Origin of the sequence: Streptococcus sp. Marseille-Q5855 (assembly GCF_946901985.1) — a bacterium.
In the GTDB taxonomy this organism is placed as follows: Bacteria; Bacillota; Bacilli; order Lactobacillales; family Streptococcaceae; genus Streptococcus.
Map to the genome: position 1 here is coordinate 1 of NZ_CAMPPR010000006.1, position 57,671 is coordinate 57,671.

40 protein-coding genes and 1 pseudogene (1 of these 41 running past the window's edge) are annotated in these 57,671 nt (G+C 42.0%); 6 read left to right on the forward strand and 35 right to left on the reverse strand.

Annotated elements, in window-relative coordinates:
* Positions 1 to 593: 593 nt before the first annotated feature.
* From rplA to OC529_RS06605, 11 genes are all read right to left on the reverse strand, one after another.
* Positions 594 to 1,283, reverse strand: coding sequence for a 50S ribosomal protein L1 (gene rplA / locus OC529_RS06555; RefSeq protein WP_001085675.1), 690 nt, complete (start codon positions 1,281 to 1,283; stop codon positions 594 to 596).
* A 97-nt stretch (positions 1,284 to 1,380) separates the two neighbouring features.
* Entirely contained in the window at positions 1,381 to 1,806 is a 426-nt protein-coding gene (gene rplK / locus OC529_RS06560) for a 50S ribosomal protein L11 (RefSeq protein ID WP_001085807.1), read from the reverse strand.
* Positions 1,807 to 1,928: 122 nt separating this feature from the next.
* On the reverse strand, positions 1,929 to 2,645 hold the full coding sequence (ldcB, locus tag OC529_RS06565; RefSeq protein ID WP_050089631.1) for an LD-carboxypeptidase LdcB/DacB: 717 nt from the start codon (positions 2,643 to 2,645) through the stop codon (positions 1,929 to 1,931).
* A 2-nt stretch (positions 2,646 to 2,647) separates the two neighbouring features.
* Positions 2,648 to 3,118, reverse strand: coding sequence for an HIT family protein (locus tag OC529_RS06570; protein ID WP_262081768.1), 471 nt, complete (start codon positions 3,116 to 3,118; stop codon positions 2,648 to 2,650).
* 1 nt (position 3,119) lies between these two features.
* On the reverse strand, positions 3,120 to 4,157 hold the full coding sequence (locus tag OC529_RS06575) for a M42 family metallopeptidase (protein WP_262081769.1): 1,038 nt from the start codon (positions 4,155 to 4,157) through the stop codon (positions 3,120 to 3,122).
* 97 nt (positions 4,158 to 4,254) lie between these two features.
* The gene (brnQ, locus tag OC529_RS06580; protein ID WP_262081770.1) at positions 4,255 to 5,580 is read right to left on the reverse strand and encodes a branched-chain amino acid transport system II carrier protein; all 1,326 of its coding nucleotides are present in this window, start codon (positions 5,578 to 5,580) and stop codon (positions 4,255 to 4,257) included.
* 171 nt (positions 5,581 to 5,751) lie between these two features.
* Positions 5,752 to 6,039 carry a rhodanese-like domain-containing protein gene (locus OC529_RS06585; RefSeq protein ID WP_173229259.1) on the reverse strand — a complete coding sequence of 96 codons (288 nt, stop codon included), beginning with the start codon at positions 6,037 to 6,039 and terminating at the stop codon, positions 5,752 to 5,754.
* Positions 6,040 to 6,049: 10 nt separating this feature from the next.
* A complete protein-coding gene (locus OC529_RS06590) occupies positions 6,050 to 6,196 on the reverse strand; it encodes a hypothetical protein (RefSeq protein WP_240153268.1) in 147 nt (48 codons plus the stop codon).
* 3 nt (positions 6,197 to 6,199) lie between these two features.
* Positions 6,200 to 6,778, reverse strand: coding sequence for a uracil-DNA glycosylase family protein (locus OC529_RS06595; protein WP_262081771.1), 579 nt, complete (start codon positions 6,776 to 6,778; stop codon positions 6,200 to 6,202).
* A 53-nt stretch (positions 6,779 to 6,831) separates the two neighbouring features.
* Positions 6,832 to 8,232, reverse strand: coding sequence for a dipeptidase PepV (pepV, locus tag OC529_RS06600; RefSeq protein WP_262081772.1), 1,401 nt, complete (start codon positions 8,230 to 8,232; stop codon positions 6,832 to 6,834).
* A gap of 12 nt (positions 8,233 to 8,244) precedes the next feature.
* Positions 8,245 to 8,850, reverse strand: a complete 606-nt coding sequence (locus OC529_RS06605; protein WP_262081773.1) for a nitroreductase family protein — start codon at positions 8,848 to 8,850, stop codon at positions 8,245 to 8,247.
* 170 nt (positions 8,851 to 9,020) lie between these two features.
* Between OC529_RS06605 and OC529_RS06610 the strand changes: the two genes are divergently transcribed.
* Positions 9,021 to 9,821, forward strand: a complete 801-nt coding sequence (locus OC529_RS06610) for an amino acid ABC transporter substrate-binding protein (protein ID WP_262081774.1) — start codon at positions 9,021 to 9,023, stop codon at positions 9,819 to 9,821.
* A 67-nt stretch (positions 9,822 to 9,888) separates the two neighbouring features.
* On the opposite strand, the gene OC529_RS06615 is transcribed toward OC529_RS06610, so the two are convergent.
* The 8 genes from OC529_RS06615 to recJ all read right to left on the reverse strand — a co-directional run bounded on the left by OC529_RS06615 (position 9,889) and on the right by recJ (position 20,852).
* Positions 9,889 to 10,722: a metallophosphoesterase family protein gene (locus OC529_RS06615; RefSeq protein ID WP_262081775.1), complete on the reverse strand. Its 834-nt coding sequence runs from the start codon at positions 10,720 to 10,722 to the stop codon at positions 9,889 to 9,891.
* A complete protein-coding gene (gene uvrC / locus OC529_RS06620; protein ID WP_262081776.1) occupies positions 10,712 to 12,559 on the reverse strand; it encodes an excinuclease ABC subunit UvrC in 1,848 nt (615 codons plus the stop codon). Before uvrC ends, OC529_RS06615 begins: the two co-directional genes overlap by 11 nt.
* A 38-nt stretch (positions 12,560 to 12,597) precedes the next feature.
* Complete coding sequence (locus tag OC529_RS06625) at positions 12,598 to 13,299, reverse strand: M57 family metalloprotease (protein WP_262081777.1); 702 nt, start codon at positions 13,297 to 13,299, stop codon at positions 12,598 to 12,600.
* 78 nt (positions 13,300 to 13,377) lie between these two features.
* Positions 13,378 to 14,610, reverse strand: a complete 1,233-nt coding sequence (gene murN, locus OC529_RS06630) for a peptidoglycan bridge formation alanyltransferase MurN (protein ID WP_262081778.1) — start codon at positions 14,608 to 14,610, stop codon at positions 13,378 to 13,380.
* A 4-nt stretch (positions 14,611 to 14,614) separates the two neighbouring features.
* Positions 14,615 to 15,835 carry an aminoacyltransferase gene (locus OC529_RS06635; RefSeq protein WP_262081779.1) on the reverse strand — a complete coding sequence of 407 codons (1,221 nt, stop codon included), beginning with the start codon at positions 15,833 to 15,835 and terminating at the stop codon, positions 14,615 to 14,617.
* A 111-nt stretch (positions 15,836 to 15,946) separates the two neighbouring features.
* Positions 15,947 to 16,726 (reverse strand): alpha/beta hydrolase, encoded by a 780-nt coding sequence (locus OC529_RS06640; protein ID WP_262081780.1) that lies wholly within the window; start codon positions 16,724 to 16,726, stop codon positions 15,947 to 15,949.
* 68 nt (positions 16,727 to 16,794) lie between these two features.
* Positions 16,795 to 18,456: a ribonuclease J gene (locus tag OC529_RS06645; RefSeq protein WP_000065626.1), complete on the reverse strand. Its 1,662-nt coding sequence runs from the start codon at positions 18,454 to 18,456 to the stop codon at positions 16,795 to 16,797.
* Positions 18,457 to 18,629: 173 nt separating this feature from the next.
* Positions 18,630 to 20,852, reverse strand: a complete 2,223-nt coding sequence (recJ, locus tag OC529_RS06650; protein WP_218757710.1) for a single-stranded-DNA-specific exonuclease RecJ — start codon at positions 20,850 to 20,852, stop codon at positions 18,630 to 18,632.
* 175 nt (positions 20,853 to 21,027) lie between these two features.
* On the opposite strand from recJ, the gene OC529_RS06655 reads away from it, so the two are divergent.
* The 5 genes from OC529_RS06655 (at position 21,028) to OC529_RS06675 (ending at position 25,283) form a co-directional block, all read left to right on the forward strand.
* On the forward strand, positions 21,028 to 21,786 hold the full coding sequence (locus OC529_RS06655) for an amino acid ABC transporter ATP-binding protein (RefSeq protein WP_173234558.1): 759 nt from the start codon (positions 21,028 to 21,030) through the stop codon (positions 21,784 to 21,786).
* 10 nt (positions 21,787 to 21,796) lie between these two features.
* On the forward strand, positions 21,797 to 22,591 hold the full coding sequence (locus OC529_RS06660; RefSeq protein ID WP_262081781.1) for a transporter substrate-binding domain-containing protein: 795 nt from the start codon (positions 21,797 to 21,799) through the stop codon (positions 22,589 to 22,591).
* 12 nt (positions 22,592 to 22,603) lie between these two features.
* Positions 22,604 to 23,281: an amino acid ABC transporter permease gene (locus OC529_RS06665; protein WP_262081782.1), complete on the forward strand. Its 678-nt coding sequence runs from the start codon at positions 22,604 to 22,606 to the stop codon at positions 23,279 to 23,281.
* 9 nt (positions 23,282 to 23,290) lie between these two features.
* Complete coding sequence (locus tag OC529_RS06670; RefSeq protein ID WP_262081783.1) at positions 23,291 to 23,950, forward strand: amino acid ABC transporter permease; 660 nt, start codon at positions 23,291 to 23,293, stop codon at positions 23,948 to 23,950.
* A gap of 142 nt (positions 23,951 to 24,092) precedes the next feature.
* Positions 24,093 to 25,283: an oxidoreductase gene (locus OC529_RS06675; RefSeq protein ID WP_262081784.1), complete on the forward strand. Its 1,191-nt coding sequence runs from the start codon at positions 24,093 to 24,095 to the stop codon at positions 25,281 to 25,283.
* Between the two features lie 318 nt (positions 25,284 to 25,601).
* Here the strand turns inward: OC529_RS06675 and OC529_RS06680 are convergent, their stop codons facing one another.
* The 16 genes and pseudogenes from OC529_RS06680 to cysS all read right to left on the reverse strand — a co-directional run.
* Positions 25,602 to 26,483, reverse strand: coding sequence for a class II fructose-bisphosphate aldolase (locus tag OC529_RS06680; protein WP_001019001.1), 882 nt, complete (start codon positions 26,481 to 26,483; stop codon positions 25,602 to 25,604).
* A 140-nt stretch (positions 26,484 to 26,623) separates the two neighbouring features.
* Positions 26,624 to 27,952, reverse strand: a complete 1,329-nt coding sequence (vncS, locus tag OC529_RS06685) for a sensor histidine kinase VncS (RefSeq protein ID WP_262081785.1) — start codon at positions 27,950 to 27,952, stop codon at positions 26,624 to 26,626.
* Positions 27,949 to 28,605 (reverse strand): response regulator transcription factor VncR, encoded by a 657-nt coding sequence (gene vncR / locus OC529_RS06690; RefSeq protein WP_173219999.1) that lies wholly within the window; start codon positions 28,603 to 28,605, stop codon positions 27,949 to 27,951. Before vncR ends, vncS begins: the two co-directional genes overlap by 4 nt.
* Positions 28,606 to 28,769: 164 nt before the next feature.
* Entirely contained in the window at positions 28,770 to 29,336 is a 567-nt protein-coding gene (locus OC529_RS06695; protein WP_262081786.1) for a hypothetical protein, read from the reverse strand.
* A 147-nt stretch (positions 29,337 to 29,483) separates the two neighbouring features.
* Positions 29,484 to 32,423: a hypothetical protein gene (locus tag OC529_RS06700; RefSeq protein ID WP_262081787.1), complete on the reverse strand. Its 2,940-nt coding sequence runs from the start codon at positions 32,421 to 32,423 to the stop codon at positions 29,484 to 29,486.
* Between the two features lie 297 nt (positions 32,424 to 32,720).
* The gene (gene vex3, locus OC529_RS06705) at positions 32,721 to 34,100 is read right to left on the reverse strand and encodes an ABC transporter permease subunit Vex3 (protein WP_262081788.1); all 1,380 of its coding nucleotides are present in this window, start codon (positions 34,098 to 34,100) and stop codon (positions 32,721 to 32,723) included.
* Between the two features lie 55 nt (positions 34,101 to 34,155).
* Complete coding sequence (gene vex2 / locus OC529_RS06710) at positions 34,156 to 34,803, reverse strand: ABC transporter ATP-binding subunit Vex2 (RefSeq protein WP_049512209.1); 648 nt, start codon at positions 34,801 to 34,803, stop codon at positions 34,156 to 34,158.
* 12 nt (positions 34,804 to 34,815) lie between these two features.
* Entirely contained in the window at positions 34,816 to 36,093 is a 1,278-nt protein-coding gene (locus OC529_RS06715) for an ABC transporter permease (RefSeq protein ID WP_262081789.1), read from the reverse strand.
* A gap of 146 nt (positions 36,094 to 36,239) precedes the next feature.
* Positions 36,240 to 43,724, reverse strand: a complete 7,485-nt coding sequence (locus OC529_RS06720; protein WP_262081790.1) for a DUF1542 domain-containing protein — start codon at positions 43,722 to 43,724, stop codon at positions 36,240 to 36,242.
* 177 nt (positions 43,725 to 43,901) lie between these two features.
* Entirely contained in the window at positions 43,902 to 51,506 is a 7,605-nt protein-coding gene (locus tag OC529_RS06725; RefSeq protein WP_262081791.1) for a YSIRK-type signal peptide-containing protein, read from the reverse strand.
* 622 nt (positions 51,507 to 52,128) lie between these two features.
* Complete coding sequence (locus OC529_RS06730; RefSeq protein ID WP_262081792.1) at positions 52,129 to 52,794, reverse strand: YSIRK-type signal peptide-containing protein; 666 nt, start codon at positions 52,792 to 52,794, stop codon at positions 52,129 to 52,131.
* A 407-nt stretch (positions 52,795 to 53,201) separates the two neighbouring features.
* Positions 53,202 to 53,654: pseudogene (locus tag OC529_RS06735) on the reverse strand (hypothetical protein); the annotation flags it as partial.
* A gap of 8 nt (positions 53,655 to 53,662) precedes the next feature.
* A complete protein-coding gene (locus OC529_RS06740) occupies positions 53,663 to 54,661 on the reverse strand; it encodes an Rpn family recombination-promoting nuclease/putative transposase (protein ID WP_262081793.1) in 999 nt (332 codons plus the stop codon).
* Between the two features lie 646 nt (positions 54,662 to 55,307).
* Positions 55,308 to 56,192, reverse strand: a complete 885-nt coding sequence (locus tag OC529_RS06745) for a PucR family transcriptional regulator (RefSeq protein ID WP_262081794.1) — start codon at positions 56,190 to 56,192, stop codon at positions 55,308 to 55,310.
* Positions 56,193 to 56,195: 3 nt separating this feature from the next.
* Positions 56,196 to 56,582, reverse strand: coding sequence for a Mini-ribonuclease 3 (locus OC529_RS06750; RefSeq protein ID WP_077805443.1), 387 nt, complete (start codon positions 56,580 to 56,582; stop codon positions 56,196 to 56,198).
* On the reverse strand, positions 56,575 to 57,671 hold the 3' portion of the coding sequence (cysS, locus tag OC529_RS06755) for a cysteine--tRNA ligase (protein ID WP_262081795.1). It continues 247 nt past the right edge of the window; 1,097 of the gene's 1,344 nt are visible here — the last part of the coding sequence; its start codon lies beyond the right edge, outside the window — the gene reads right to left on this strand; it ends in the stop codon at positions 56,575 to 56,577. Before cysS ends, OC529_RS06750 begins: the two co-directional genes overlap by 8 nt.

Below are 57,671 nucleotides of genomic sequence, written 5' to 3' on the forward strand. Positions count from 1 at the left end.
CAAACATTGCGCTTGGTTACTGCTTACGTTCAACAAAATACAGAGAACATAATCAGCGACGACTTTGTTTCTCCTCTTTCTACTGATTCCATTACGCCGACCAATCCGATTGATAGAGATGGGGCTAAGGCAACAAATGAATGAGCTATAGGCTAGACAAAGCTCAATTGTAACTGTCCGATAACCAAGTATATTGAAAAATCTCCAGACTAGAGAACTCACTGATAGTTCCTAATCTGGAGATTTCTTATTTGCACTTTTCTTGTACAGACTCAATCCAATGATTTCCAGTAATCCTCTCATGGACTTCCCTCATTGTTTTCTAATTTTATAGTATATCGAATCTGGGATAAGACGTCGCGGCTTCTAAAACATTGATAGCAATTAATTTGTCTAGTTCCTATTTCACCATAACTATAGTGAAATGAAATAAAATATGCGCAAATGGATTAGGGAATTTAAACGAATTTCTAAGAATGTCTTTGAAATCAAAGTGTCCTGCTTTAACTTCAATATACTATATTCTTATCGAGACTATAGCTCACATACAAAAACGAGTACTTCCGTACTCGCCTTTGTTTATAAACTACTGATTAAAGTGAGTTTACATCAACTTTGATACCAACACCTTGAGTAGTTGTGATAGTCAAGTTTGTTACGTAAGTTCCTTTAGCTGTAGCTGGTTTTGCTTTTTGGATTGTTTCGTTGAAAGCTTTGAAGTTTTCAACCAATTTTTCAGCTTCAAATGATACTTTACCGATGATTGCTTGAACGTTACCTGCACGGTCAGCACGGTAAGTGATTTTACCACCTTTAGACTCTTCAACTGCTTTAGCAACATCCATAGTTACAGTACCAGTTTTAGGGTTTGGCATCAAGTTACGTGGTCCAAGGACACGTCCAAGACGTCCAACAAGAGCCATCATGTCAGGTGTAGCGATAACTACGTCGAAGTCCAACCAACCGTCGTTGATTTTAGCAACAAGGTCATCTTCACCAACAAAGTCTGCACCAGCAGCTTTTGCTTCTTCAGCTTTTGCACCACGTGCGAAAACAAGAACGCGTGAAGTTTTACCAGTACCGTTTGGCAATACCATTGCTCCACGGATTTGTTGGTCAGCTTTTTTAACGTCGATGTTCAAGTTGTAAGCAACTTCTACAGTTGCGTCAAATTTTGCAAAGTTAGTTTCTTTTGCAAGTGCTACAGCTTCTTCTACGCTGTATGCTTTTGTGCTGTCGATTTTCTCAAGAGCAGCACGAAGTTGTTTGCTTTTTTTAGCCATTTTCTATTCTCCTTGTAAGTGGTTCAATCGATTTTCATCTCCCACGTCACTTCTCGAAATGATGAAGTCTTGCGGGTTATATTGGGGGTGTTATTGATTAGTCAACAACAGTGAATCCCATAGAACGAGCAGTACCTTCGATCATACGCATTGCAGACTCTACGTTTGCTGCGTTCAAATCTGGCATCTTAGTTTCTGCAATTTCTTGTACTTGTGCACGAGTAACTGTAGCAACTTTAGTTTTGTTAGGTGTACCTGATCCTTTTTCAACACCTGCAGCTTTTTTCAAAAGAACAGCAGCTGGTGGTGTTTTAGTGATGAAAGTAAATGATTTATCTTCGTAAACTGAGATAACAACTGGAATAATCATACCAGCTTGGTCAGCTGTACGAGCGTTGAACTCTTTTGTGAATCCCATGATGTTGATACCAGCTTGACCAAGAGCAGGTCCAACCGGTGGAGCTGGTGTAGCTTTACCAGCAGGGATTTGCAATTTTACAAGTTTTTCGACTTTTTTAGCCATTTTTAAATCCTCCTTTGTGGTTTTGGCGGTAATTAGAGATTTTTACCTCCCACAAGTATGCTTTTCACATACCCATCTATTATACACTATTTATCTGGAATTGCAAGAGAAAAGTTTATTTTTTAATCGACGTAATCTCCGCCTTCAAAGCCATAGTATTCTTCCAAACTGAGACCACTCTCAGCAATTTCTTTAGCTTCTTTTCCGACATAACGCAAGTGCCATTCCTCAGCCATATAGCCTGTTTCCTTTTCCTTGCCTTTGAGATAACGGACAACAAAGCCATAATCAGCCGCATGGTCCAAAAGCCATTGGGCTGCTTTTTCTTCTGTCACCAAATCACCATCAGTCCCAATCACATCAAAGGCCAAGCCTGTCTGGTGTTCGCTATAACCAGGTCGAGCAGAGTAACGGTCTGCAGCTTCTTTCCCATCTTGATTGACATAATCTTGATAGAGCTTGGTCTGAGTTTCATAACTTCTAAAGCCACTGTAATGGTCACTGATTGGGAAACCTGCCTCTTGCATCGCTTTGATGAGTTTGACCAACTCAGCCTTGGCTGTTGGATTTTCCCCTGGATTGTAGTCTTTTGACAATGGGTAGTGTTTATTGGCTACGATGATTTCATCGTATTTGCCTTGGATGCTGTAGTAGTCTCCTTTATTGACCACTTCTGCTTTCTTCTGGGCAGTTCCTTGAGACTTACTGCCGACTGTTCCATCAGCTTTGGCTGTCTGTTCTGTCTTAGCTTCTCCGTCTTCATTTTTTGCTTTTTCTTGTGAACAAGCTGCTAGACTCAAGGCTAGCAAGGCTGTCAAGACAAGGTATCTTTTTTTCATTTCTACTCCTTTATTTCTAATAGTTTATCTAGTTCTGACGATAAACATTCGACTAATCTTTTAATCTCTTCCGGTTTTACTTGGCAAGTTTCTGCTGTCATTTCTTCAAAGGGAACCCACCAAACTGGCCCACGACCTTTAAGACCGTGGCCATTCATATCACCTGTCCGTCGTGGAAACAGATGCCAATGAAGATGGGCATCGCCATTTCCTAGCAGTTCGATATTCATTTTCTCAGCAGTAAAGGCCTTGGCAACTGCCTCTTGGACTAGACTCATTTCTTCGAGAAAACGGATTCTTGTTTCCTTTTTCAAATGGTGCAATTCGGTAACGTGTTCCTTGGCTAGAAAGAGACTATAGCCTGCAAAATACTGGTGATCTCCAATCACAATATAGCCTGTCTCTAGTTCTCTCACAAAGTAGGGATTTTCTCCCTTCTTGATGAGCTCAATTCTCTGACAAATAAGGCACATATTAGTCTACCAGTGCGCTCTTAAGATAGGCATCAACCATACGCTCCGTCGCGACAACTGAATCAATATGAGTACGCTCATAAGAATGACTAGACTCGATACCCGCGCCAAGGAGGGCGTGTTTGACCTCTGCCCCTGCGGACATGGCCGCTGAAGCGTCCGAACCATAAAATGGATAGATATCCAGCTTAAATGGAATATCTTGCTCTTTAGCCAAAGCAACCAAATGTTGACGGAAGTCATAGTGATAAGGTCCAGAAGCATCCTTGACACAAATAGACACTGTGTACTCGTCTGTCTGCTGATCATCGCCCATAGCTCCCATATCCACAGCCAGATATTCTACTACCTGAGCAGGAATATTAGAGTTAGCACCGTGTCCCACTTCTTCAAAAACTGAAAAAGCAAAATGGGTTGTTACGGGTAATTCAATCTTCTCTTCCTTATAAATACGAAGCAGGTTGAGCAAAATCGCTGCGCTAACCTTATCGTCCAAATGGCGAGACTTAATAAAACCTGTCTCTGTCACGACCGTTCGTGGGTCAAAACTGATAAAATCACCGACCTCAATGCCAAGAGCACGAGTTTCTTTTTCATTGGTCACTTTTGCATCCAAACGCACTTCCATATTGTCCTGCGTGCGTTCTGCAGTTCCTGCATCCTTATAGACATGGCAAGAAGTTTGGTGGATGAGGATGGTTCCTGATACTTTTTCACCTGTGCTAGCCACATGAACGGTACAGTTTTCTCCTTCAATCATGTTCCAAGGAAAACCACCGACACGATCCAATTTGAGACGGCCGTCTGGTTTGACAGCACGGACAATAGCACCCAGCGTATCTACATGGGCAGTCACATAGCGATGTTCTTCATCATTTTGACCTTTGATGGTCACATTGACACCACCCTTGGCTGTGCGAACCGACTGGTAACCAAAACCTTCTAAAGTTTTGACTAAATAGTCCGCAATCTCCCGAGTGAAACCCGTTGGCGATGCAATAGCTGTCAGTTCTTTGATATATTCTACTGTTTGATTCATTTCTTCACCTCTTTTGCTACCTATTATAACACATTTATCATCGGATAAAAAAAGAAAATCACTCCTGTAGACTTGGCTACAAAAGTGATTTTAATGATTATTCCATTTCAAAAACATCGCTTTCTTGCTTGTTTGGTAGAACCAATGAGAGCAAGATTCCGACAATGGCTGGTACTAACCATGGGAGTGATGCCTTGGCAAAAGGAAGAGCGTTGACAAGGTTTGCAAGAAACTCAACCTTAAACGAGCTTTCTAATACGCTTGCAATGGCAATAGCTGTAACAACAGCAATTGTCAACTGCATACCTGGTTTTGAAAGAGCCACAAATTTGTTGACAATGACAATCATAACGATGGCAATGGTGATTGGGTACAAGATAACCAGTACAGGAATGGAGTACTTGATAATCGCATCAAGACCCAAATTGGCAATGGCAAATCCAATCAAGGTAAAGGCTGTCGCATAAACCTTGTAGCTGATTTGTGGGAAGCGTTCATTAAAGAACTCAGCTGTAGACACAATCAAACCAACAGTTGTTGTGAAGCAGGTTACGGTAACCATAGCTGCAAGGAAGAGTTGAGCTGTTGAACCAAAGATTTCTTGAGTAGCCTGTGACAAGATGTAAACACCTGGTGTTCCACCCTTCATCGCCTCAGCTGGTACTGGGAAATGGTTTCCAAGGAAACCTAAGCCGATGTAAAGAGCGCTGAAGGCAAGGGCTACAACGATACCAACCACCCAAATAGTCGAAATGTATTCTTTCTTACTTGAGAAACCAAGTTGTTTCAAGGTTTGAACCGCGATTACGCTAAAGGCAACTGAGGCAAGGGCGTCCAAGGTATTATAACCTTCTAGGAAACCTGTCCCAAAGGCAGAAGCTTGATAAGCAGCTGAAGCAGCTTGAGGACTTGTTCCACCGTATTTGATAGCTCCTAGGACAACCAAGATAACAATCAAAATCGCAAAGACTGGTGTTAAAATACGGCCGATACGGTCCAAGATTTTTGATGGATTAAGCGAAATTAGATAGGCTGCTGCAAAATACAGAACCGTAAAGACAATCAAACCAAGACCTTTATTTGCATCCGACAAAAGGGGGCTAATCCCTACTTCGTAAGCTGTTGTAGCAGTACGTGGGATAGCAAAGAATGGACCGATTGACAAATAAAGAACTGAGAGGTAAAGAGTCGCAAACCAAGGCGCTATCTTTGTTGAAATCTCGTAGATATATCCTTTAGGATTTAACGTTCCAATAATCAGAGTCAAGACGGCGATACCGACGCCTGAAAAGACAAAACCTGCGATGGCAGGAAGAAAATGTTCTCCAGATAGAGCACCCAGAGAAGGCGGAAAAATCAAGTTCCCCGCACCAAAAAATATTCCAAACAGGAGTAAACCTGTTAAGGCACCTTTTTTAGCCATGAAAATCTCCTTCATATTTATAAAATACTGACCTAGTATATCATGAATAGGAGTATGAAAAAAGCTTCACGAAGTAAATATTGAATGTTTTCAAGATTCTTAAAAATGAGAATTGTCTAAAAATAAGATTCTCCTACCCAGTCTACGCCAAGTAGGAGAAAAATCTGCTGTTTAAAGTTCTTCAAAGGCTAACATGCCACCTTGAACATTGATAACCTCATAACCTTGTTCTGATAAGAATTGGCAAGCACGCGCCGATCTCATTCCAGATTTACAAATAACATAATGTAACTGGTCCTTGTCCAACTGATCATAGATATCGGCTAATTGACTCAGAGGAAGATTCTGAGCACCTTCTAAATGAAGAGCTTCAAACTCATCTACTTCTCTCACGTCTACTAGAGAAAGTTGGTCATTTTGGTAAAGCTGGTAAAATGCGTCAAAGGTTATTTCTTTCATTCTTTTTCTCCTAATACTCTTCGAAAATCTCTTCAAACCACGTCAGCGTCGCCTTACAGTAGGTATGGTTACTGACTTCGTCAGTTCTATCCACAACCTCAAAGCTGTACTTTGAGCAGCCTGCGGCTAGCTTCCTAGTTTGCTCTTTGATTTTCATTGACTATAAAATAGTTTTAATTCTTTTTTTCAAATCTGGCACCACTTCTGCCTCAAACCAAGGATTTTTGACCATCCAGATTTGATTTCGCGGTGAGGGGTGAACTAGTGGAAAATAGGTTGGCAAGTAGTTCTGGTAGTGTTTTACCCGTTCTGTCACCTTGCCACTGATTTTCTCCTTTAAATAGTAGGCCTGGGCATATTGCCCAATCAAGAGGGTCAATTGAATATCTGGTAATTCTTGCAAGAGCTGTGGATGCCATTTTTCAGCAAAGCCTGTTCTCGGTGGCAAGTCACCTGACTTACCATGCCCTGGAAAGTAGAAATCCATGGGCAGAACAGCAAAATAACCTGAATTGTAAAAGGTATCTTCATCCACACCTAGCCAGTCCCGCAAACGATCACCACTTTTGTCCTTCCAGTAAAGTCCTGCCTCCTGCGTTTTAAGCCCCGGTGCTTGACCGATGATATTGATGCGAGCAGTCTTTGGCGCTGCAAAGAGAGGTTCGATTCCGCGTTCTGTATAGCTGGCATTTTGTGGATCTGACATAATAGCCTGCTTGATTCTTTCAATTTGAGACATCTACTTTCCCTCCAAAAAGAAGTCTAAGCATACAATCTCAGACTTCTATCGTTTTATTTGATCAATTCATAAATAGCTTCGGCATAGATTGCTGCTGCTCGGAAAAGATCGTCCAAGGCGATAAATTCATTGGCTTGGTGCATGGTGTCAATTGAGTCTGGGAACATGGCTCCGTAGGCAACCCCACGTTCGAGCAAGCGACCAAAAGTACCACCACCGATAACTTGCTCATGACCTTTAAGTCCAGTTTGTTTTTCATAAACATTCAACAAAGTTTGGACAAGTGGATCTTCCATTGGCACATAGTGAGGCGTGTGACCGTGTTCAGAAAGGCTAACAGAAGCAACTGGCAAGTTTTCAAGAATTGACTTGATTTGTTCTGGACTTGTTCCTTTTGGATAGCGGATGTTAAGGGCAATGGTATTATCAGCGCTTGTTTCATCAAAGCAGAAGACACCGGCATTCATAGAAAGGGCACCCATCTTTTCATCCACATGGGCAATCTTGAGATTTTCACCCTCATGGTCGTTCAAGAGAATCTTACCAGCGATGTCAAGGTAGTCTTTGGCTGGACCAGCAAAGTCAAACTGGCTAAGGAAGAGGGCTAGGTAAGTCGCACCATTGACACCTGAAGCAGGCATAGCACCGTGGGCTGATTTACCAATGATGGTAACCTTGTACTGACCGTTTTCTTCTTGGAGTTCTCCTCTAAGTTTGTGTTCTGCAACAAAGGCATCTAGTTTAGCTTGCAAGTCAGCCAAATCACCTGAAACGACTGCTGTTGCTGATTCAGGCACCATGTTTTCACGTAAACCACCTGTGAAGCTGTGAAGACGAGCTGCACCTGCATTTTCACCTGCAAAGTGAAGGTATTCCGTGATATTTCCTTTTTCACCATTGATGATAGGGAACTCAGCATCTGGAGAGAAACCGAAGTCTGGTTTTGAAAGTCCTACGTGCTCGAAATAGTAGTCCATGTCTGCCCAGCCTGATTCTTCATCTGTTCCAACAATAAAGCGAACTTTCTTAGAAGTTGGAAGACCCAATTCTTTGATGATTTTCAAACCATAGTAACAAGCTGTTGTAGGACCCTTATCGTCCGAAGCCCCACGCGCATAGAGGCGACCGTCTTTGATAGTTGGTGTGTAAGGATCTGTGTCCCAACCGCTACCAGCTGGCACCACGTCCATGTGGGCAAAGATTCCGAGAACTTCTTCTCCATCACCAAACTCAAAATGTCCTGCGTAGTTGTCAACATTTTTAGTTGGGTAGCCATCGCGGTCTGCGATTTCAAGGAATTTTTCCAAGGCTTTTACCGGCCCAGGTCCAAATGGATGTTCAGCATCAACCTTGCTGTCATCACGTTCAGAGTTGATTTCCAAAAGGCTAAACAAGTCAGCCAAGAGGTCTTCTTTGCGTTTTTCTACTTCTGCTGTAAAATCAATTGCTGTCATTTTTTCTTCTTTCTATCTTTTCTCGATGATTTCATCTACTGGCAAGCGGTAGCTTGGTTCCAATTTTTCGTCTGTATAACCCACTGTAATCAAGAGTTCTGGGCGGAAACGGTCTTCGATTTCTAAAATTTCGTTGACTTTTGATTTGTCAAAACCAAGAATTAGATTTGATCCGATTCCCTGATCTGTAAGAGCCAGAACCAAATTCATGGCAACCAAACCTGCATTGAGGGCTAGGTAGTCGCTGACCTGTTGTTCATTGTAACGGGCAAATTCAGCTGGCAAATTTTTCATGAAGTATTGAAGTTGCTCTTCAGAAAAGTTATTAGCACCGCCAACTCGGGCAATCTTACGAGCACGTTTAGCCAAATCTGTGTCTGTAAACAAGGCAATAGTTACAGGCGCTGACGATACCTGTTCAAAGTTTGAACCGTAAGCCAATTTTGCCAGTTCGGAATTTTTCTCACGTACCACCACAAATTTCCAAGGCTGGCTGTTGTGGGCACTTGGTGCCAAGGTTGCGATTTCGATAGCCGTACGAACATCTTTAGGATCAACAGGCTTATCAGTGAACTGCTTGGTCGCATGACGTTTTTTATTTAATTCAAGAAATTTCATAATCGATTTCCTTTTCTAATTCTACTGCTTCCATTCTACCATAATTTGAAAGAGCTTGCAGGGATTTTTCATGATTAAGTTTTTTTATCACAACCATAAAAAATATATACTGGTTCATCAGGAAAGTTTCTGATAAACTAGCAAGTACTTTACATTTGAATGGAGACATTATGAAAAAATTTAGCCTATTACTAGCTATCCTACCATTTTTGGTTGCCTGTGGAAATCAATCCACACCCAAAGAGACCAGCGCTCAAAAGACAATCGTCGTTGCTACAGCTGGTGATGTGCCACCATTTGACTACGAAGACAAGGGAAATCTGACAGGCTTCGATATTGAAGTTCTAAAGGCAGTGGATGAAAAACTCAGCGGCTACGAGATTCAATTCCAAAGAACTGCCTGGGAAAGTATCTTCCCTGGGCTTGATTCTGGTCACTATCAAGCAGCAGCCAATAACTTGAGTTACACAAAAGAGCGTGCTGAAAAATACCTCTACTCACTCCCAATTTCGAATAATCCCCTCGTCCTTGTCAGCAACAAGAAAAATCCTCTGACTTCACTTGACCAAATCGCTGGCAAAACAACGCAAGAGGATACTGGAACTTCAAACGCTCAATTCATCAATAACTGGAATCAGAAACACACTGACAATCCTGCTACCATCGATTTTTCTGGCGAGGATATCGGCAAACGAATCCTAGACCTTGCTAACGGTGAATTTGATTTCCTAGTTTTTGACAAGGTATCCGTTCAAAAGATTATCAAGGACCGCGGCCTAGACCTCTCAGTCGTTGATTTACCTTCTGCAGATAGCCCTAGCAATTATATCGTTTTCTCAAGTGATCAAAAAGAGTTTAAAGAACAATTTGATAAAGCACTCAAGGAACTCTATCAAGATGGAACACTTGAAAAACTCAGTAATACCTATCTAGGTGGTTCTTATCTTCCAGATCAGTCTCAGTTACAATAAGATATACTAAAAGCGATGGGACCAGCCAATCGCTTTTTTAGTTTGCATTGGTTATTTTAGGAAACTTTTACAAAAAATCAAAAAAATTCTTCACATCTTCTACATACCCATGCTTTTCTATTAAGCTTGCTAATAATTCCAGATTGTGTCCCTGATAGTTATCTTCACGACGCAGTTCTTCATACATTTCGATAAAGGGAAGCCCCTTGGATTTGGCCAATTCCAACTCAGCTTCGTAATCATAAGCGACTTTACGAAATAGGATATTTACCAATTCCCCATCTTCAACTTCTATCACGGCATACTGGGCACGGTGATTTTTTAACGCCTCCCAATTAAAATAGGGCATGCCAATCGACCCTGGATTGATGATTTGTTGCCCCTGACTTCCATAACGAAGCAATTGCTTGTGAACATGACCATAGACTGCTACGTCGGTTTCCGCATCTAGGAGTTGGTCAAATTTCTCTGTATCATTCTCAACTAGCAAATCACCACCATAGTTCTTATTTGGCAAATTATGAGAGATAGAAAAGCGCAGTCCCTCAACTTCTTTCTTTTCCAGCAAAGGCAAGCTTCGTAGCCAGACAATCGTTGCAGGATCCATTCGCTCCATCAAAAACTGAGTCATTCGCATGAGCTGGATTTCTTTCGGATCTTCCAAACCATATTCGCCATCCAAGGCTTCCAGGACACAATCATCCCAATTGCCTCGAACACTTGCTGTGATAGGAAGGTCCTTTAGCAGGGCGACTAAGTCATTTGCGCCTGGACCAGGAAGAAAAATATCTCCCAGAAGCCAGTATTCACTGACTCCTTGATTTTTAGCATCTGCAATCACTGCTTCTAGCGCCGTCGCATTGCCATGAATATCTGATAAAATTGCGATTTTATGGTTCATTGTGGTTTCCTTCCGTTTGGTAATCTACTCTTTCTTCCGCCACTTGAGCTAATTCCACTTCTTCCTGCGACTTTAACTTTCTTTTCACAGCCTCTGCGACAAGTCTAGGCACTCCAACTTCGACAATCTCATCCACACTGGCTTCCTTGATTTTTGTCAGAGACTTGAAATGCTTCATGAGATTTTGCTTGCGTTTAGGTCCCAGACCGTCAATTCCATCCAGTTGTGAAGAAAAGGAATTTTTGGAGCGCAGTTGGCGATGGAAAGTAATGGCAAAGCGGTGCACCTCATCTTGAATGCGTTGGAGGAGGAAAAATTCCTGAGAATTGCGAGACAAGTCCACCACCTCAAGCGGATCTCCAAAGAGCAATTCATGGGTTTGGTGCTTATCATTCTTTTGCAGACCTGCAATGGGGATATCCAAGCCCAACTCCTCTTGGATGACTTGCTTGGCGATATTGACCTGACCTTGCCCCCCATCAATGACAATCAAATCTGGCGGAGTCAAGCCGTCACGTTGAACTCGACCATAACGCCTGCGAATGACCTCTCTCATGCTGGCATAATCGTCTGGACCGACAACCGTTTTTATCTTGTACTTACGACAATCCTTCTTACTTGGTTTGCCGTTGACAAAGACCACCATGGCTGAAACAGGACTGGTTCCCATGATATTGGAGTTATCAAAGGATTCGATGCGGACTGGTGTCGGGATTTGGAGCAAGCGTCCTAGATTTTCAATAGCTCCTTGGGTCTTCTCGACAGATTTCTCTAGCAGGTTGAATTTCTGCTCTAGGCTGACTCGAGCATTCTTTATAGCCAAATTGACCAGTTGCTTTTTCTCTCCACGCTGAGGCTTAAGAATCTTGGTGTCTACCAAGGCCTTGACTGCTTCTTCATCAATATCCTGCGGAATCAGCACCTCATTGGGAACTAGATGAGATTTTTCTTGATAGAATTGTCCTACATAGGTCAGAAAGTCCTCATCCGGATCATTGTAGTAGGGGAAAAGATTAACGTCTCGCTCAATGAGCTTGCCCTGACGAACAAAGAAAACCTGAACACACATCCAGCCCTTATCCACATAGTAGCCAAAGACATCCCGATTTTGGAGATCCTTAGCCATGACCCGTTGCTTGGTTCGAAGTGTTCCAATGGCCTGAATGAGGTCACGGTATTCCGCCGCACGTTCAAATTCCATAGTCTGAGCTGCCGCTGCCATTTTACTCTTGAGGTCATCTATGATTTTATCATCCTGCCCTTTCAGAAAATCAGAAACCTCCTGAGCCATGGACTTGAAATAAGCCTCATCTTTCTTACAGATGGTGTGGGCCATACACTGGCCGATATGGTAGTAAAAACAGACCTTAGACGGTGGATTGGTACACTTTCTAAAAGGGAAAATTCGATCCAGCAACCGCTTAATTTCATTGGCTGCTCCCACATCTGGATAAGGTCCAAAATAAAGACCTCCATCTTTTTTGACCTGACGAGTGATAATCAAGCGAGGATAGCGCTCATTAGTGATTTTGATGAAGGGATAAGACTTATCATCCTTGAGCATGATATTGTACTTGGGCTTGTTTTCCTTGATCAGGTTGATTTCTAGGAGAAGTGCCTCAATATTGGACTCCGTAACGATAAATTCAAAATCCACAATTTCAGACACCAGAGCCTCTGTCTTAGTATCATGACTTCCACGGAAATAGGACCTCACGCGGTTACGCAGATTTTTAGCCTTTCCTACATAGATAATGGTGCCGTTTTTATCCTTGTGAATGTAGCAACCAGGGCTGGTCGGCAAGAGCTCTAGTTTTGATTTAATCAAGTTATTCATAGTTCCATTATAGCAAAAAAGTAGGGAAAGATTGTTCCCTACTCACTAGTCTCATATATTTTTCGGAGGTTTGCAACATCCTCTTCCTGGATACCATAAAAAGAACCTGCTGGTTGCATGACAGACTTCTCATCTGTATGGTCCAAGCCAATCGCATGACCCAACTCATGTTCTGCCGTATGGACAAGGCGCTCATAGGAATAGCCATAGTTAGGATTGGACAAATAATAATGATTCAGGCGCACCGTTACAGATAAGAATTGTCCTGTCAAGAGATTGGTCTGACTTTCAGCCTCTCCTGCCACAGGAGTGTTTCCGTCGTTCATCTCAGTAGCCAAGGTATCCGCCTTGCTGGACTCAGCGACAATTTCAAAGTTAAAAGCACCAGTTTGATTCCAATTCTGGATTGCTTCTAAATAAGCTTCTTGAAAGCGTGAATCCATCTGGGGATTCAAGTAAATACGAGCAGAAGCCTGTGGCCATCTTCCTTCAGAGTGTTGATGGCTATCTGTCTGGTTCAACTTAGGCAGTTGCCCTGTTCTTTCCCATTGGTCTATACTTTGTTGACCAATCTTTACTGACCGTTCTGCTTGCTTTAGCGCCCCTTGAAAATCCCCGTTCAGATACCAGAGAAATCCGAAAGCAAGCACACATAAGAGCACAACTATCCAAACCAGACGCCAAAACAAACGCCAAACAAAAGAAAAGAAAGCCCCTATCAAACGAAAAAGCCAGCGCATATCCTTCCACCTTTCTAGTAAATAAAGTCTATTTTACTAAAAGAAGCTGAAAGAAAACTAAATACTGACTTTTTCATCTTAACGTCCTACTATTTTTTTGAGTAACTGGATAGCTTTGTATTTTAAAGGCGATGGATGGTACCGGAAAGTACCTGCTTTGCGTACAATATAGCCATTAAAATTCTGTTTAAAACGCAAAACACCATCACTTCCATCAAAAATCCCTTGAATCCCTAGGAAGTTGTATTTAGGTATTCCACGTTTTATACTTTCCAACATAATATATTTTTGAAGTAGCGCAGGGGCATAGAATTTATTAAACTCAGTGTAGGAACCACTAAAGAGATAAGTCGTTTCCTGAGGCATATAAACAAATAAACTCCCAGCTAAAACAATATCTTCTTCCCCATATTTTTCAATCAAGTCTCGCGCTTCTGCTTTTCGAACTTCAAACGTTTCAAATTGACTAGAATATTCTCTCAGTTGATTTTGTTTTTTCTCAGAATGAGGATTTTTACCCAAATCAAGTCGCAACTTGTCCAAGATTTCTTCTAGTTTACTTTGTTCACCTTGCAATTTGCTCATATAGTCCGAAAAATTTAAGGTTGCTATGAGAAACTCAGCTTGTTCTCCAAAAACATCATAAAAATGCTCATAATATTCTAAACTTTTATCACTATATTCTCTACGTTCAGAGGTTTCTTTTGTGATGTTCTTAAAAATCGATAGTTCTTCACGTCTTAACTTTTTCAACCGAATGCCAAAGGTTTCAGCCTTTTTCACCAAGGGTTTACCTTTTTTGCTAAAACTTTTAAGCAAATTCTTTTCAGTTAATTCAGTCAAATCTTTATAGTATAACCAATCTGGTTCTCCACCTGGATAACCTGTCGTCAATCCATCAAATTGATAACCTAAATCAGTCAAACCTTGAATCATACTTTTTTTCTCAGCATCTATTGGATTACCTTGGTTATCAAAAGTTTGGTAAGTTTCATAAGGTTTTACAAGCAACTCTAATACACCATTTTGCTTGGCATATTCTTTTAACTCTTCATAAAAAACTGGAAGGGCATCTTGTTGGGTATAAATCGGCCCCGAATTGATCTCCATATGCAGACCACCCAGCATGGGCAAGCTATAAACCAGAGCTGCAACTTGAATTTCTCCTTCTTGTTTCAAAGCAAGATAAACAATTCGAGCCCCTCTTTTTTCTAACAAGTCCCCCATCTGAACAGATTGCATAAAGGAACGAGAAGAAACCTGATCAGAATAAGCCTGAAACTCTTCTTTCGTGAGTGTAATTAGTGCCATATACTTACTTTCTATGTTTTTTTCTTAATGTTTTACGGAAATCAAGAGCAAGTCTTAACAGAGGATAGAGAGGATGCGTAGGCATTGTAAATTCTCCCAAATATTCTTCAATCGTTGGATTAAATTTTTCCTTAAAATGATACAGTCCACCATTGAGAGAGTTTTCAACACCACCTAAATTTTGCCAGACCATACCTCGCTCAAAGGCATAGCGAGCCGTTTCATACCAAGTTAAAATTGGTGCATTGTAACGTTTAAAATCATCATCCATTCCAGCATATAGATTGACAGAGGTAGTACCAAATTCCAAACTCAAAGTAGCCGCTAAAGGAATATTTGATTTTCCCATATTCATATATCCCTGCAAGAAATCTATTTCCTCTTCTAAACGTTCTTTTTCTTTTATATTTTCCTGAACTTTTGAAGGTCTGGTTGCATCATTAAATTTTTCTGCAACTACTCTATTTTTTTCTAACTGTTCTTCTAATTCTCTTAAACGCTTAGAAACATCCAAACTCGTTAGCGTGATATAGGAATCTTCTTTGAAGTTATCTAATAATTTTTTATAATAGGCTTCGTTTCTTAAATGAATCTCTTTTCGTTTCTCAGTTTTTTTCATCAACTCCGAAAACGAATCTAATAGTTCCAGTCCACCATATTGAATCTCAAGCCCTTTGTTTCGTGCTGTTCGGATAGCTTGCCTCGTTGATTTAGAAAGTTTATCTTCTTCAAAATTTTCCTTATATATTTTCGCCTGAATACGAGGTTGAATGGTGTCTCCCATTTCCTCTGTTTTTCCCGACCACCTTACTCCCATTTGTTGCAAACTATCAATAATAGCCAGATTTTCAGGAAATTCTGTTTTTTCCTGATTGATTAAACTTTGAGATAGGCAAATACTTGGGTCAAAAGTCACAAAAACCGCTTTCTTACTGCGAGCATAGGACTTAATGGACTGAATGACAAAACTCAAGAGTTCTATATCTCCATAATCTAATATAGGCCCTCTTGGGATGTAAAACATTTTATAGCCTAGCGGAAGAGTTCTAATCAAAATACTAGCTGTCGCCAGTAATTTTTCTTCCCTGTAAACACCAAACTTCTCATGTTCCCAGTCAGACTTCACTTCTTCCCAAGCACTACTTTGTAATACATTGGCTAATTCATGGTCTTTGACAAACTGATCATATTCTAATGCGGGAATGCCAATTTGATAACGGTACATTTCCTACTCTCTTTCCTCCAGTATCTTATTACTATTCTACTACTTTCGTTTGAAAAGTCTAGTGAAAACATATTTTATTTTAGTCCTACTCCCCCTATACTGAAGTTCAAACTAAGTCAATCTCTCTTCTAATTTGAAATCAATCGGTAGGGTTGCTAGAAACCGTTCCAATTGTTTTTCCCAGTAATACCATTCGTGACTTCCAGCACTATGGCTATAGCTCACATCAAAGCCCAGCTTTTTGAGGTTTTTCACTGCGAGATTATTGGCTTCATACAAGAAATCCTGCTCGCCACACCAAGCCCAGAGCTTGGTCTTTTTATCCGATTTTTTAGCCAGACTTTCTAGAGAATAAGGACTAGCTGTCCAATCTTTAATCTCCCCAAACACACCTCTCCAATAAACCGGTGTTCCCAAATCTTGGCTTTCAGGAGAAAAATCTTGAAAGCTAAGAGCACCTGAAAAACTAGCTGCATGAGAAAAACAATTTGTAGCAAGAGCCAATTTGAAACAGCCATAGCCTCCCATAGAGAGACCAGCGATAAAGGTCTTTTCACGCTTGCTAGTCATGTTAGGGAAGAAGCGTTTTAAAACCTGTGGTAATTCCTCTGCTAGAGCTGTGTAATAATCAAAACCATATTGGGTATCGGTATACCAACCGTTGCTGGTATTGGGCATAACAACTATGAGATTGGTTCCTCGAAGTAAGCGTTCTACATTGGTTCTCTTGAGCCAACTATTATGATTACCAGACATCCCGTGCAAAAGGTACAAGACTGGAATATCTTCACACTCTGGTTCTTCCACTCGATTGGCATCGGGGTAAAGAACATTCACTCCCCACTCCATATCCAAAACTTGTGAGTAATACTCAATTTTCATTACTGCCATGATTTGCTCCTTCTATTTTCCGATAAGAAAAAGCCAAAACTCGGCTTTCTCTCTGTTTATTTCAAAGATTATTTCGCTTCCATCACCACTGGTAAAATAGCTGGACGACGTTTGGTTTGGTCAAAGAGATACTTGGTCAAATTATCACGAACCTTCCCTTTAAGATCTGCCCAGTCAAAGTCATCTCCTTGAAGATAGTCTTCTACCGTCTGGTTAATCAATTCTGAACTTTCACGGAGAATATCGCGACTCTTCTTGAGATAAACAAATCCACGCGTGTGAACACGAGCCTTAGCTACAATTTTCTTCTCACGTCGGTTAACTGTAATTGCGACGATGAAAATGCCATCCTCTGACAAGACCTTACGGTCACGAAGAACCACATTTCCAACATCACCTATGGCATTCCCGTCAATCAAGACATCCCCTGCCGAAACTGCTCCAGCTGGGACAAAGTCTCCATTCTCATAAGCCATGCTGGTTCCCTTTTTAGGGATGAAAATGCGTTCTGGCAACATACCTACTGCCATAGCAGCCTTAGCATGGGCATCCAACTCGCGGTATTCCCCTTGAATTGGGAAGAGATACTTAGGTTGCAAGAGATTGATCATCAACTGCAAATCACGCGCATTTCCGTGCCCTGATACATGTAAACTTTGGGTAATCAATTTGACAACCCCTCCTGCCTGATAAATCATATTTTCCACACGCGCAACGAAGGCTTCTTTAGCAATAGACGGAGCCGTAGCAATATAGACCAGGTCCCCATCCTTGATTTCTACATAACGATGGCGACCAATCGACATCTTACGAAGTCCATTGATAGGTTCACCCATACGACCTGTCTCAAGAATAATCAACTCATGGTCTTCAAAGCGAGACATATCTTTCGGCTTAATCAAGAGAATTTCGTTGGCTAAAGACAACTTCTTGAGACGAATCGCTGTGCGGACGATATTTTCAATATCAAATCCTGTCAAGACGATACGTCGACCTGTTTTATCCGCAGCGTCAAAAATCTGCTGGATACGAGAAAGGTTACTGGAAACAGCTGCAACGATGATACGACCTTCCCAGTCAGCAATGGTTTGGGTAATTTCATCTCTAACTTCACTTTCACTAGCCACCTGAATATTGCTGTCCGCATTGGCCGAATCACTGAGGAGAGCCAGGACGCCGTCACGACCGATTTCTGCCAAACGAGCGAAGTCTGTCGCATAGGATTCACTAGCTGTCTGGTCAAATTTGAAGTCACCTGTATAAACGATGCTACCTTCAGCTGTCTTCAAGACAATTCCCAGGCTCTCTGGAACGGAGTAAGTCGTAGGGAAGAAGGAAACCACTGTCCCACCAAAATCAATCTCCGTATCTTCATCAATAACATGAAAATCATTAAATTTCTTGACTGCGTCATTTCCTTTGACAAAGAGCTTTGCCAACTCAATGGTCAACTCAGAGCCAAATACAGGTACCTTGGCTTCAGCCAAGAGATAAGGCAGAGCACCAATAGCATCTGCATGTCCGTGAGTTAAAAATACCCCAGCAATTCGATCTTTATTTTCAAAAAGGTAGTCCATCTTTGGAATCACCACATCGACCCCTAATTGTTCATTTTCGGGATATTTTAACCCTGCATTCAAAACAAAAATGGACTCTCCAATTTCAGCAATGTACATATTTTTCCCATTTTCACGTACACCACCAAGTGTTGTTAAACTAATATTACTCATTTTTCCTCCAAAATCTTAGTTTATCTTGATTATAGGGTTGCTTACCCTCTTATTCTAAAAGCACTATTACTGTTAGCCGAATCTTTTCCTACCATTATACCATTTTTTTGATGATTTTCAAAATGAAGATTTGTTTTCAAAAAAGAGCTGGTTGCCCAACTCTTTCCTAACTTCTACTCTTTTTCCATCAAAAAATCATAAATTTCTTGCACGGTACCCAGGGCCATCATTTCTTGGTCTTTGACAGTTTGTTTGAGATTTTGATAAATCTGACTTTCTCCTATCTCTCGCTTTGGCGCTTCTTTATTGACTGTCATGACACCATCTTTGATGGTCACAAAGCCTAGTTCTTCAAATACTTGAATCATCTTGACCAGCAAGATTTGTTGAATATTAAGATAAGTAGCCAAATCTTTCAGCTTATAGCGAATATCAAACTCTGGGAACTGATAGATGATCTTGTACAATTTGGCAAACTGATCTCTAGTCCCATAGCCTGTCAGATAATAGGCCTTGTCAATATCATTTTTGAAATAGACAGCAGAGAAATTCTGTTCCTGAAAAATGGTCTTCAGCTGAGTAATATCCTCAGGAATGGTTTTTACAACAACCGCGTTACTAGTCGCTAAATCTGGCACTTCCCCAGCAAAATCCAAGACTGGAACCCCTTCTGGCAAGACTGCATTCTTCCCACGGATGTTAAAGAGTTGAACACCTTCCACACGCGCATCCACCATCATCAACTGCAGGGCAGTTTGGCCATTCCATTGGTTGACAGACAATTTAACCGCCAATTCTAGATTTTTGGTTTGAGAAAACTCTGTCGCCCATCTGCCTTGGCCGAAGGCCACCACTTCAAAACTCGCCTCACCTTTGGAAATTTTCAGCTTGAGATGGGCATTGCCTGCCCCCATAGTACGAGCACTTTCGACCTGAAAATCCTTGATATAAAAGACAGGTTTCTGATTATCCATTCCAAAAGGTGCCAAGCGCTCAAAGTTCTTGACTGTTTCAAGACTCAAAACCTCCAAATCCAGTTCTTCATCTAGATTTAACTTGTTCTTGCCAGCAGCATCTGCTCCTTTTTCACGGACATAATCTTCCAAAACCTGAGATAAATCTGAGAGTTTCTCCACTTCCAGCGTCATCCCTGCTGCGCCAGCATGGCCACCAAAGGCGATAAAAAGATCTCGATGAGGATCCAGAGCCTCAAAAATATCTACTGCTTCCACACTACGAGCACTACCCTTGGCACGATCATCCTCTATATTAAGAACGATGACTGTCTGTCCCAATTCTTCCAACAAACGACCAGCGACAATACCCAGAACCCCAGGATTCCAGCCTTCCTTGGCCAAAACTTGGACCTTCTTCTCAGGATCCACCATGGTCTTGGCTTCTTCATAGATAGACTGGACAATTTCCTTGCGCTCTTCGTTTTTCTGATGAATCATGAAGGCAATCTCGTGAGCTTCCTCGTCGTCAAATCCAGTCAGCAAATCAATGGCTGGATTAGGATCATCCAAGCGGCCCAAGGCATTTAAACGAGGGGCAATCTGGAAACCAACAGTTTCTTCTGTCACTTCGTTAGCAGCAATCCCAGCCATATCCAGCATTTCTTGAAGACCAATACGCTGAGTGTGTCCCAACATTTCCAGACCATATTGCACCAAGATGCGGTTTTCATCCGTCAAACTCACCATATCAGCAATGGTTCCGATAGCGACCAAATCAAGCAATTCCACTTGTACTTCTTCCAAAAGTGCACAAGCCAACTTGAAAGCCACTCCACAACCAGCCAAATATTTGAAAGGATAGTTCGCATCCGGATGTTCAGGATGGACAATAGCATAGGCATCTGGTAAGGTTTCAGGCATGGAATGGTGGTCAGTCACAATGACATCTACTCCCATCGACTGGGCCAATTCAATAGCCTCATGACCAGCAACTCCATTATCCACTGTCACAATCAAGGAAATTCCTTCTTGCTCGATAAAATATTTGTAAACACTGGCATTAGGTCCATAACCGTCGGTAAAACGATTAGGCAGGTAAACACGGCACTCAGCGCCAAGTTGTTCCAAACTTTCCTTCACAATAGAAGCCGAAGTCATACCATCCGCATCATAATCACCGTAAACGAGGATATTTTCCCCTTCTTCAATGGCCTGACGAATCCGCTCCACTGCCTTGTCCATATCATGGAGTAGATAAGGGTCATGCAAGTCCTCCAAGGAAGGTTCTAAAAACTTCTTCAGACTTTCTTGGTTCTGAATCCCTCTTTCAAATAATAACCGAGCCACCTCAGGACCCAGTCCAGCCTTCTTGGCTATTTTTGTAAAATCCGCATCTTCAACCTGCGGGGCAAACTGCCATTCATAAGTAGGTGTTATCAAAAAGACATCCACTCTTTCTAAGAATTCTATTGCTTCATTATAACATGATTTAGACGTTTTCTCTATCCAGATTGCTTTTTTATAAAATTTTAGTGAATTTTTAAGATATGATTTGACAAGGCCTTTCTTTTGGTGTAGAATCATGTTATAAAATCTAACACAAAGGAGATCTCTTATGACTTTAGTAGAATTTGAACACGTCGAAAAATATTACGGAGACTACCACGCACTCCGCGACATCAATCTCCGTTTTGAAAAAGGACAGGTCGTTGTCCTACTCGGACCATCTGGTTCTGGAAAATCCACTCTTATCCGCACCATCAATGGTTTGGAGGCTGTTGACAAAGGAAGTCTTCTAGTCAATGGTCACCAAGTTGCTGGTGCCAGCCAGAAAGATTTAGTTCCTCTTCGCAAGGAAGTCGGTATGGTTTTCCAGCATTTTAACCTCTACCCGCACAAAACAGTGTTAGAAAACGTAACACTTGCACCCATAAAAGTTCTAGAAATTGATAAAAAAGAAGCTGAAAAAACAGCTCAAAAATATCTGGAATTTGTAAATATGTGGGACAAGAAAGATTCTTATCCAGCCATGCTTTCTGGTGGACAAAAACAACGAATCGCCATTGCTCGTGGACTCGCTATGCATCCTGAACTCCTCCTCTTTGATGAACCAACATCTGCCCTTGACCCTGAAACCATCGGTGATGTTCTAGCAGTTATGCAAAAATTGGCCCACGATGGTATGAATATGATTGTCGTTACCCATGAAATGGGCTTTGCCCGTGAAGTTGCGGACCGCATCATCTTTATGGCTGACGGAGAAGTTTTGGTGGATACGACAGATGTTGATGACTTTTTCGACAATCCAAGCGAACCTCGTGCCCAACAATTCCTCAGCAAAATCATCAACCACGAAAGTGACAAAGTCAAATAAGGAGGCGCCTATGAAAAAGAAATTCTTTTTATCCGCATTATTGATTAGCCTTTTCGGCCTTGCTGCTACAAAACCAGTTCAGGCTGATACCACTGTCGCAGATATTCAAAAAAGAGGCGAACTGGTTGTCGGTGTCAAACAAGACGTTCCCAATTTCGGTTACAAGGATCCCAAGACAGGGACCTATTCTGGTATCGAAACGGACTTGGCCAAAATGGTAGCTGACGAGCTCAAGGTCAAGGTTCGCTATGTACCTGTTACAGCGCAAACTCGCGGACCACTCCTAGACAATGAACAGGTCGATATGGATATCGCAACCTTTACCATCACAGACGAACGCAAAAAACTCTACAACTTTACCAGCCCCTACTACACAGATGCTTCTGGCTTTTTGGTCAATAAATCTGCCAAAATCAAAAAGATTGAGGACCTAAACGGCAAAACTATCGGAGTCGCCCAAGGTTCTATCACCCAACGCCTGATTACTGAACTGGGTAAAAAGAAAGGTCTGAAGTTTAAATTCGTCGAACTTGGTTCCTACCCAGAATTGATTACTTCCCTACACGCTCATCGTATCGATGCCTTTTCCGTTGACCGCTCGATTCTGTCTGGCTACATCAGCAAGCGCACAGTGCTACTAGATGATAGTTTCAAGCCATCTGACTACGGTATCGTTACCAAGAAATCAAATACCGAACTCAACGACTATCTTGATAACTTGGTTACTAAATGGAGCAAGGATGGTAGTTTGCAGAAACTTTATGACCGTTACAAGCTCAAACCATCTAGCCATACTGCAGATTAAGGAGGATACCCCATGACAGATTTATCATCTTGGACAGCCTATTTTCAGGATTTTGGACAATTTTTCAATGGTTTCCTCTTCACTCTTGCACTAGCTATCGGATCTTTTATCCTAGCCATGGTCTTAGGCCTCTTCTTTGGAGCCATGTCAACTAGTAAACGTCCAATTTTGCGCATTTTGGCTCGCATATTTGTGGAATTTTACCAAAACACTCCCCTCTTGGTGCAGTTTGTTATCGTTTTTTATGGCCTACCTCTTATCAGTGACCATATCATCATGATTCCGATTTATTGGACGGCTGTTCTCTGCGTGGGACTCTATCATGGCGCCTATATCGCTGAGGTGATTCGCTCAGGGATTCAGTCTATTCCTAACGGTCAGATGGAGGCCGCCTTGTCGCAAGGTTTTACCTATATCAGCGCCATGCGCTTGATTATCTTACCTCAAGCCTTCCGTATCATTCTCCCTCCTTTGACCAATCAAATCGTCAACCTCATCAAGAATACCTCGACAGTTGCTATCATCTCTGGAGTAGACTTGATGTTTGTGACCAAGTCTTGGTCAGCACTTAACGGAAACTATATCCCAGCCTTTCTAGGAGCTGCCCTTCTCTACTTCTCTCTTTGCTTCCCTGTTGCCCAGTTTGGTCGCAAGATGGAGCAAGCCAACAAAAAAGCCTATTCACTTTAGGAGGTTACTATGGAATCCATTTTAGAAGTTTTAACCCCAGATAACCTAGTCTTTATCTTTAAAGGATTTGGCTTGACCCTCGACATTTCTCTGATTGCTATCGTCCTCTCTACCCTTATCGGTACGGTGCTAGCTGTCATGAGAAATGGCAAAAATCCTGTCTTGCGCATCATCTCCAGCATTTATATCGAATTTGTGCGCAACGTTCCCAACCTTCTCTGGATCTTTACTATCTTTTTAGTTTTCAAGATGAAATCCACTCCAGCAGGAATCACTGCCTTCACACTCTTTACATCAGCAGCCCTAGCTGAGATTATTCGAGGCGGTCTCAATGCTGTGGATAAGGGGCAGTACGAAGCAGGAATGTCACAAGGATTTACTTCAGCCCAAATCCTCTACTACATCATTCTCCCACAAGCAATCCGTAAAATGCTGCCAGCCATCATTTCTCAGTTTGTAACCGTGATTAAGGATACCAGTCTTCTCTACTCTGTTATCGCCCTACAAGAACTCTTTGGAGCCAGCCAAATTCTCATGGGCCGTTATTTCGAACCAGAGCAAGTCTTCAGTCTGTATATCCTGATTGCCCTCATCTACTTCAGCTTTAACCTAGCCATTTCTAGCCTGTCTCATATGCTAGCCAAACGTTGGCAACAAGCAGCAGAATAAACAGCCACTCTCCAGTTCAATTGGAGAGTTTTTTGATGTGAACAGAGATTTACACACCTAGATTTGACACCATACTTTTTCTATGATAAAATGTAACAAATTCATTTACAACAAATCAAATCTAAATGAAATGGAATTTTCTATGAAATCAATCAAAGGACTACTCTTTATCACAGCTAGTTTTATCTTGACTATGTTGACTTGGATGAACACTTCTCCCCAATTCATGATTCCAGGACTAGCTTTAACAAGCTTATCTCTGACTTTTATCCTAGCCACTCGTCTCCCACTACTAGAAAACTGGTTTCACGGTTTGGAGAAGGTCTACACCGTCCACAAATTCACATCCTTTCTATCCATCATCCTACTCATCTTTCATAACTTTAGTATGGGCGGTTTGTGGGGCTCTCGCTTAGCTGCTCAGTTTGGCAACCTTGCCATCTATATCTTTGTCAGTATCATCCTGGTCGCCTATTTAGGCAAATACATCCAATACGAAGCTTGGCGATGGATTCATCGTCTGGTTTACTTAGCTTATATTTTTGGACTCTTTCATGTCTACATGATGATGGGCAATCGCCTCCTCACATTTAATCCTCTAAGTTTTCTTGTTGGTAGCTATGCCCTTTTAGGCTTGCTAGCTGGTTTTTATATCATTTTTCTATATCAAAAAATTTCCTTCCCCTATCTAGGGAAAATTACCAATCTCAAACGCTTAAACCACGATACTAGAGAAATTCAAATCCATCTTAGCAGACCTTTCAACTATCAAGCAGGACAATTTGCCTTCCTAAAGATTTTCCAAGAAGGCTTTGAAAGTGCTCCGCATCCCTTTTCTATCTCAGGAGGTCATGGTCAAACTCTCTACTTTACTGTTAAAAATTCAGGCGACCATACCAAGAATATCTATGACAATCTTCAAGTCGGCAGCAAAGTAAGCGTAGACAGAGCTTACGGACACATGATCATAGAAGAAGGACGAGAAAATCAGATTTGGATTGCTGGAGGCATTGGAATAACCCCCTTCATCTCTTACATCCGTGAACATCCTATTTTAGATAAACAGGTTCACTTCTACTATAGCTTCCGTGGAGATGAAAATGCAGTCTACCTAGATTTGCTCCGTGACTATGCTCAGAAAAACCCTAATTTTGAACTCCATCTAGTAGACAGTAGGAAAGACGGCTATCTTAATTTTGATCAAGAAAAAGTGCCCAAACATGCAAGCGTCTATATGTGTGGTCCTCTTTCTATGATGAAGTCACTTGCCAAACAGATTAAGAAACAAAATCCAAAAACAGAGCTTATTTACGAAGGATTCAAGTTCAAATAATTACTCATACTCTCCTGAGAATTCTAGGAGAGTTTTTTATAGCCAGATAAAATAAGACCGGAGCGATGGAATTTTGGCATTCAAATCAATTGATAAGAATGTTTTATAGTGGAATGAAATAGGATACGAACAAATTGATTAGGAAAATCAAATGAATTTACAGAAATCTTTTAGCAGTCATGGCGTCCTATTCCAGTTTCAAAATGTTATAGAAGCAGCATTGTGCTAGTCTAGTTTCAGTTGACTATACCAAAACGGGCAACTTAAAACACAAAAAACCCACCCAATGGGCAGGTTTCATCTGTATTATCAGCTAGATTATGCTTTACCTTCTGAACCGAATACGTCGATACGTTCTTCAACTGATGCTTGGATAGCTTTTACACCGTCAGCCAAGAATTTACGTGGGTCGAAGAGTTTTTTCTTATCGTATTCTGCTTCGTTTGCTTCGTAGTCACGAGCAAATTTACGAGTTGCGTTAGCGAATGCGATTTGGCATTCAGTGTTAACGTTAACTTTCGCAACACCAAGTTTGATAGCTGCTTGGATTTGCTCATCAGGAATACCTGATCCACCGTGCAATACGATTGGGAATCCTGGAAGAGCTTCTGTCAATTTTTGCAAGTGGTCAAGGTCAAGACCTTCCCAGTTTGCTGGGTAAGGACCGTGGATGTTACCGATACCAGCTGCCAAGAAGTCAATACCAGTTTCAACCATTGCTTTAGCGTCTTCGATTGGAGCCAATTCACCTTTACCGATGATTCCGTCTTCTTCACCACCGATAGTACCAACTTCAGCTTCTACTGAGATACCTTTAGCGTGTGCTTTTTCAACAACTTCTTTAGCCAATTTAAGGTTTTCTTCAACTGGAAGGTGTGAACCGTCAAACATGATTGAAGTGTAACCAACTTCGATACACTCAAGTGCATCTTCGTAGTGACCGTGGTCAAGGTGGATAGCTACTGGTACAGTGATCCCCATTGATTCAACAAGGTTAGCGATCAAGTTGCGAGCAACTTTGTAACCACCCATGTATTTAGCAGCACCCATTGAAGTTTGGATCAAAACTGGAGCTTTTTTAGCTTCTGCTGCGCGCAAGATAGCTTGAGTCCACTCAAGGTTGTTTGTGTTAAATCCACCAACTGCATAACCGTTGTCACGAGCTGCTTGGACAAATTTTTCTGCTGAAACGATTGCCATTTTATCAGGCCTCCTGTATATTTTTATGGGTCATCCCATTTACATTGTTCATTTTATCACTTTTTGACAAAAAAATCTAGTTTTTCCCGCAGTTTCGATTGAATTTCTTCTAGCTTCATCTATGTAAACCCTTTCTATCCCTAGTCTTGGGCGACTTTTGGAAAAGCTATGAAGAAAGTCAAACGATTCTCCTGCACCTCGAAACGATAAGCTAATTTTTCATGTTCTAATAGACTCTTAACCACAAAGAGCCCCATCCCAGACCCTTTGGCCTTGCGACTAGCATTATCAGAAAAAGATTGGGCCAGTTTTTCTTGTTCTTCTGAGCTACAGCTATTTTCTATAAAAAGTTCCCCTTCTCTCTCTCCAATGCGAACCAAGCCGCCTGGAACAGAGTGCTTGATAGCATTACTGATGAGGTTAGAAAGAATCAACTTCATAACTGATGGGTTTAGATAAGCCTGCTGATGGGTTAAACTATTGTCTATCTGGAGTTCTCTTTCTTTGGCTAGTAAGGCATAATCCTTGACCAGACTTTGCGTCATCTGGTGTAAGTCAATTTGTTCCCTATCATCTCGCAATTCCTGCACAGACGAGAGAGAAAGTATCTGGAGAACGTGGTGATTGAGCTCATCCACAATTCCTAAGGCAACTCCCAGATAGCGGTCTCTATCCTTATAACGACCGACATTTTCTTTCATGTTTTCGATCAGGATTTTCAAACTAGCCAGCGGTGTTTTCAATTCATGAGAAGCCCCTCGCAAAAATTCGACCTTCATCTTTTCCAGCTGGAGAATGGCTTCATTCTTGTCATGCAAGTCCGCAATGACAGTCAAAAGATGCTGGTAAAGGCTATTGATTTGTTCCTTGAGATCACCAATCTCATCTCTAGAATCCACTCGCAATCGCACTTGGGTATCTAGTTCCATCATCCGTCGGGTCACCCGCTTGATTTCCAAAATCGGGGCAACGATAGTCCGAGCATAGATATAGGCCACCAAGAGGGAAATCAGAAAGGATGCCAGCAAGGTATAGGGAAGAAACTGGAGACTGATCTGCTCTGCTTCTTTTTGCAAATCCATGGAAACTAGAAACTGGAGAGTCATAGTACCACCGTCCTGCGTTGTCACCTCGCGCTCCTCAATAAAGAGCGAAGTGGTTTGACGGTCCGTGTCCAGAGGAAGACTGTCCTTGACTTCTAACTTGTCCTCGGTCATCTCTCCCTTGACCGCCCCCTTAATCTCACTGGTCTGGGAATATAGGTCTAACACTTTCTCTATACTCTGCCTATCCTTTCCTTCGAGTGACCGGGCAATGGCTGTCGCTTTCTGACCAATAGTTTCTTGACGGTGGCTCAGATAAGTCGAAGGAAAAAGAAAATAAATAGCTAAATGAAGGCAGATAACCAGAACACTAAAAATCGAGAAGGTATAGATAAATATCTTTGTAAATAAACCTGTTCGTTTCATTTTCGCTCCAATTTATAACCAACATTGCGCACAGTGAGGATGCAGTCCAGGTCTAGTTTTTTCCGCAATTCCTTGATATAAACATCAATGACACGGTCAAAGGGAACCTCATCTGTCGCTTTCCAGACGGCATCGATTATCTGAGAACGAGTCAAGGCTCGTCCTTCATTTTTAACCAAATAATCAAGAATTTCCAACTCTTTGGCATTGATAGCTACTTCCTCACCTGCTAGGCTGGCACTGTAACTTTCAAAATCCACCTTGGCATCCTTATAAGAGAAAATTCGTCCTGTATCGTAATAGCGCTTGAAAATCGCGTCCACCCTCACTTTTAAGAGGGAGAGGGAGAAGGGCTTTTCCAGATAGCCATCTGCCAGAGAGGCAAAGGCACTCATCTTGTATTCCTCATCCTGAAAGGCTGTTAACATCAAGACAGGGACTTGGCTGCTTTTGCGAATCTCAGCTAGGACTTCTAGGCCATTAAGCTTGGGCATCTGGATATCCAGTAAAACCAAGGCTACCTCATAGCTTGAAAATTTTTCTAAGGCTTCTTGACCGTCCGCCGCCTCAATGGTTTCATAGCCACAATCTGTCAAATAGTCACTGATCCCCTCGCGGATCATTTCTTCATCTTCTACAATTAAAATTTTCATACTTTAACTGCTCTCTATTTTTTATTTTTCTTAGAATAACTACCTACTCTATTTTCTATTATAGTCTCTTGCTGGCCTTTTGTCTGTAAACAACTGACCACTAGATAAAACAAAGAGAGCCTATCGCTCTCTCTGCTTGCATTTCACTCCCTGTGGAATGAAGGTTATTTGGTTTTTGAAAATGTTAAGACGTAGTTATAATCTTTCCCATTGTTTTTATAGAGATAGTCTTCTTTAACAGTATAACCACGTTTACGTAATTCCTCTTTCTTGGCATCAACTTGGTTCTTGACTGCTACTTTTACTTCATCATCTGTTGAACCAGCTGCGACTTCAAGAGGAGTTTCATTGATAGCTCCTAGGAAACCTGCAATATCTTTCATTTGATCAAAGTTATAAAAAACATTGACTTTGACCTTTTGAGGAGCTGGCTGTTCTAGACTTCTACGATTTCTGCTAGCGCGTGGTTGAACTGCCGGAGCCATTCTGAACCCTGTAGTTCCTGTAGTTTGCTTAGTGAAAGTGACTACGTAGTTATAATTCTTAACATCCGTATCTTCCTCAAATACTATCTCATTTTTTACTTGATACCCTCTAGCAGCTAGGTCTTTTATCTTGGCTTGAATTTTTGCTTCAACTAATTCTTTTGCCCGTTCTTTACTTGTTCCAGCAGGAATCGTAACAGTATTGTCTTCACCAGGATCACCAAAGAAACCTGGAATATCTTTCATACCATCAAAATTATAATAAAGTGAAACTGTGTTTTGAGGTTCCTCAATACTTCTCCGACGACGAGTTACTCGAGGTTGGTAAGTTCCTGCACTTCGGAATCCTGAGTTACCAGTTGTAGAACTGTCTGACGTTGCCGCAGGTTGTGTTTATGATGAGTCTTCAGATGAGGACGGCTGAGAAGATGGATTGCTAGAAGTTAGTGCGCTGTTTGCTACTGTACTATTTTCATCAATAGTTGTTCCGCCAGCATGGCTTTCGATTGGTTTCTTGAAATCAGGACTTTCATAAGTTACACCTGGTGTCTCAATTTCATTTAATTTATCACGATATTCATCTACAAGAGCTGCTTGTTTCTCCGTATCGTTTTCTTCAGCAAGCTTCTTGTGATACTCTTCAGTAAGTTGTTCTACTTTTTCAAGTGCTTGTGTTTTCCGCTCCTCACTTAAATTACTATTTTTAATATTTTCTTCAGTTTCTTTCTTTTGGTCGTCAATCGCATCTTTATTACTGTCTTCAGTTTCTTTCTTTAAAGACTGCTCTGAATCTTGATGTTCTACAGCTGGTTCATCGGCTTGAGGTTTTTCTCCTTGAGAAGTTGAATCGACTGAATCGCCATCAGTTATAGCGTCTGTTGATGAATTATTTGAAGTATTTCCCGTTGTATCAGTTGTTCCTTCTGTAGCTGTTGATTCAGTTGATGGACTTGAGTCAGCTGAATTAGCACTAGTTGTAGCGCCTGTTGATGGATTATTTGTTGTTTCGGCGTTACCTTCTTCTGGTTGCGCTGGCGCTGTTGTTCCTGCTTCTGCTGACTCTTTTCCTTCAGTTGTAGATTCTTTAGGTGCTGATTCTACACTATCTTTCGGTTCAGTTGATTCCTCTGCTACTCCTGTAGCTCCTTCTGTTGGTTCTGAAGTCCCCCCTGTTTCTTTTTCTTCATCTTCCTTCACTTCTGTTCCTTCTGTGACATTTTCTTTTGGTGCTGGGTTTGCTTCTGTTCCCTCAGCTCCATTTGCCACTGATTCTGTTGAAGGCGGTACTGATTCCACAGTTGCAGATGTTCCTGGTTCTGCTGACTCTTCTGCTTTTACTTCTTTTTCTGTTGCTTCTGGTGTTGTTACCGCTTCTTCTTTAGAATCAGCTGACGGTGCATTTGTTGCGCTATCTTGTTTTCCTGTCTCACCAACAGAAGTTTTATCTGTATTACCTGCTTCACTTGAAGTTGTGCCTTCTGCCACAGTATTATCTTCATTTGCGCTTTCGGATACTGAAGGCGCTGGTTCTGGTTCTGTTAGTTCAGATGTCTCTGGACCTTCTGCTTTCGAGTCTTTACCTTCTTCCCCTGCTGCTGAATCCACTGTTCCTTCAGGTGTATCTTCCTTTGGAGTTGTATTTGCTTCTGTTCCTGATTCTTCAGCTTCTTTTCCTTCATCTCCTGCTGTTGTTCCCACTTCTTTTGGAGCTGGTTGTTCTTCTTTATTTTCCGAAGTTGTACCCTCTACCACTGGTGTTTCTGAAACTTCTGCTTTCGGAGCTGAACTTCCTGATTGTTCTGTAGTTTCATCATTTGAAGGAGTAGCGTCTGTTACCGTAGTGGATCCACCTGAATCAGTACTAGTTGTAGCACCTGTTGATGGATTATTTGATGTTTCGACGTTACCTTCATCTCCTGATGTTGAATCTTCTTTTGGAGCTAGTTTTTCTTCAGTTTCTTTCGCTTCTTTTCCTGTTGCTCCTGATTCTTCAACTTCTTTTTCTGAAGTTGAATCTGTTTCTTTTGATGCTGTAGCTGATTCTGCTGGAGCTTGTGTTCCTGATTCCTCAGATGTTTTTCCTTCAGCTTCCGATGTAGAATCTGTTCCTGATTCTACAGATGGTTGTGTAACTGTTGACTCACCTTCAGAGGCAGTTGATGAAGATTCAGTTGAAGAAACTGAATCCTCCGCTTTACCTTCTTCTCCTGATTCTTTTGGTGCTGGGTTTTCTTCTACTGGTTGACCTTGTTCTCCTGCAGTTGTACCCTCTACCGCTGGCGCTGGCTCTTCAACTTTCGGCATTTCTGCTTTTTCTTCTGTTGCAGCTTCTTTAGGTGTTGTTTCTGCTGAAGTTCCTGAAGCTTCTGTTGATTCTGTTGCAGCTTCTGCGTTTGATTCAGCTGGTTTTGCTACCTCTGGCTCTGTTGCTTTTGATTCAGTTGATTCTGCTGGAGTTTCTGCTTTTGGTTCAGCTGGTGTTACCATCTCTGGCTCTGTTCCTTCAGCTTCCTTTGCTACTTCTTCTGTTGAAGCTGGGCTTTCTGGTTTTGATGGTGCTGGGGTTTCTTCTGCTGGTTGATCTTGTTCTCCTGAAGTGCCTTCCTCTACCACTGGCGCTGTTTCTTTTGGTGCTTCTGGTGCTGTTTCTTTTGGTGCTGGGGTAGTCGCTGCGTCTTCTACTTTCGGCGCTACTGGAGCTTCTGTTTCTTCTTTAACTTCTGGGCTTGTCTCTGCTGATGTTTCTGAGGCAGGCTCTTCACCTGATTCTTCCGCTCTTTCCACTACTGGAGCTGATACAGGCTGATAGACTGGGCTATAGTTCACAGCCATTTTTTCAACTTTCTCAGTGACATCTGTTAATTCAAAGGTAACAGCTTTTGTTTCCTGATCTTTCTTGAGCAAGACTTCGTAAGTGCGAACTTCGCCACTTGCACCACTTTCTTTGATGACAATCTTGTGTTTTGTGACTGTATCTGAAACCGTTTCAGCTTCAGTAAAATACAATTCATTGTGTGGTAAGAATAAATTCTTACCTGAAGCTTGATTCATTTCTTGGAGTACATCTACCGGGATATTGCTTGCTTCGCTGATAACACTTAATGTATCTCCCCACTTAATGACATACTTAAATAAATCACCTTCTTTTTGAAGGTCAGCTTTCACTTCCTCAACTGTTCTGGCTACCCAGACGCCATCTTGTTCACTGGCTGACACAGTTGGAGCTAAAAAGCCCAGACCCAGTAGAATCACACCTGTCGCAACAATTGCACCAGTTCTCAATTTTCTAAAACCACGGAGGGACAAGCTTCCTCTAACATTTGTTTGTCTCATAATGTTTATTTTTCCTCACTATTCTATATTTTCCAAAGTAGACCCTGCCTAGGTCTACTAGCCTATGTTTGCGATATGGATAGGCTTCTACAGATTTATCTATAGATTTTTATGCACAATTCCATATATAAGTTGCGAAACCCCTTTCTAATAAATTCCATAACTTTAGTATATCATATTTAACACTAAAGTACAAAGAAAGCAACTGAAAGCAATGATTTTCACCACTGCTTTCTGCTTCATGTATCATTTTAAAACTTTCAGTTGCTAGCCTCATTTTTCAGTCTAGCATCCGTATTATTCACCATCCAGCAAAAGCTCTTTTGGTTGTTTTCTAAGGAGATTGCTTGAAGCAAGCGCCATAACGGCCACCACTAGAACCAAGGCAAGGACAAAGACGATGATAAAATCTGATGTCTGAATAGAAATGTCTAGGCTCGATAAGGTCTTGCTAAAGCCATCTACTTCTGCACCACCACCAAGGTTAGAGGCTTGAGCCGCCTTACTAGCCTGTTTGGCAACACCTGAAGTCACATTGGCAAGGACAGTGTTCCCAATTGTACGGGCAGTGTAATTAGCTAGGAAGTAAGCAGAAACGAGAGCAGGGATAGCAATCAAGATAGATTCGGTGATGAATTGACCCAAGATACTTGCCTGCTTGAGGCCGATAGAGAGGAGAATTCCCACTTCCTTGCGACGGGCGTTAATCCAAAGGCTAAGCAAGAGAGCAAGGAGAAGAACTGAGAAGCTCAAGCTACCCCAGAAGAGGAGGTTGGCCATCTTGTACATACCAGAGATGGATTGCTCAAGAGCTGGGTAGTTAGAGGAGCTCTTCACAAGTGTGTAGCTCTTCCAGTTGATACCACTGATGCCATTCAACTCTTTCATGACATCATCCAAGTTTTTATCCGCTGTTACAAAGAAGGTTGCGTCCCCATAAATAGCTGTGTCTTCTGTGTATCCATAAAGTTTTGCAGCAGTGTGAATGTCTGTGATAGCTGTATTTTCGTAAAGCTCTTGTGAGTAAGTTACTGCCGACTTATTGTGGCCATCAAAGAGACCCTTGATTGTCACTTCGACTGTTTCCTTGGCCCCTTTTTCATTGTCTGCATCGTAGACATTGGAGTCTAGTTTGACCTTATCTCCGACTTTCCAGCCGTGTTTGGCTGCCAAGTCCTTGTGCATAAGAATCTTATCCTTGTCATCGTTGGTTAGGTGCTCACCTTCGACCAACTTATAAGAACCAGATACAAACTTGTCTTCTTTGGAAGAGTCATTGACACCTGTAATCATCAAACTACTTCCAAAATGTTTGGCACGGTCAGGTGTCAGATTTTTCTTGGTTTCTGGAGTTTCGATAAGTTCATAGCCAGTCAAATCTCCGATAGCGTTGATGCGTTTAACATAAGACTCGATGGCCTTATTTTCGGTGATTTTTTTGATATCTTCACCTTTAATATTCCCAGCACCACGTGGCGTTCCTTGATTGACGCGACGATTGATTTGCATGGAGAAGCTGTTGGTGATATTTTTAAAAGTCTCCTGAGAAGCCTTGGCAGTAGCTCCCTTGATCGACAAGCCGACCAAACTCAAGCTCGCCATGAGGAGAATAATCAGGAAGATGACAATCGATTTGAAAAACTTCCTTGTAACATAGGCAAATGCATTGTGTAACATAGGTTCCCTTTCTAGATGTTGTTCTATTTTATAGTTCTAACAGAAAAAGCTCATATTATTTAGTAGTATTGCGAGTTTCAGTCAGTTTCTTGTCCTTCAATTCAAGTGTAATATCTGACGCTTGTGCCACTTCTTTGCTGTGGGTTACGACGATGACACATTTACCTGTTTTCTGGGCAAGTGATTTGAGCAGTTCGACAATATCTCCAGCAGTTTTAGGGTCCAGATTTCCCGTTGGCTCATCAGCTAGAATAACTGGAGCTTCTGAGACCAAACTACGAGCAATGGCAACACGTTGTTGTTGACCACCTGATAACTGGAGAACATTCCGCTTGATCTGACTTTCATCCAAACCAAGCTCAAGCAGTGTATCCTTGCTTGCCTTTTTGTTAACCAAGCGGATATTTTCCAGTGGAGAAAGATAATCTATCAAGTTATAATTTTGAAAAACCAAGGAAATATGGTGCATACGATGGTAAGAATAGCCCTTCTTACGAATATCCTCTCCCTGAAAAAGAATCGAACCTTCAACAGGACTGTCAAGACCGGCAAGGAGGGACAAGAGAGTGGATTTCCCTGCTCCTGACTCCCCAATAATACTGTAAAATTTCCCGGGTTCAAAATGATAATTGATCTGATATAGGACTGCTTCAGCAGTGTTCTTATAACGATAGGTAAGATCTTGCAATTGTAATAAAGTCATGATTTCTCCTTCTTAACTAATAGATGATAAAATTTCTTTCGGCGATTTTCTAAATAAAAATAGGAAACAAAGGGCTACAGATAAGCAACTAATCAATAACAGAAAGACATAGGATTCTGCAAAAGATAGGATGCTGGTTGATAAACTGCTTGCTTTAGCTAGCGTGTCTTGTAAGCTTGCCTGTTCTCCACTTGCTAGTAGTGTTTGGAGTAGGTAAGATGTGATGGCGTTTCCTGCAACAAATGCTGGAAGCAAGGCACCGAGAGATACCAAAACTACCTCCAAACAGAACTGTAGGAAGATCGAGCTCTTGCCTTTTCCAAGTGCCAGTAAAATTCCCACTTCGTAGACCCTTTCTCTCAACCAGAGAGACAAAACAAGAATTAAGGCTCCGGCTCCTGCTATCAACATTCCATAAAGGAAGATGGTCAGAAAGGTTTGGAAGGTTGCAACTGAGTCTTTGATTTGTTCAAAAGCCTTGTTTTCCTTTTCGACTTGATAGCCTTGATTTTCCAAGGCCAAGTTTTCTACCTGCTCCATGAGTCCGTCCATTTCCTTAGGATTTTCTACATAGAAGCGCGCTGCACTGACTTGCGGTTCACTATTTCCCAAAAGAGTTTGGCTACTGTCATAGTCTGTAAAGACTTGATTTTCACTGAAGTCAGAAGACAAGCCTGTGAATTTCTCCTGTTTTTTACCAGAGAAGATTCCGACGATTTCAAACTCGACAGTTTGTCCTTTCCCAGATTCGGACTGTCCAGCATCCAAGCTAATCTTATCATGAAGGGAAAGACCGTTCTTCTTAGCCAACTCTTCGTGGATGATGATTTTCTTGGAATCTCCTTTTTGAAGATGTCGCCCTTCTTTTAGATTGAAAGCCGAACTGGTAAAGGTCACATCCTTGGATGAATCTTCAAGAGCCGTTAAGCTAACCAAGTTCTTGTCCGCAGTTGACAAATCATCACGTTCTACACTCTGCTCACCACTCACCGCTTCCTTGTCTTTTAGTTTTGCGACCGTCTCCAGTTCAGGAGAAACATTTTCCAGTCCCTTAATCTTGCTTACAGATGCTAGGTCTGACAACTTGAAGGTCTGACCATTTTCTATCTTCTTAATAGAAAAAGAGGTATTGAGTGATTTGTAAAGATTGGTTTCCACTGTTTTGTTGGACTTCATCAGAGTCAAACAAGCTGAAATTCCGGCCAATAGGACCAATAAAATCAGAAATAAAATAAAACTTCTCAGTCGTTTTCTGCTGACATAAGCCCAAGCTCTTTGGATTGGATTCATTTGTCACCTCCATATTTGTAAGACTATTATAAAACCCAAATATGAAATGTTTATGAAATACGAAAAAATATCAAAAAGAGCAACGGCTTTCACCGTTGCTCTTTCAACTACTATTCTAGCTAGTTTCCGACTAGTCTAAGCTTTGCTTATCTTAGCTGAGCAAGAATAGCTTTGAGTTTCTCAATCAACTCCTCTTCTGTGTGATCAGACTCTTTCTCATTGGCTAGGAAGGCAATCGCTTGAGCGAGAGCTTCTCGTGCTTGATCAAGGACTTTCGCATCTACACTTGTAAGGTCGTTTTCTTGCAGAACCTTAGTCAATTCCTTGGTCAATTTCTTGAGTTCTGACTCTTTCTTACGACGCGCGATGAGGAAGAGAAGGAGACCAAGAAGAGCGAGCAGGCTGCCAATCATCGTACCGTATGGAAGATGACCTTGCCCTTTCCTTGTTTCTTTCATTTCTTCTTCATCCTTAGTTGCTTGCTTGCCTTTCAAGGATTCGAGGGCTTCTTTGACCTTAGCAGTAACCTCTCTCAAGCCTGCCTCTGTCAAGTCAGCATTTCTAAGGGCTTCTTGACCCTCACCGAGAATGACCTTCGCAGCGTCGATGACAGATTGATCAATACCATCCAAGTCTTTCAAACGAGTTTCCAGTTCTTCAACCAATCGCGCAAGCTCAGACTTGTCAACAGGACGAGTCTCACTAGGAGTTACTGTATTGCCTGAATTGTTTGGAGTGTTTGTAGAAACTGGTGTTTCTTGAGCCTGTCCAACAGTAGACGATGGAGTAGCAGGATTGCTATTACTACTATCGTCTGTCGTCACACCAGGGGCTGGAGTGTTGCCACTGTTACCTGGTGTCGCACTGTTGCTATTGCTGTCAGCAGGGGTAGTAGTACCGCCGTTGTTGGTGTTACCACCGTTGTTAGTATTACCACCGTTGTTAGTATTACCACCGTTGTTAGTATTACCACCGTTGTTAGTGTTAGTACTGTCGTCAGGACGTGGAGTTGGTGTTGGGTTTGGACGAGGAGCAGGCTGTGGATTGATGTTATCGATAGCTGTATTGCCATTATTCTTCGCTTCATCTACCTTATCGTTAGTTGTCGCGTCGTCAATAGCTTTCTTAGCTTTTTCTGCTGCTGTTTCAACATCAGATTTCGCTTTGTCCTTCTCTTCTTTCGTCAAGTCGGTACGCTTATCAATCTCATCTTTCTTAGCCTCTGCTGCTTGGTCGATTTCTTTCTTAGCGTCAGATTTCTTATCACCAGTTGGATTGATGTTATCGATAGCTGTATTGCCATTATTCTTCGCTTCATCTACCTTATCGTTAGTTGTCGCGTCGTCAATAGCTTTCTTAGCTTTTTCTGCTGCTGTTTCAACATCAGATTTCGCTTTGTCCTTCTCTTCTTTCGTCAAGTCGGTACGCTTATCAATCTCATCTTTCTTAGCTTCAGCCGCTTTGTCGATTTCTTTCTTAGCGTCAGATTTCTTATCACCAGTTGGATTGATGTTATCGATAGCTGTATTGCCATTATTCTTCGCTTCATCTACCTTATCGTTAGTTGTCGCGTCGTCAATAGCTTTCTTAGCTTTTTCTGCTGCTGTTTCAACATCAGATTTCGCTTTGTCCTTCTCTTCTTTCGTCAAGTCGGTACGCTTATCAATCTCATCTTTCTTAGCTTCAGCCGCTTTGTCGATTTCTTTCTTAGCGTCAGATTTCTTATCACCAGTTGGATTGATGTTATCGATAGCTGTATTGCCATTATTCTTCGCTTCATCTACCTTATCGTTAGTTGTCGCGTCGTCAATAGCTTTCTTAGCTTTTTCTGCTGCTGTTTCAACATCAGATTTCGCTTTGTCCTTCTCTTCTTTCGTCAAGTCGGTACGCTTATCAATCTCAGCTTTCTTAGCCTCTGCTGCTTGGTCGATTTCTTTCTTAGCGTCAGATTTCTTATCACCAGTTGGATTGATGTTATCGATAGCTGTATTGCCATTATTCTTCGCTTCATCTACCTTATCGTTAGTTGTCGCGTCGTCAATAGCTTTCTTAGCTTTTTCTGCTGCTGTTTCAACATCAGATTTCGCTTTGTCCTTCTCTTCTTTCGTCAAGTCGGTACGCTTATCAATCTCATCTTTCTTAGCTTCAGCCGCTTTGTCGATAGTCCCTTTAGAAGCATCTGTGACTTTGTATTTGGCTGGTACATTTTCCGTACTACCATCTTCATATGTCACTGTAAGTTCAATATCATGGAAACCATCTGTTGTAGGATAACTTGTTCCATCTTTCAGATTAACAGTCTGTTTGTGTTCAGCATTTACAGCGTCTAACAAATCATTATCTGTAACATTTTGTTTGTATGGTTTGACTAATGTATTTGTGGTCACACTGTGTTCTGGTACTGTGTATTGGGTGCTTGAAGCGTCACTTAGGTACTTGTCGCTTCCTGCTGTGGCACTTGCTTGGATAGCTTGACTTCTGTCGATGTCTTTGTATCCTAGTACCACTTTGCCATCCTGTAGTAAACCTGCTTTTCCTTCTGTTACACTCCAGTTTTGGCCTTCTTTTGATAGTTTGACCGTCTGTTGTGCTCCAACTTTGTCCGTATACGTGATGGTTACTTTGTCCGCATTTGTTGGCGGTGTTAAGACTGCATCTCCATTTTGTTTGTGGCTTGCCACCACTTGATCTGGGGTAGCTGTCTTAGAGTTAACCGTTACATCTACTTCTTCTGTTGATCCATCCGCATAAGTTACTACTGCTTTGACTGTCGCGCTTGTTCCTGCACCTACTGGTGTTAAGTTTCCTTTGGCTACTGCGTTTTGTTTCTTAGTAGCTGTTATTGCCGCATTGATTTGCTCTGCTGTTGGCGTTGCTCCTGCCCCTACTGTGATTTCTGCTACAGTTGGTTTTTGATGCTCTGGTACAGTTGTAGTGAAGTCGCGTTGTGTACTTTCTCCTGTTCCTGTTCCTGCCTTAGCTGTCGCTGTAATCGTACGGTTGCCTGAAATCTTATCGCTTGGTACAGTTACTTTGCTTGCGCTATTGTCTTGTGGATTTGTAATCGTGATACCTGAGTCCTGTGGCGCTGTCCATCTTCCATCTGCTCCTTTTGTAAGCGTTACTGTCTTAATTTCTGTATCGCTTACTGGATAGTTGATGGTTGCGCTGTCCGCATTTTGTGGAATGGTAATTTCTACATCGCCGTTGTCGCGTACATGTTCACTAAACTCATTTGGTTGCGGTGCTTTTGCAGTCGCTTCTTTTTCTTCACTTAGTTTCGTTGCGCTTTCGGCATCTCCCGTAACTTTTGTTCCATCTTTGACTTTGTCTGCTGGTACGGTTACGGTTACTTGACCTGTCGCGTCGTCTTTGCGAAGTTCTAGTCCTGAGTCTTGTGGTAGTGCCCAGTTGCCGTCTGCTTGTTTTGTAATCTCTACCGTCTTAGGTGATGTTTCTCCTTCTGGCGTGTAGGTTACTCTTGCTTTGTCGGCTTCTTGTGGAACTGTTACATCTACTGAACCATCAGCTTTTGTTGTCGCATTTACGCCGTTTAAGCGGTCTTTAGCTACAAGGCTTCCCTCTTCACTAAACTCTGAGTTGTCTTTCTTCTGTTTAGCGTATACGGTTGTTCCTACTTTGGCTGTTCCACTTGTCATGTGCACTGTCGCTGTTCCATCTACGTTGTTTGTAATTTGAACGGTCGGTTGTGCATTGGCATCATCTTTATCCCATTGTCCGTTTGTTCCTTTTGTGAAGCTTACTGTCTGTTCTTGACCTGCTGCGTCTGTAAAGCGAAGTTCTGCTTTTCTTGAATCCTCTTTACCTACTACTGCTGTAATCTCTAAACTTGTTCGGTCTTGGGCTAAGGCTGGTTGCGATGGTTTTTGTGATAGGACTGTAATCTCTACTGTAGTTTCTACACTCTGACCTCGAAGTTCTTCTGGTACGTCTGTACCTGTTCCAAACCTTGTCACTACTGTGTAGTTTGCTTTTCCTACTGTAGCTGATGTCGGTGCATTGCCATCTTTCCATGTGTAGGTTGTTCCGTTTGGTAACGCACTTGTGTTTGCTACTGGTACGACATAGTCACTTGCTTGTGGAGTGAAGGTGTCTCCTACCGTTACAGTCGTTTTCGCATCTGCTTTTGCTTCTAAGCTGTATACACTTGGAGTGATGTATTGATCTGTTATGTCTGTCAATGCTACTCCGTTTTGTGGATACGTTACTTTGATACGTGGTAAGCTTTGTCCTACTTTGACTTCTGCTGGATCATTTTCCCAACTTAGTGTGCCGTTGCCTTCTGCTGTTACGTAGTGTGATAGATTGTCATTTGTGATGTTGGCATCTTTTTCTCTCAAGACTGCTTTTGCACTTGGTTGGGCTAAAGTTGTCACCGTTACTTGGACTTCTTGGTTTTCTGTTTGACCTTTTAGTTTCACTAGTAAGGTTTCTACTCGTGTTCCTGCAACGCCTTTTTCTAATGCTGTTTTGTCTTTCCACTGAGCCGTTGCTCCTGTAAAGTCTACTCCTGCATTGCCTTGACGTAAGAGTTTGCCCAAGGTTTGCGCATTTAGAGTGTCTGTGCCTGCTATGTTGCCTGAGCCTGCTAGTGTTTGGATGCTTCCTTTTGCACTTAGCTCGTTTAACTTAGCTGTCACATCATCTGATTTGTCAGATTCTACTTTCTCTGCTTGGTTATCTGGCATGTAGATTGTTTTGACGTAGACTTTTCCTTTTGGTAAGTCTTTTGTCGGTGTAATGGTTGTAGTCGTTGCTGTCGCATAGTCTGTGCCTTTTGGTACGTCTGTATGTCCTAGCTCGTTTCCTTGCTCATCATACAAGACTACTCGTGTGCCGCTTGTGACATTGCCTACTTCTACTACTGATCTTGTGCCTGATTTCCATTCCAAGTCGGTTGTAATGCTTGGTTTGGCTGGTTTTTTGATGAAGGTAATGTCTTGTGTCTCTTCTGCTAGAGCTTCTGATTTCTCATTGCCTCCATCTGCGTTTGGATAGTAAACCTTAACCTTGTTGGTCTTCTTACCAATCCAGTCGCCATTTACTCCGCCCCATGTATCTGAACCGTATTCTTGGTTGGCTGTGCCATCTGTCTTCCATGCGTATTCTATACCTTGTGGCGCTGTTGGACTTGTTGTCACATAGTTCTTCGCGTTTGTGTCGAAGTTTTCTCCTACTGTTAGAGTGTACTCTGTAGCCTTAGCTACCGAGTGGTAGGTTGGAAGGGATACTTCCAATTCTCTCACAACTGTATCCGTCGCAGAGCCATTTCCTGGGTAGACAACTTCTATCTTAGCCTTACGGTCTGCAGACACGCTAGATACATCTGGGGTACCATCTTTCCAACGAACTGTTACGTTATTTGGCTTACTGTCTGTACCTTCAAATGAAACATAGTTAGAAGCTGCTGTGCCGTTTGACAAGCTACCCAACTTGTTCGTGTAGCTTGATTTCTTCAAGCTAGCTGTTGGATATACATGGACAGGTACTTCTACTTCTGTACTTCCTTGTCCTGGTATTGTCACTACCGCTGTGTAGTTTCTTGTTCCAACCGCGTTGTAGTCTGGTGCTTGGTTATCTTTCCATTCTACTGTTGCGTTGTCTGGTAGGTTTGTTCTAAGCGCTTCGTCTGTATTGTCGTTGTAACGAATACGTCCTTTAGCTTCGCCTGTGTAGGCCTCACCCTTAATCGCATGGATGCTATTTACGGCTAGTCCTTCTCTAACTGTTAGGCTTTCTCCTAAGTCTGATTCTGTTCGCTCGTCTTGTGATGTTGGTTTGTAGATCACTTTCGCTGCGATTTTTTGATCTTTTGTTAGAGTTGTGACTGTTACGTCTACTCCATTTTCTTTGGCGTCTCCCGTTGTTCCTGTGATGTCTTTGCGTCCTAATTCTCTTGGATTTGTTGGATTGCTTACATCATACAATACTACGGTTGTTCCTGGAGTGACTCCGTTTACAGTTACACTGGTTGCTCCTACTTTTCCTATACTTGTTTGAACACTTGGTGCGTCTGGTTTGATAGTGTACGGAATTTCTACATCTTCTGTACTTTGATCATCATAGGTTACCGTCGCTGCAATCTTGTTCTTACCGATACTTTCTGGTAAGTCTCCTTTTTTCACTACACTTGCTTTGTTGTCTACAGTAACCGCATCTTTGATGGCTGTTGCTGATAGAGCTTCACTTTGCGTTCTTGTGATTGGAGTGATGGTCACACTGTGTTCTGGTACTGTGTATTGGGTGCTTGAAGCGTCACTTAGGTACTTGTCGCTTCCTGCTGTGGCACTTGCTTGGATAGCTTGACTTCTGTCGAGGTCTTTGTATCCTAGTACCACTTTGCCATCCTGTAGTAAACCTGCTTCTCCTTCTGTTACACTCCAGTTTTGGCCTTCTTTTGATAGTTTGACCGTCTGTTGTGCTCCAACTTTGTTGGTATACGTGATGGTTACTTTGTCCGCATTTGTTGGCGGTGTTAAGACTGCATCTCCATTTTGTTTGTGGCTTGCCACCACTTGGTCTGGTGTAGCTGCTTTTACAGTTACTTCTACTTCAATTTCTTGAGCAACCGCATCTGCTTTATTTGCTTCAAATACTTTGGCAATATAGGTTCTAGTTCCGACTTCTGTGATATTTGGTGTTTCCTTCCAACTTGCAGAAAAGTCGCTTGGAAAATCTTTTGGAACATTTCTTTCTGTGTACTTAATTCCTAATCTAGGATCATTCTTCAGATTAGTAAGTTCTTGATCTCCTGCTTTACCTACTATTGCTTTTCCTTCAAAGTTACGGTCTTTTGCAACATATACTTTCTTAGCGTCACTAACTGCATCAAATACTGTTTGTGTTACAGATAATGGTACAGTTGAAGAACCTGGTAGAGTTGATTGTTCTGTTTGACGGAGGTAACGTCCTGGTGGAAGAGTATAAGTCCATTTACCATTAACAGGTACAACATCTGCATGTCCTAGCTCACCTCGTCCATCTTGGAAGTTAATCGTAACTTTTGTCGCATTCTGAAGCGCTGTACCAGAAATTGTTCTATCCGCATCCGATACCTTATCATCATGAGTCAACGTCACTGTCGGAACTTCCGGTTTGGCTACAACCGCATGTGAAATATCAATAGTAGATCCATCTGGGAAGCCAAGCACAGCTACCTTGGTCTTATCATCTGTATTACCAGCTGTATAGGTTGTTGTAGCTGGAAGTACCGTACGATTTAGCTCTTGGATCTTATCTTTAAAGCTTGTTTTGGCTGCTGGTGTAAAGTTACCATTCGTGATAGCTGTATCATTATAGGTGACTCTTTCAGCATCTGTTGGGTACTTGACAGTGTCACGATAATAATCCGCATGACTTTTAATCACAACATTTTTTTCTAGTGTAGTAGACTCTTCTCCTGCTGCATCTATTGTTGATAAGACAAGAGTATAGGTACCTGGAGCGATTCGACCATTTGCTTGAGCACCGACAGAAGTTCCCTCGATATTGCGAGCAGTATCTCGATCAGTGAATACACGAACACGTAATTTCCCTCGTGAAGAAGCTCCGTATCCTACTGTCTTGCCTGCATCATCCTCAACGTCATGACCCGCAAAGTAATCTTTCAACTCATCGACCGTTGGCGATGGAATGGTTTGACCTTCCTGAACTTCTTTTCCAGACTGCCATTCTACTGTTGGAAGTGTATTGGTTACCGAGCTTCCAACCCATCCGCTCGCAGGTCTACCCCAAATATTATCACCTATCGGTACATGAACACGTGTCTCTATCTTGTTATCACCTTTTTAAAGCCTAAAACTAGGTGTACTTGCTGGATCGGTGTTTTTCAACCTAAGTGTTAGATTTATGCGACTCGGATCCTGATTCGCACTACTTTGAACAATCTCTATAGCATCACGATCTCTAGCATCCACAATTCTCCAGTTTCCTGTAGCATCTCGAGTAATTCCGATATCGCTTCCTCTACCTGCCACTTTTACTGCCACTGTGTACGCATCGTGTGGAATGCTCAAATCAATATCACGACCAGCCGCTACCGCTCCTACCACATTGGCATTTCCTAGATAAACATCTATCTCTTTTTCAGCAGAAGAAATATTGTCTACCGTTTGCGAAACTTTAACACGAGTTGAATTAACCCCTAGAGTATCTGTTCTATTGTTATTAAAACCATTAGGTGTATAAGATAACACTTCTCTATCTGCTAGAGTATAACTCCATGCACCGTTTTCATCCGCTTGCACAGTACGGTGTGTTCCATCTTGCAAGGTGATTGTTACAGTTGCCCTTGGAGCTGCTGTTCCTGAAATGCTGCGCGCTGTAGATTCCAAAGCTTCATCAACAAGATTTTCTCGACTCTTAGTTACTGTTGGAGTATTTGGTCTTGATTTAACCGTAATATCTACATCTTCTGTTGACCCATCTTGGTGCGTCAAGGTAGTTGCAACAACTTTAGTCGTTCCTGCAGCAACAGCAGTTTGTGGGTCTTTAGCTACAACGGATTGTTTGGTTGCGACTGTTACACCTGTAGCTAGCTGCTCATTTGTCGGTGTCGCACCGGCAGCGATGACAACGTTTTGGGTCGTCGGAGCTGTGTGTTCTGGGATAGAATGATTTCCATTATTTGCTTGTGACTTGACATCACCTTGTCCTCTAGTAGAGGCTGTTGTGATATTTGTATCCCTATTTACCTTCGTATAGTCAAGCGTAACCTTACCATTTGCTAGGCTGATACCATCTGGTAAGTTTGTTGAAGAACTCCAAGTATTTCCTTGTTTAGCCAGTGTTACTGTGGTATTGGTGTTTTGTCTATTCTTATAAGTTAGGGTCACATTGTCTGCATCTGTCGGTAAGGTAACTTCTACATCACCATTTTGACGTGTAGTACTAGTTGTTCCGCTCGGCTGTTCAAACTTAGCCTTGCTTGTTTCGGTAACAGTTGTTCTATCGTCATTTGATGCGATGACCGAAACTGTTGAGCCATCCGCAACATTAGCTTTTGGAATAACAATCTTACGATCAAGTGAATAGGTTTCTGTTCCAGTGTGTGATGTCCAAGTTGATCCCGTTTTGGTATATTCTAATGTCTTAGGTGCTGTTTGACCTTGTGGTGTATAGGTCAAACTCATACGAGTCGCAGTTTCCGGAACACGGATTTCCACAGAACCATCTGCTTGAGCTGTATTTGTCAAGCCATTTAAGCGTCCCAAAGCCCTGGTAGTTCCCGGGGCACTAATAGCCGATTTGTCTGTATTCTGTACAACTGTTACAGTTGACCCTGCTCTAGCTGTATCTGGTTGGATTTGGATTTCTCCTCTTCCGTTTGTACCATTTATAATGGACACTGTAGCGTCAGCGTTGGCATTATCCTTATCCCAGTAACCTCCATTTTTCGTAAAGCCTACTGTTCTGGTATCACCATCGGCATTGATATAGGTCAAGGTCGCTTTCGTAGCGCCATCTTGTCCCACTTCTGATTTTACAATCAAGTCTTCTGGACTTTGAGACACTGTAGGTGCCTGTGGTGCTTGGGTCGTACTTGTCACACTAGCACTAAAGTCAGACGCTACGTTTTGGTCAGGATTAGTTGGCTGGTAAATGGTTTTAGCGCGAAGATTTGTCGTGTATGGCAACACTCCGTTTACTGTTATATTAGCCGTCTTCGTTGATGTATCCGTTTCATTTCCAGTTTTCGGTACATCTACAGAACCAATTTTCGTATCGCCGTTGTAGAGCTCAACCGTTGTTCCTGGTGTCACATTGTTAATCGTTACGGTTTGATTGTTCTTTTCTGCTTTTCCGCTGACAGACGCCTCATCTATAGACGGAGTCTTAGGTTTCACAATAAAGGTAACAGGTAGTTCTTCTTGCGCCCTACTATCTTCATAACGCTGAACTCCATCTGCACCTGGGAAATAAACCCTGATCTTATCTACTACTTTTCCTAAAGTTGTAGCAGCGCTATTTCTAAGTGCGTTACTGTAATTTCCTGCTGATTCCCAGAAAGCTTTAACCACTGCATTTTTTGGTGTTTGTCGTGGATAATCGTGCTCAAAATAATCATAAACACTACCAGTATCAAACGATGTTCCTACCGTCGTTTCTTTCGTAGGCACTGTCAGAGTTGCGCTATAAGTCGGTAGATTCACTTGCAAGTTCCGTTTAATCGGATGTGCAGCGTCATCTGTAGCATAAGAAACTTCAATATTGCCTTTTAGATTTGGATTTGCTTGACTGACATCCGGCGTTTGGCCTCCTTGCCATGCAACTGTCACTCCCTGAGTTACCCCATTTACATAGTTTGTTGCGTTGTCTCCGTTTTCTAATTTCCCCTTGGCATTGGTATATACTGGTGCCTTGAGCGTCACCTTGTCATAAACTTTAACTGGGACGTTCAAGGTTGTATCCGCCTGGTTAGGAACACGGACAGTTACTTGATAATTCTGTTCACCGGCTGTAGTTGTCGCAACTGAACGAACCCATGTTACGGTTGTTCCTTGCGGTAGGGCAGTTTTCGTGCCATTTTTATCCCAATAAACATAATCTGAAGCTGTAAAGTTCGCTGCATCATCTTTGACAGTATAGAGCTTCTTGGTAGCTAGTTTATAGGTTGAAGTTTGAGCGTCGCTCTCAGGAGAGGTTAAGGTTAAGGCTATATCTTTACCTCTTCCTTCTGTATAGGAATAAGTGTTATTGGTTACTTTTGTGCTCGCCTTGATGGTTCCAGCTGGCAATTCTCCTCTAACCGTAACTTCTGCTCGGCTTCCAACACGTCTCACAGTGGTATTTGGAATCGTTGTGCCATTAGCGGTTAGATTCACTTCTACCGTGCCGTCTTCTGGGACGTTAGACACTGTGATTGTTTGGTTTGTCAATCCTGCTTTGTCGCGCAAATCACTTGTAATAGTCGGAGCGCTTGGTGTCACGCTGGTAACAAGCCCTAGATTTTGGGTCTGACCATTATCGTAAGTGACTTTAATCTCTTTGTTTAGGCTTCCAGCCTTAGCAGTTGATGGAGCTGTCGCAGTTGTTCGACTTGTAGGAACAAACTCTTCGCTTTGGATATGAGTTTTTGGACCTGTATCTGCTCGTGTATAGCTTGAAGCCTCAGAGTCGTTTCCTGTTGTCAATTTGCCGCCTTGAGTAGCAGTGAAGACATCTTTTACTAGAACTGTATTAACTGTCGTATAGTTTGTAGTAACTTCTCTAGTAATAGGTTGACCGTTTCTATCCACTCCTGGATAGGTCACAATCGCTGTTGCTGTACGCGTTTGACCCGCAGCCGCATTTTTATTTGGCTCTGAGCCAGCCTTCCACGCGATAGTCTTACCTTGGGTGTTGTTATAGAAGTCTGATGCTACTGCCGCAGTCGTAGTGTTTGGTTTGACAAAGTCTTTTCCTTTGACCGTATACATGCTGTTCTTAGGGGTTACAGGTGCGACTACATCATAAGTCAACTTCAGTGTTATAATACCGCGTCCAGGATAAGACGCTAAGACATCCACAGTTTTTCCAGTACCTACTGTTAAATCAGGATTTTTAGGTGCAGTAACATTAAAAGTCTGAGGATCCTCTTTCCATAAGAAAGCTTTATCTGTCCCGATAGCAGAGCCGTCTCCATAGGTGAAGTAGTCCCTAGGATTTCCCCAGGTAGGTGTTTCCCCTTGGATAAAGGTTAAGCGTCCTGGTTTTTGGGTATAGTCTGTTCGAGGAACGGTAGCCTTGATTGTGCTCTCACTCAGACTAGAGTTGAGATTTTCAAACACCTGGTCAGTCCCAGTTTTTACCAGAGCTGTTACCAAACGTAAATTATCTGTTCCGATCTCCGTTTGATGATAGTCAGCTTCATTAAAGACCGCTTTCCCGTTAGCTTGAATATTAGTAGCGGCTACTACCGTATAATTTTGGGCTTCCTGGACAAAAGAGTTAGGGTTGTTTTGACCTCCTTTTACCAAGTAAGCTTTCCACTCGTAACCTGGCAAAGTTTCTGGGTTGGTTAAGAATCCTGTTGCTGTCACTTGTGGTTTGCTATTGGCTTTTTCACGTAGGTCATCACTAGTCGTCTCGAAACTTCCTGCTGTCGGCGGAATAAAGAGATGGGTTTTATAGGTAGTGATTGTGTTGTCTTCTGCAGTTGCCGTTACAATCAACTCATAAACCCCACGTTTATTGCCATCAAAACCGTTTCGTTTCTCTATTCTAATAGTCGCTTCTTGGCTATTTAGTCCCTCTGTACGCCATTCGTTGGCAGCTACGATATTTTTCGCACCTGTAACGACTAAGTTCTTAATGTTCTTATAACCTCTAGCGATAAACTTAACACTATTATTTGTCACAACTTGATTAGCTGGATACGGGATAACCTTCTCATCTTTTAGGTTAGGTTTAGTTGTACCCGGTACATTTCCTGTGCTGACGCCTATTTTAAACTTAAGAGTATCTCTCTCGTTTGATTCATCAGACTCAACCGTATTATGCCTAGTAGGCTGTCCGTGTTGATCTGGAACACGGAAATCAAACCATTCTCCTTCAACAACAGTCTTAACAACGTACTTCCCTAGTTTTAGGTCAGGCACATTAAAGGTAGCACGGCCATTATCATCAGCTTTTTCACTTGCTACCTTTGTCAAGGTACCGTTAAGCTCTTTTTTGTACAGTACCAAGTCAAATCCTTTTGTACCTCCGCTAGCAACAATCCTAGCTGCACCCTCATCTTGACGACTCAAGTCTGTATCCAATCTTGGAGTTTTCGGCTTGGTAACAAAGTGGAAAGTATCAGAATCTGTAGAACCATCGCTAAAGGTTCTGACATACTTATAGGAATGAACACCCGGAGTCAAAATAGCATCTCGGGTCAAGGCATCATTGCTAATTTCAGTCTTATCATTGGCTCTATATAAGTGCCACGTTTGACCTTGTTTTTTAGCTTCCGCTTTCCCCTCTACTTCTTTTTCTAGCTTAACACCATTTTCGTTAAAATAATCTCCATATGAAGTAATGTCAAAATATTTGTACTCTGTAATCGGTTGTCCGCTAGCTATTTCTGCAGATATTACCCCGTCAATTCGTGAGTTATAGGGTTGGTCAGACTCATCATATCTATTTTTATAGGTGATACCATCCTTAGTCGTTTGATAATTTTGGTATTGTCCTCGGTAAAACTTGGAGTTTACTGTGTTTTGATTAACAGGGTAATAGTGATTCCCTGTCAAGTCAAATTTAAACTTATCCGTAGCATCTACTTCTCCCGGCGTCCTAGCATACCATTGTTGGGTTAATAGTCTACGTGGGTTCCCTCCACTGTTTACATCCACCCCCTTGAGACCAGATAGGTAGCTTAAGCTGGTTATCTTATTGTTACCTTCCGTTCTAAAGGTGATTTTATAAGCAGCAGTTGAGTCTGCAGAGTAAACGCCGTTTTCTATAGCCCCTAGTTGACCATAGTAGACTGTTTGCGTATCTTTCTCAATTTGTGAAAACTTCTTGTCTCCAAGTTGTACTTCTTCAGAAGATTCATGGTTCCTCTGGAAAAAAACACCTTGTTTAGCCAAGCCATTAAGGGTTGATACTTCATAATCATAAACAGAACCCTTGAATTTAGTTGACGCCGGAGCATTTGTTTGTTCCGGAGTTCCTTTCCTTACATCGGTCAGACCTGCAGCTTTTAAGCTGGCAGTTATTTCATCATCATTCCCGTTTCCAGGAGATGAAAACGAACGAGTTTCAGTAGACGTCACCCTAGTAATGGTAAAGCTATTTCTAACCAAACTTTGCCCTTTAGGAAGAGTAAAGAAGAAACTCATGTTTTGAAGGTTTTCACGGCTTGGATTGACTGTAATTTCCCAATCAATTCCATTTTTAACACCCTCAGCTGTATTCGCCGTTACTTTTTTGACCGTTTCCTTCAAATACTTCACAATATCTGATACAGGATCATCTTTACCTGCAGAAGTTTGTCTCTTAACATTATAGTAAACATAAGTGTACTTATCGTATGGAGATGTTGAGTCATCACCTTTATCAAAGTAACTCGTATACTTATCAATAAAGTAACTTCCTGGCCCTACACGACCTTCCCCTGCACGTTCCTCAATTGAACGAGCCGCACGTGTTCGTGGAGCACCTGCTGACACATTGCGGAAACCCGACCATCCTGTAGTGTTGGTGCGCGGTTGGATGGTTACATTGTTTTCGCTTGGAGTTGCAGACTCGGCTGGATTTACAGGTCCTGTTACTTCTCCTGCATTCACATCATTTTCACGAAGTACCCCTTCGATCAGTCCACGAGATTTTTTCAGATCTGCTAAAGCAGCACTAAAGTCTTCTTGACTGATGGTGTTGCCTTTAGAGAAGGCTTCATTGAACTTATCAGCAGCTGCCTTGGCTGCTTGGATTTTATCTGCTGATGCTCCGTTAGCTCGGAGTTGCTCAGTGATGAACTCTAATTCATCTTTTAGTCCATAAACACCATTTTTACCTTCTGTGTTGGTGTAGGTTGGGAGCGTCTGTGGAGTCGTTTGAGAGTTTGTCCCAGCAGTAGTTGCGTTCCCTCCAGCAGATGGATTGACTGAGTTTGCAGCTGGTGCTGCCGCGCTCAAGCCTCCTCTTCTACGACGGTTCCCTCCGGTTGGTTGCTCAGTTACAGCTCCGTCTGGAGTGGCGAGTCCGGTAGAGGTCAGACCTGTAGATGTGAGGTCTGTAGATGCTAGACCTGCTTTTTCCAAGATTGTTGGATTTTCTAGGGCAGGTGTCAAGGCTTGGTTGACACGGCTGATTAGGGCTTCCATAGCTCTTGTTTGCTCGTCAACTTGCGCTTGTGTCGCTTTAGGGTCGCTCAAAACTGCATTAGCTGCTGCTAGACCCGCTTCCACTTCAGCATGGAGTTCCTGCATTGAGCTAAGCGTTAGTTTTTCCAATAAAGCTTGCAGATTGCCTTGAGTTGATTTAGCCGCCTCTGTATTAGCAGCAGCTGGCTGTTCTTGCTCTTTTTCTCCCTCTGCTTGAGGAGTTTCTTGAGCAGACTCTGACTGGCTAGAGTTAGAGTCTACCTCAGCAGGCTTAGACACAGCCTTACCTTGTTCAGCTTCCTCAGCTGGCGCTTCTTTTGCTTTTAGCTCATCGGCTGGTTTGAGTTCAGCTGACTGGTCAGTCAGAGCTTTCTTGGAATCTCCCTCATCCGAGGCTTCTGGATCCCCATCTGCATTGCCATCAGAACCTGTCGTAACGACATCACTTGTCGTAGCTGGAGTAATTGTCTCACTCGCCGCCACAGCCCCATTCGCAAAAAACATCAAGGCTGCAACAGCAACGCTGGCAGCACCAAAATGATATTTACGAATGGAGTAACGGAAAATCTTTTCCCCGTTATCATCACGATATGATTTTTTCATGATTGAATTACCTCTCATTTTTCCTTTCTGGAGGTACTAAAAAATACCCCCCTTAAATATTTTAGGTATTTAAGAAAGGATATGTTTCTTTTTATTCCGACACTTGTCAAAAGACAAATTTCGAGACAGTATTATTATATCCTATTTTTACAAATTTGAACAGCAAAATGCGAACTTTTTTAGCCATATTATCACTTATTTTTATAGGTGGTTTTTGAGATTCTATTTCAGAAAAAAACTGATTAAGAAGTCTTCAAGAAAACAGCAAAATACCCTCTATCAGTGCTCTCCCTCCTGGTATCGTAACTCTTATAGCAGATTGAAATAAGATGTGAACAAATTGAGTAGGAAAGTCAAAGTAATTTCTAACAATGTTTTGGCAGTAGTTGTTTGGCGTGTGTACTATTCTAGTTTCAATCTACTATACTAAAAACGGCTTGAAAGGTTTATCACATGAAAAAGGACAGCAAAAAAAGCCAACTGAACAAAATCAAGTGACTCAAGCCTAAAAATTATATCAAAAATAAGAACTAGATAAAGCGATTGTAACAAACACATTCATTTCTAGCAATGTTTTAGTAATAGTGGTATGGTGTGGCGTGTGTACGGTTCTAGTCTCAATCTATTGTGTTTCAAAAAAACGAAGCAAAAAAGCTTCCTTGACCCGACGAGTCAGGTCTTCCATGAGTTTGACTTGCTCATCAACCTGTGCTTGCGTCGCTTTTGGATTCTCTAAGACCGCCTTAGCCTTTGCGAGACCTTCTTCCACTTCAGTGTGGAGAGCCTTCATGGAGTCTAAGGTCAGATTTGCCAACAAAGCTTCTAGGGTGCTTTGTGTCGATTTGGCTGCACTTGTGTCAGCTACTGGCGCTGATACTTCCTGATCCTTTTCCTTCGCCACTTGAGGAACTTCTTCTTTATCGTCTATCTTAGTCTCGGGCTGAGGACTTTTAACTTCAGCTTCTGATTCTTCTTGACTTCCTTCTTCAGTTTTAGCTTCTGGAGCGCTAGATTCTCCTGCTGATTTGAGCTCAACAGGCTGTTCAACTACTGCCTTTTTCTCAGGACTCTCCTCATCTGAGTCCTGTGGATCCCCATCTGAATTTCCAGAAGGTCCAGCAACTACATCACTAGCTGTTACTGGAGACACTGCCGGGGTCTGCGCTTGCACCCCATTCGCAAAGAACATCAGAGCCGCCACCGCAACGCTAGCAGCCCCAAAATGATATTTCCTTATTGAGTAACGGTAAATTTTTTCACCATTATCACTATGTTTTTTTCCAAACATGAGCATAGCATCCTTTCATTGTATCACAGGCCAACTTTCCTCAAAAGAGTACACAAAAACCCGCAACACATAATATATCAACTTTATAGTAATACTTTTATGAAAAGAAATCAAGTATCAACCTAGATGAAGATAAGATTAAAAAAGTAGCAAAAAAGCTGATATAACAGTATTTTCTTACGATTATATATATATATATATGCACACCTTTATATATCAGCCTTATTATGGATAATATTTTAAATTTAACATAAATAAAAAACAGACCCTATCTATAGAAAGATAAAATCCGCCATTTTTTCTATATAAAATCAGCAGAACCATTCTGCTGAAAATCGTGAAATATAATGTAAGTTTCCTAGCACTCTGATAAGATTTTAAGAGAAAAGCTAGATACATCCCCTAACTTACAAAAGCGCCTCAAACTCAGCGACGGTTATCCCCAACTGTTGACTGGCAACTTCAGAAGGCAAAAGACCTTGACGGACCATATCCAGGAAGGCAAAGAGTTTTCCTTCTTCCCTTCCTTCAACTTTCCCACGTTCAAGTCCTTGTTCAACTCCCTCAGCTCGTCCACGCTCTAAACCTTGCTCAATACCTTCTGCACGACCACGTTCAAGACCTCGCTCTAAACCTTTTTCTTCAGCTTGTTCCAAGGCATAGTCATGGGCCAATAATGCTTGTTCTTCACGCCTGCGTTGTTCACTAAACATCTTCCTGTCCTCCTCGGACCAGCTCTTGTAGTCCAGCAGTTGGTCTGCCTGGCTGATGGCTCGCTCGGGTTCTTGGGTAAAGGGTTTATTCCCGAAAAACTCCAACCACGGTTTGCGAACCTTGTCTTTGCTGGTTTCTCTGTATTTGTTAGATCTTATTTATGATGATCTTTCAATAGCGCCTCAAACTCAGCCACGGTCATCCCCAACTGCTTACTGGCAACCTCGGAAGTCAGAATACCTTGACGAACTAGATTTAGTAGCATAGACAAACTTCCTTCAACTTTCCCACGTTCAAGTCCTTGTTCTAAACCTTTTTCGATACCTTGTTCAATCCCCTCAGCTCGACCACGCTCTAAACCCTCTGCCCGACCACGTTCAAGACCACGTTCTAAGCCCTTTTCCTCCGCTTGTTCCAAGGCATAGTCCTGCGCTAACAAGGCTTGTTCTTCACGCATACGTAGTTGGCTAAACATTTTCCTGTCCTCCTCGGACCAGCTTTTGTAGTCCAGCAGTTGATCTGCTTGGCTGATGGCTCGCTCGGGTTGTTGAGTAAAGGGTTTGTTACCGAAAAACTCCAACCACGGTTTGCGAATGCTATCTTTGCTGGTTTCTCTGTATTTTTTTAATTCCAAGAACGCCATCTTAACCAGATGGTTTTCTTGACCGTTATTGGTGATGGTTAAAACCTCACCTGTAGTGTCCTCTCGCATGCTAAAGCTATGAAAAGCCAGGTCATCTGAGAAATAATTGCTATCTACAATTGCGATAGCGTATACTGGTGCGATGTGTTTATAGCTCTGGTGAGTATCACCTTCACGTTGGCGAATTTTTTCTAGGTTTTGATTGACCTGACTGCAAAGGTAAGCCCACAGGCGATTGATGAAAAAATTCTGATGATGTACCTGAATTTCAATGATTACTTGGGTTCCATTATCCAACTCCGCCAAGACGTCTATACTGGTATAAAAATCCTGCGCTGAGTAAGGCAGGGAGGGCAAGACATGAATATTACTTCCCTCCAAAATCGTCACATTTTTTGCTGGCAAGTCCAGCATATCGCGAATAAATTGACAAGTGATTTCTGGATTACTAAAGATTTTCTTAGCAACCAAATCGTTGGTTGGGCTGATGCCCGGATGTCTTAGAATCATCCTTTTCCTCCTTCTATTATAGCACATTTTTTAATCTAGGTTTGCTAGATTCACTGCTACTATCTATTTATTCGGAAAAGAAAGGAGAAAGTTAAAAATTTTTAGACTTCACAGGTTGAAATTTACATAAAAAAGCAGCTGATTCTTTTTTTGATTCTACCATATTTCTAGCGATTACTCCTATAAATAGGATACATCCCAGTTTCTAGTAGAAAAGGACTCTGAAAAGCAAACAAAACCCAGTATTAGGAAGAGTTAAATCTTATCTGAAAATGACTAGCTCTCAAGCTATAGTTTTATGTCTAGTTATAAGTATCATTAAGAAAAACTCCATAAGTAAACACACCGAAATTGTATGTTCCTACTATTCGAACTACGTCAACTTTGCCTTACCTAGAGCTTCAAAAGGATGTTTTGAGTCATCTGCTGGTAGATTTATTCATTGATTTTCAATCTTCTAATACTAAACAAAAATCAAACAACTATAGTGAAATAACATAAATTTTGCATGAATAGATTAGGAAAATCAAAGCAAGTTCTAGGAATGTTTTAGCAGTCACAGTGTACTTTCCCAGCATCAATCCACTATAACTCTGCACATAAAAATGGAGAAGATGGCAATCCTCTTCTCCAAATATTAACTTCTTTACAAACCAACTATAGTTGACAAAGAACCTAAAATCAATTGATAACACAAGGTCAGGTCGGTCAACTCTTTCAACTGAAGCCCTGTCAACTCTTCCCATTTATCAATCTTGTATTGGAGAGAATTGCGGTGCAGATAGAGTTTCTGGGCTGTTTTAGTGAGAACAGCACTATTTTCCCAAAGAGAGAGGATGATTTCCTGAATCTGGTCTTGATCCAAAATCATCTGATGCAGACATTCCTTGATTGGCTTCAAGTCCACGAGTCTTTCTCCCATACTCCAAAGATAGAGCTGAGAAAAAGTATGAACACCTTGGTGACCCTGACGCCACCAAGTCTTGAACAAATCCCGTTCCGCTTTGATTAAGTCTAATAGGGCTTGATGGCCTGTCTGAGACCAAACCTGGCCTAACATGATTGACAGACGCAATCCAAAGTCATACTCAACCGCTTCAATCGTATCACTTAAAATAGCTCGTACAGAGGTGTATTTATCTTGTTGAAGTACGAAAACATAATCCTGAGCCCCAACCTGAAGCACCGTCTGACAGTTAGGAAAAAGGGTCCTCATCATATCTAGCCAAGAGGATAGATTTTCCTGCTGAAAATAGGAAAGATGACAGTAAACCAGCTGAATCTTTTTAAAAGCTTGTGGTGCCTGTCCCTTACCCTCAATCAGATAGGAATACCAAGGATTGAGCGAACGAGCCTGCTCCTGCTGGGTCAAAAGGGCAACCAACTGCTTCTCACGCTCACTGAGCCCATCTTTCTCCAGCAAAATCCACTGCTGAGAAGCTAAAGGAAGGGTTAAGTAACCCTCTTTCTCTACTGGTTGGTCTGAAATCTGAGCTTCAGGAAACCAGTCTTGTAGTTCTTTTGCCATCATGTCCTATCCCTCCACTTTTTGGATGCACCAAGAAATTAAGGTTTCGAGGCGCTCCATATTTTCAGTCATATGAAGATAGCCTATCACGGCTTCAAAACCTGTGGACATACGGTAAGTCACCACATCAGCATTTTTAGCTTTGGTGTGACTATTGGTATTGCGACCACGTTTGTAGATTTCCTCTTCTTTTTCCGTCAGGACTTGCTCCTCTAACATAAGGGAAATCAGGCGAGCCTGAGCTTTGGCTGACACATACTTGGTCGCTTCTTGATGGAGTTTATTGGGTTTGGTCATGCCTTTGAGGATGAGGTGACGGCGAATATACATAGAATACACCGCATCTCCTTCAAAGGCTAGCGCAATCCCGTTAATGAGATTGACATCAATCACGTGTCCACCTCACTCCATCCTTGGTATCAAGGAGCTTAATTCCTTGAGCAGCCAATTGGTCACGGATCTGGTCCGCTGTCGTAAAGTCACGATTGGCACGCGCTTCTTGGCGTTTTTGGATCAAGTCTTCAATCTCTGCACCCAAAACTTCCTCAATAAAGACAATTCCAAAGACTTCTAACATATCCGCAAGAGCTTGCTTGACACTTGCATCATAGTTACCTGAGTTAATCCATTTGGCCATTTCAAAGACTACTGTAATACCATTAGCAGAGTTGAAATCCTCATCCATAACCGCTACAAACTTATCTTTAAAGGTTTGTAACTCTTGGGCGTCCACATTTCCTGTAAATGGTTGCTCATAAGTGTTCTTCAGATACTTGAGATTAGTCTCTGCATCATGCACTGCCTTTTCTGTAAAGTTGATTGGTTTACGGTAGTGCTGGGTCGCAAAGAAGAAACGAAGTACTTGCCCATCAAGAGTTTTAAGAGCATCATGGACTGTGATAAAGTTGCCCAAGGACTTAGACATCTTGACATTGTCAATATTGACAAAGCCATTGTGCATCCAGTAGTTAGCAAAAGTCTTGCCTGTTTTAGCTTCAGATTGGGCAATTTCATTGGTGTGGTGAGGAAACTCTAGGTCAGCTCCACCACCGTGAATATCAATAGTATCGCCCAAAATCTCTGTTGACATAACCGAACACTCGATATGCCAGCCCGGACGACCAGGTCCCCAAGGACTGTCCCAAGAAATCTCGCCTGGTTTGGCAGATTTCCATAGGGCAAAGTCTACAGGATTTTCCTTGCGAGCTGTTTCTTCATCGGTACGACCTGAAGCACCCAGCTCCAAGTCTTCCAAGGTCTTATTAGCCAATTTGGCATAGTTGTGAGATTTTTCCACACGGAAATAGACATCTCCTTGACTCTCGTAGGCAAAGCCTTTTTCAATCAAATCTTCCACAAAGCGGATGATGTCAGCCATAAACTCCACCACACGCGGATGGCGGGTCGCAGGTTTGACGCCCAAGGCTGTCACATCCTCACGAAAGGCAGTGATGTACTTGTCCGCAACCTCCTGAGGCGTGA

Bases quoted from the DNA above. Each gene is read 5' to 3' on its own strand.
- rplA (WP_001085675.1), bottom strand. From the start codon at position 1,283: ATGGCTAAAAAAAGCAAACAACTTCGTGCTGCTCTTGAGAAAATCGAC.
- rplK (WP_001085807.1), bottom strand. From the start codon at position 1,806: ATGGCTAAAAAAGTCGAAAAACTTGTAAAATTGCAAATCCCTGCTGGT.
- ldcB (WP_050089631.1), bottom strand. From the start codon at position 2,645: ATGAAAAAAAGATACCTTGTCTTGACAGCCTTGCTAGCCTTGAGTCTA.
- OC529_RS06570 (WP_262081768.1), bottom strand. From the start codon at position 3,118: ATGTGCCTTATTTGTCAGAGAATTGAGCTCATCAAGAAGGGAGAAAAT.
- OC529_RS06575 (WP_262081769.1), bottom strand. From the start codon at position 4,157: ATGAATCAAACAGTAGAATATATCAAAGAACTGACAGCTATTGCATCG.
- brnQ (WP_262081770.1), bottom strand. From the start codon at position 5,580: ATGGCTAAAAAAGGTGCCTTAACAGGTTTACTCCTGTTTGGAATATTT.
- OC529_RS06585 (WP_173229259.1), bottom strand. From the start codon at position 6,039: ATGAAAGAAATAACCTTTGACGCATTTTACCAGCTTTACCAAAATGAC.
- OC529_RS06590 (WP_240153268.1), bottom strand. From the start codon at position 6,196: ATGAAAATCAAAGAGCAAACTAGGAAGCTAGCCGCAGGCTGCTCAAAG.
- OC529_RS06595 (WP_262081771.1), bottom strand. From the start codon at position 6,778: ATGTCTCAAATTGAAAGAATCAAGCAGGCTATTATGTCAGATCCACAA.
- pepV (WP_262081772.1), bottom strand. From the start codon at position 8,232: ATGACAGCAATTGATTTTACAGCAGAAGTAGAAAAACGCAAAGAAGAC.
- OC529_RS06605 (WP_262081773.1), bottom strand. From the start codon at position 8,850: ATGAAATTTCTTGAATTAAATAAAAAACGTCATGCGACCAAGCAGTTC.
- OC529_RS06610 (WP_262081774.1), top strand. From the start codon at position 9,021: ATGAAAAAATTTAGCCTATTACTAGCTATCCTACCATTTTTGGTTGCC.
- OC529_RS06615 (WP_262081775.1), bottom strand. From the start codon at position 10,722: ATGAACCATAAAATCGCAATTTTATCAGATATTCATGGCAATGCGACG.
- uvrC (WP_262081776.1), bottom strand. From the start codon at position 12,559: ATGAATAACTTGATTAAATCAAAACTAGAGCTCTTGCCGACCAGCCCT.
- OC529_RS06625 (WP_262081777.1), bottom strand. From the start codon at position 13,299: ATGCGCTGGCTTTTTCGTTTGATAGGGGCTTTCTTTTCTTTTGTTTGG.
- murN (WP_262081778.1), bottom strand. From the start codon at position 14,610: ATGGCACTAATTACACTCACGAAAGAAGAGTTTCAGGCTTATTCTGAT.
- OC529_RS06635 (WP_262081779.1), bottom strand. From the start codon at position 15,835: ATGTACCGTTATCAAATTGGCATTCCCGCATTAGAATATGATCAGTTT.
- OC529_RS06640 (WP_262081780.1), bottom strand. From the start codon at position 16,726: ATGGCAGTAATGAAAATTGAGTATTACTCACAAGTTTTGGATATGGAG.
- OC529_RS06645 (WP_000065626.1), bottom strand. From the start codon at position 18,456: ATGAGTAATATTAGTTTAACAACACTTGGTGGTGTACGTGAAAATGGG.
- OC529_RS06655 (WP_173234558.1), top strand. From the start codon at position 21,028: ATGACTTTAGTAGAATTTGAACACGTCGAAAAATATTACGGAGACTAC.
- OC529_RS06660 (WP_262081781.1), top strand. From the start codon at position 21,797: ATGAAAAAGAAATTCTTTTTATCCGCATTATTGATTAGCCTTTTCGGC.
- OC529_RS06665 (WP_262081782.1), top strand. From the start codon at position 22,604: ATGACAGATTTATCATCTTGGACAGCCTATTTTCAGGATTTTGGACAA.
- OC529_RS06670 (WP_262081783.1), top strand. From the start codon at position 23,291: ATGGAATCCATTTTAGAAGTTTTAACCCCAGATAACCTAGTCTTTATC.
- OC529_RS06675 (WP_262081784.1), top strand. From the start codon at position 24,093: ATGAAATCAATCAAAGGACTACTCTTTATCACAGCTAGTTTTATCTTG.
- OC529_RS06680 (WP_001019001.1), bottom strand. From the start codon at position 26,483: ATGGCAATCGTTTCAGCAGAAAAATTTGTCCAAGCAGCTCGTGACAAC.
- vncS (WP_262081785.1), bottom strand. From the start codon at position 27,952: ATGAAACGAACAGGTTTATTTACAAAGATATTTATCTATACCTTCTCG.
- vncR (WP_173219999.1), bottom strand. From the start codon at position 28,605: ATGAAAATTTTAATTGTAGAAGATGAAGAAATGATCCGCGAGGGGATC.
- OC529_RS06695 (WP_262081786.1), bottom strand. From the start codon at position 29,336: ATGAAAGATATTCCAGGTTTCTTTGGTGATCCTGGTGAAGACAATACT.
- OC529_RS06700 (WP_262081787.1), bottom strand. From the start codon at position 32,423: ATGAGACAAACAAATGTTAGAGGAAGCTTGTCCCTCCGTGGTTTTAGA.
- vex3 (WP_262081788.1), bottom strand. From the start codon at position 34,100: ATGTTACACAATGCATTTGCCTATGTTACAAGGAAGTTTTTCAAATCG.
- vex2 (WP_049512209.1), bottom strand. From the start codon at position 34,803: ATGACTTTATTACAATTGCAAGATCTTACCTATCGTTATAAGAACACT.
- OC529_RS06715 (WP_262081789.1), bottom strand. From the start codon at position 36,093: ATGAATCCAATCCAAAGAGCTTGGGCTTATGTCAGCAGAAAACGACTG.
- OC529_RS06725 (WP_262081791.1), bottom strand. From the start codon at position 51,506: ATGAAAAAATCATATCGTGATGATAACGGGGAAAAGATTTTCCGTTAC.
- OC529_RS06730 (WP_262081792.1), bottom strand. From the start codon at position 52,794: ATGTTTGGAAAAAAACATAGTGATAATGGTGAAAAAATTTACCGTTAC.
- OC529_RS06740 (WP_262081793.1), bottom strand. From the start codon at position 54,661: ATGATTCTAAGACATCCGGGCATCAGCCCAACCAACGATTTGGTTGCT.
- OC529_RS06745 (WP_262081794.1), bottom strand. From the start codon at position 56,192: ATGATGGCAAAAGAACTACAAGACTGGTTTCCTGAAGCTCAGATTTCA.